Genomic DNA, 45,799 nt, shown 5'->3' with positions numbered 1-45,799 from the left:
AAGCCACCTAAAATAATTTGATGGCTTTTAAAACTATACTTTTTAAAATAACTTTCACGAAATATTTATTTAAAATTTAATAAAAATTCTTCGCTTGAATCTTTAAAAAAATTATATAGAGAACTAATTTTAGAATTATACCATAGTAATGCAAGCGTATCTAAAGTAGAAAAAGATGAATAACTTAATTGGATAACATATAATAAAAAGAGATAGTCAAATGCCGGGGATTTGAGTATTACTGCGAAAATTGATGCAGTTGATTATCAAAAAATAAAATCTGAATATAGGAAAATTAAAAATTTACTAAAGATAATACTCAAATATTTTTTAGATGATATGCAAAGTGCTGAAAAGATGATTTTCAATCACCCAAAAAACACATTTCCAACAAACCTTAACTGTGATGTATTTGGGACTGATTCGGCCGATCAGTTCTTAATTTCAGAAGTCTAAAGCTAATATTTTTTTTAAAAATGTATTTTAGATTATATATTTCAGTATGAAAAGAGTGGTAATTAATTTAATTTATAACCATATTTTTGCGTCATAAATATCATTTTAGAGATTAATTCAAGACTATTAGTCAAGGATAACATATTGAATTTAGATTAGATTTACCTTTTAGAAATATATTTCTTTACCGTCACAAGAGTAATAATAAATAAGCCCTTCAGAATTTCCGAAGGGCTTTACATTGAAATCTTATTTTTTTGATTCTTCAACAGAAACTTTTCTAAATTCTTTTAAAAGTTTTTCCAATTCCAAAGTCGATTTACGGGCTCTTGGTCCAGCTGCTTTGGTTCCTTTTTCAAGTAGTGATTCAGATTCGGTTTTGAATGTTTCGAATTCGGCGTTGATTTTTGCAACTAATTCTTTCATGATAGTACGGTTTAAATTAGGGTGCAAAAATAGAAGTTTACTGATGGGATTGGAATAAATTGCTGTTAAAATTGATATAAATGAACGAAGATTTTATTTTTTATTATGCTAAAACGAACTCATATAATTGTAAGTAGTTGGTGCATTTAGGCTTACTTATTTCTTAGTCCATAAAAAAACATGAAGTTGGTATAGCTATTATGTTAAAAAGCATTCGCAAACCGATGGGTATTGCTAAATACTGCTACTTCTGAAAGCGTTTTTATAATTTTATTTATATATGCAACACGTTGTATTTTAAGTGATTAATAACTTTAGGGATTAAAACCATAATTATAAAACGGGATTTTTTTCATTTTTAATATTTTTTTTAGTTCCTCTAATACCAATAATTCGTTAATGAAATATTTACTTAAAATAGCACTTTTTTAGGATTTCAGTATGTTTGTAATTATTGAGGAAGCCATTTTATCAACCTCAATAATATATACCTTACTATTATTCATGTCTAATTGTTTCCTTCTTTCCAATAAGGATTGACAATTTTCTTTTTACTTAATTGTATTAAAATGAACGCTGCCAGTAAGCAAAAAACAATTGCTTGTACTGTTCCTTCTGGACCAAATTCTCCACCAGTAATTAAATCACTTCCTGAGATTTTAGTAGTTAATAGGCTAGATGTTTTTTCATTACCAGAGGTAATTGCCCCAAAAATTCCGGATTGCATAAAATTCCAAGAAAAATGTATAGCAATCGGGAACCATAGATTTCTTGCATAAATATAAGCAGCTCCCATTAAGAATCCAGCTTCGATACCCACACACAACCCGGATTGTAACGTACTATTTGGGTTTGCTAAATGCAATGCTCCAAAAATTATTGCTGTAATTAGCAAGGAGATGTAACTACCTAATTTTTCTTCCAGTATTCTAAAAATGATACCTCTGATTAAAATTTCTTCAAAAGTGGCAACTGAAAAAGCTACCGTGAACGGAATGATCATATTAGAAATAGGATTAATAGAAACTATTTCAAAACCACCACTAAGGGTAATAACCAATATTGTCAAGCATTGTAATACTATCCCTATTAGAGTTCCAATGATGATATATTTGGCTATTCCTTTTTTTGAAAATTCTGTTATTTCCCTTTTTTCATATTTTTTATAAAAATAACTGTAGGCTCCAATGACTGCTGCAGATGAGATTATACCTTTTATCAGATTTCTATAATTCTTATCTAAAGTGGTTAAATCAAGTAATTTTCCAGTCAATTGCTGTGCAAGAATAAAAGCTATAAAACATACTAAAAGTCCGAATAGGATTCTGGTTATTGGTGCATTTAAAATTCGTTGTTTGGTGGTAATTGCTTTCATAAGTTTATTTTTTTTAGTTAATGTTTGATTACAAATAAATGGTAAAAGTACTTTCAGAAGTAAAGTGACAGATAGGATAAAAATGAAATTGTATAGGACTTATGTGGAATTAAATATGAATTTTCACTACAAATTATTGAATAGTGTAATTCACCACATCGGCTTCGCTTAACCTGAAATAGCCCAGTGGATAGTTGTCAAAATTGGTTTCGTTTTTAATATTTCCTTTCACGGTTGCAGGTGTGGTCTGAAATGGTCCGCCTCCTGAACTTCCTGACACGCTCAATAGTATGGTCATGTAATTGAAATAGGCTTTTGAAATACCGTAGTGTGTAATTTCAACCTTTTCACCTGGTTTTGTATCTTCTTCAAGTACCAAACTATAAAATGTATTCCCCTGAAAAAAGAGATCATCATCTAACGAGTACTCCGGTTTTAGGTTTTTTGTAAATTTATATTTATAGAGATAATAATTATTGGCGTCTGCAGGATCATCAAAAAAAGTTTTGATTTTTAAGAAGTCTGTTCCTAATCCTGTTTGAATTTCTTGCGTTACCGACGTTATTGCCGCAACTGATTTTAAGGTTTCTGCGGCAGTATACTTCTGTCCGTTATGGATCACTGTCAAAGTGTAGGTTTGGTCAATAACTGGAACAAAATTGGAACAAACATACATTCCAGTATTGGGTGTTTCAATAAAATTAAAAATGATATTTGAACTGTTTGTTATAAAAACGGTTGCGCCTGAAACCACTGGTATCACGTTTGTATAAAAATCGGTTGTTGTAGACAGTTTTATGGTTTGGTTATTGCCGAGTGATCCTTTTATCCAATTAATGTTGGCATCAATTACTAATCTTGGTTTGTCCGTATTTAAAGGAATGTCGACCACATCCTGACAGCTGTTAAAAAAGAAGACTGTTAGTATTCCTATTATGAAATAAAATTTATTTTTCATTTTTGTTTATTTTTAAAATTTGAAGTTATAACTGACTGCTGGAACTATACCGAAAATGGAGGTTCTTAACGCTTCATTATTTCCAGTATCAGCATTTTGCTGAAAGCCAATCGAAGCGGCGTTTTTACGATTGTACACATTATAAATACTGAATACCCATTCTGAATTCCAGCTTCGGTTGTCGTTTTTATGAGGTGTTAGAGTTGCCGAAAGGTCCAAATGGTTATAAATTGGCAATCTATTTTCGTTTCTTAAGCCATAGCTGGGTACTAAAATGTCTTGATAGGTGTATTGGCCGTTTGGATAGGTTACGGGTTGTCCCGATTGAAGAATAAAATTGGCTCCAAAACTCCATTTTTTGTTTAAATTATAACTGCTTGTAACGGCGAGGTTGTGTAATTTATCGTAAGCAGAGCTGTACCATTTTCCATTATTGATTCCAATTTCTGAACTGTTTCGTCCTGGAGTTTGCTGCTCTGATTTTGATAAGGTATAGGAAATCCAACCGGTAAATTTCCCTTCGTTTTTGCGAAACATCAATTCTATACCATAAGAGCGCATTTGTCCATTGAGGACTACCTGTTCAATAGCTTCGTTTGCAATCAAATCGGCGCCGTCTATGTAATCCATTCTGTTTTGGATTTTTTTGTAAAAAGCTTCCGCCTCGAAGGAATACATTTCCTCGTTGAAATTCCTGAAATAACCCAAAGCTACTTGGTCTGCAATTTGTGGTTTGATTAAGTTGTCACTAGGCATCCAAATATCAAGTGGTGTCGGTGATGAAGTATTGGAAACCAATTGTAAATACTGAACCATTCTATTGTAACTTGCTTTTAGAGACTGATTTTTATCTATACCATAAGCGACAGAAAACCGAGGCTCTAAGTAATTATAGTGCTGAATTACTTTGTTTTTATCATAAAATTTAGAGCCAATAGGAGTTGCTTTTTCATAAATCTGTAGCTCTTGATTGAAAGTTACAGGTTCATTATTGGCATAAACATTTGTAGTTGATTGACCTAGCCTATAAAACAGGCTGTATCGTAAGCCATAATAAAGGGACACTTTTTTGGAAATTTCCTGTTCGGCTTCAATATATAGTGCAGGTTCAAAAGCATATTTTTTATCCAATTGACTAAAATTTATTCCTGAATTTGGATTTGTCGGATTTATTGTTCCAGGATTGAAATCATAATAAATACTATTTGCACCAAAATTTAATTTGAATTTATCCGAGATATAATTCTTGAAATCATATTTTATATTGTAATTTTTAATTCCGGAATCCCATTTGAAACCAGCTAAATCTAGATCTAAACCAAAATAATAATCGCTATAGATTACGGATAGATTTGAAAATAATTTGTCATTAAATAAGTGATTCCAACGCAAGTTTAAAGTTGAATTGCCATAAGTGTTTGTGAAACTTTTGTCTAAACTAAAGACATCCCGACCAAAATACCCCGATAGAAACAAATTATTGTTTGGGTTTAGCTTGTAAGATAATTTAGTATTCAAATCATAGAAATAGGCAGCATTATTCTTCTGTTCTTGTGATAGTTTTAAAAATAGATGTGCATAAGAGGTACGACCACCAATAAGAAAAGAACCTTTGTCTTTCACTATTGGCCCTTCAGCCAATAACCTACTGGAAATTAATCCAATTCCACCATTCATATGAAAACCGGTACTGCTTCCATCTTTCTGATAAATATCCAAAACTGAAGAAGCTCTTCCGCCATATCGTGCAGGAATTCCACCTTTGTAAAGTTTTAAATCCTTAATTGCATCAGGGTTAAAGACCGAAAAGAATCCAAAAACATGCGAAGAATTAAATATAGTGGCTTCATCCAATAGAATCAAATTTTGATCTGCACCACCGCCTCGAACATTAAAACCTGAAGCACCTTCGCCCGCATTGGTGACTCCCGGCAATAGTAAAATAGACTTCAGGACATCCACTTCACCCAATACTACAGGCATTTTTTTTATTGTAGCAATAGAAAGTTTATTGATACTCATTTCTGCTTTTCTAATATTGGTGGCTTTTTTATCCTTTGTTATGACTACTTCTTGCAATTGCTCTCCAATGCTAGAAAGTTTGAAATTATTTTTAGTATTTTTCTCCAAATTGATGTTTTCGGTTACCGTTTGAAAACTTATGTAACTTACTTGAACTTCATAATTGCCTTGAGGTATCGTGATCGAATAAAAGCCATATTCGTTCGTAGTTGTTCCTGTTTTTAATTCAGGAAAATACACGTTTACACCAATTATGGTTTCGTTGCTTTTGGCATCGGTGATTGTTCCACTTAAAGTGAATTTTTGCCTCGCCAGTTCTTTAGCACTCTTGTCTTGCGAAAACACATTGCTAAAAAAAAGTAGCAGTGTTGTAGTTAGGAAAAGAATTAATTTTGCATTCATTTTTTTATTTTTTAAAGGGTTTTTAAATTGACAAAAGCATTATAGATTTTTGCCTACTTTCTTGCTTATTGCTTTAGAAATGGCATTTTTATTAACTAGTACCGAAATTGTTTTTAAGAGCAAATAATCTTTAGACATATACAAATACCCGCCACAGTCATTATTGTCAGAGGAGTTTTTTAGAATATAATAAGGTTTCCCTTTTTCGTCTTCGGCTCTACCAATAATGTGCATATTATGAACATCTTCGGTGGTGCGATTGTCGAATGCTGCTTGTCGAATGCGTTGCGTAATGATTTTAGGATTGTCCAATACTGCGAAACCATTTTTAAATCCTTCATAAATATCACCATCCCAACAAACAGAATAATTGTGTAATAAAGCGTTGTCAATCACCGATGCGAAATCGTCTATTGGTAGATTCAAATACTGATTGTTGTTCCAGTTTGCTTCAATTTCTAAAGTAAACTTCGAATAAAAAGGATGATGGGTATAAGAAGTAATTTCTACATAATCATCGGGATTAATTCCAATCATTTCATTTGCGAATGACTTTGGAGTATATGTCTTTCCATCATAAATAAAAATATTTGGAACTTTGCCTAAAGTTTGGTTTAGGATTTCAGCAACTTGATTTCGGTAGATTTCAGGAGTTAAATCGCCATGAGAATTCACATAAAATTTCACCTTTTCTAATAAATCTTTATTCATTTCCGAATGATCGTGTCTGATATCAGAATCCAATTTTCCGGAATAAACACTTTCTGGAATGGCACCAAATTCTTTATAAGCTTTCAAAACACTAAAAGTCAAATCGCCTTCGGTAAAAGCACTGGCTCCATTTCGGCGGATATAATTTTCGGCTTTGTTGATGTAAGTTGGTCTGACGAAAAACATTGGCGAAAGCACCACTGGTTTTTTACCCAATCTCATCGCTTCAGTTTCAATGAAAGAAGTGGTAGCGAAACTCCAACAATCACCTGTGGCTTGCTGGTCTTTGATGGGTGTGCTTTCAATTAATTTTATGATTTTAAAGCCTGCAATTTTTGGATTTGAATTTGTTTTTAGTTCAAAAACATACTTGGTTCGGCTTAATTTTAAAGGGGTATTACCGCCCCACATTCCGTCAATGATAGAATCTCCGGGCATTATTTTTCCTTTAAAAATTAAAGGAGCAGATTCTGGCCAACCCAATGATTTTCTGGCATCGGCAAAAACGCTATCGTTGATTATCCATGCTTTATCAAGGGAAACATCTTTTACTCTTTTATCAGGAAAATCCATTTTTCCTTTGATAGAATTGTTTTTCCATTCCAATTTAAAAAGTACTAATTCTGTTGAGGATAAGTCTTTGGTAATGGTTCTCCCCATCCAAGAACCTACTAATGGGTTTTGGGTTTTAGGTTGCGCTTGCATTAAAAATCCAATAAATAATAGGATAATTTGAACTGTATTTTTTGTTTTCATAATTGTTCTTATGTATAATTTTATACAAAAGTCCAAGAATAAAGCAAGGGCTACAATTTTACTATGCGAAGTAGGGTAAGATGTCTGCAAACTAGCGTTTTAAACCTGCAAGCAGGTGCTGAAAAGTAAGCTGTAATTATAAATGAAACCACTTTAACTGATAAAAATCATCATGTAAAAATGGATTTAAAATATTATTTGCATATTATAAGTAAACTTACTATATTTGCACTTATAAATATATTTCATCATTTTAATCCAAAAAATATGTGGACAAAAAGTCATTCAATCTTAACAAATGAAGTTACAAAAGAGCAAATGTGGAAACTCTTTGCAGATGTAAACAATTGGCATACTTGGGACAACGGAGTTGAATTTGCAAAAATAGACGGCAAATTTGAAAAAGGAAACCATTTTATCTTTCAACCCAAAGGCGGTCCAAAACTTAAAATTGGAATTGTTGAAGCTACCGAAAATAAAAGTTTTACAGACTGTACAAATTTTCCATTGGCAAAAATGTATGGCGAACATACTTTTGAAGAAACAACAAACGGACTAAAACTTACTACTACAATGAAAGTTGAAGGTCTTTTGGGTTTTGTGTGGAGAAAAATTGTAGCTCAAAAAATTGTTGAGGCTTTGCCAGTAGATATGCAACAACAAATACAAACTGCTAAAAATTTATGAAATCCAGCGACAATACTTTTAGTGTAGAGAAAGCAGAAGACAGTTCTGGTTTTTTATTATGGCAGGTAACAAACCTTTGGCAAAGAGAAATTAAAAAAGCATTAGAATCTTATGATTTAACACATTCACAGTTTGTTCTAATGGCGAGTATTCATTGGTTGACATTGCATAAACAAGATGTTACACAAATTTTATTGTCATCACACACAAAAATTGACCCCATGACAACTTCTACCGTTTTAAGAACTTTGCAATCGAAAGGTCTCTTACTACGGCAAGAACATTTAACTGATACAAGAGCTAAAACAGTTGCACTAACTAACAATGGGAAGAAAATTGTCAAGCAAGCTATAATAACAGTTGAAACGTTTGACAAGACTTTCTTTGCTGTACTTGGAAATACAACTCAAAAATTTAATGACCAATTAGTAACACTATTAGAACAGAAAAAATAATAACCATCATTTAAATTATATGAAAAAGTACATTATATCAAGCATTATTATTTTTTTAACATCAATTTCTTTTGGGCAATCTAAAGAGAAATCTGAAATTTTTATTGACAGCGTAGCGAACCAACTTATAAAAAACACAGAAATTAAATCGTTATCTATCGGTATTGTAAAAAACAACAAAACCCAAATATATTATTATGGAGATACAGGTAATGGCAGTAAACCAAGTAATTCTAATTATTATGAAATAGCTTCATTAACAAAGACTTTTACAGGTCTACTTTTGGCTCAAGCGGTTAATGACAAAAAACTAACTATCGATGATGATGTAAGAAAATATTTGAAAGGAAACTACAAGAATCTTGAATACAATGGAAAACCAATTACATTCAGATCTATTTTAACCCATAAAAGTGGGTTGCCATATACCTTTCCAAACAAACCAGAAATTTTTATTAATCCCGACTATGACAAGTTACCATTTATAATTGATAGCCTAGAAAGAAATTTTACCAAGGATAAATTTTTTCAGGAATTGGCAAAAGTAAAACTTGACACCTTACCAGGAACTTCGTTTAAATATTCAAACGTTGGAGCAAACCTTACAGCATATATTCTTGAAGATCTTTACAAAATGGATTATGAAAAACTATTAGAAAAATATATTTTCAAATCGGCAAAAATGAAATCAACGAAATTGACATTAGCAGAAAATGAAAATAAGGACTTGGTTCAAGGATACAGTACTAAAAGAATTAAAATGCCTTTTAATGGTCCTAGTATCAGAGCAGCAGGAGCTTTAAAATCAACTTTGCCTGATATGTTAAACTATATTATCTTTCAACTAAACGAAAAAAATGAAGCTGTTAAATTATCACATAGTCCAATTTGGAAAGAACAGAATGGAACTTATATGAAAGGCTATTTTTGGCAAATGGATAGTGAAAACGGTAATGACAAGATTTTCCAGAATGGAGGTTCTTTTGGAACTTCAAGTTGGCTTGAATTTTATCCAAAAGAAAAAATTGGTCTCATAATAATTACAAATGTGAGCGGGCAAGATGTTCACAATAAACTAAGTGCTATAACTACAAAGATTTACAATAAAATAAAAGATAATAATTAAGAGCCTTAAAACATCTAATATGCAAATGAATAACGAGATAATTTTGAGAGAATTTATGAAAAGTGTCTGGAACGAAAAAAACTTTGCTGATATCCAAAAATATTTGTGTCAGGAATATACTATACATTTAGATAATGCTGATCCTTGGGAAGGAAAGACAATAAATCACGCCGAATTTGAAACACGGTTAAATTATACATTTAATTCATTCCCCGACATACACTTTGACATTAAAACAGCTGTATCAGACGGAAATTTAGTAGCTATTACTTGGATTATGACAGGAACAAACACAGGAAATATAGGCGAAATTCCAGCTACAAATAAGACAATAGAAGTTAATGGAGCAACTATATATCACTTTCTAAACGAAAAAATATGTGGTCACACCCAAGTATTCGATAGAACTAAAATTATGATACAATTAGGATTTATTAAATAACTGTAACATTCTAAAAATTTAAAAAGACGAAAGACGTATAGCAATGGTTTACCAAACATTGTTCTTAAATAGGTAGTATTGGATTAAATAATGCAGCAATATAGTTTCTCAATTTTAGAGCATACTTGAACTTCATAACAATTTTGTTATCCGAATTACTACTATTGTATACCCCTGAAAGTTGTACACATAAAAAGCCTAAAAAAATTAAACATTGATAATCAATTTTAAATAATCTTAAAAAAAGACAATAATTAAGAAACAATAACACTAAAAATAGAAAGATGAAAAATATATCTAATAGACCATTGACGCCTATGCCTGAAAAACTTGTTATAGATTTTTTTGACAGAGTTTGGCATACCCCACACGAATTGGACGCAATTGATGAATTAATGACCACCGATTATTGTATTACAACAGCTGGAAAAGTAGTAAAAGGAAGAAACGAGTTTAAAAACTGGGTGGGCGAATTTCAAAAACAACTTCTTGATGCCAAAACCGAAAGTGTAGATATATTCTATAACGAAAAGGAAAATAAAGTAGTTTCGAGATGGGATTGCTCTGGTATGAATAATGGCCTTTTCGGACTTAAACCTGACAACCAGTTTATATCGTTTACTGGAATTGCTATCTGGGCTGTAAAAGACGGTAGACTCTCAGAATGTTGGGTCGAAAGAAGCGCATATGAATTGTATCAAAATTTAATTTCTGGCGAAAAAGAGACCGATTTCGTTTAAACAAAATGGTGTTAAAATCACTTGTAATAGCTATGATCATTAACAGGTTTTCGAATGAATTACTATTATGAGGCAATTAGGTTGTATTCGATAACTGGAATATTTTAATGTAAATCAACTGTAGAAAATTAGCAACGAACCACTAACGAACCTCTAATGTTGATTTTTATAATAGTGGTTTTTGTACTAAATTATACATTTTTACTTCAACTTATTTATACCATATCAAGATGTGAATCCTCATATTCTATTATTTATTATCTTAAAAAACAGCTCTTTATAGGTTTCTGAAATTGGGATTATCTGATTCGAAACTTTAATTCTCATCCGTTCAATAGAATCTATTTTGTTAATTCCAACCATATACGATTTATGGACTCTACAAACCAAATTCGAAGGGATAATTTGTTCCAATTCGCTAAAGTTTTGTAGCGTCATAATCCTTTTATTTGTGGTATGAATTCGTCTGTAATCCCGCATTCCTTCGATAAATAAAATATCGCTTACATTTATTTTCTCTAGCCGATTTTCGGTCTTTACAAAAATAAAATCTAATGGTGCATTCGGAGTATTTTGGTTGCTGCTTTCTTGTGCTTTGTTTACCGCTTTTAAGAATCTATCGAATGTAAAGGGTTTTAATAAATAGTCGGTGACATTGAGTTCGTATCCTTTTATAGCATATTCCTGATAGGCTGTGGTTATGATAACCTGACTTTCTATTTTGGAACTTTCCAGCAATTCAATTCCAGACAATTCATCCATATTGATGTCTAAAAAAAGCAAATCGACTTTATTCGCTTTTAAATAAGCCAACCCATCAAGCGCATTTTCGAACGTGCCACACAAATTCAAAAAAGGAATTTTACTAACAAAACTCTTGGTTCTCTCTAGTGCCAAGGGTTCGTCTTCGATTATAATACAAGAATATTTATCCATTTTTGATTGTTAATTTTACACTATAAAGGTTCGTTTGTTTGTCAATTTCTAATTGATGTTGCTCTGGATAAATCAAATGTAATCGTTTTTGAATAAGACCATTACCTAAACCATTGCTTTCTTGAATCACTTTTCGATTGGAATCGAACTTGTTTTCACATATAAATAGTATGTTATCTTGATTAATAATTAGCTGAACCTTAATCGCATTGTCAATTTTTTTGTTGGTGCTGTGTTTGAAAGCATTTTCAATAAAGGGAATAAAAACCATTGGAGCAATTGTTATGTTGGCTGGATTGCCTATTACTTCAAAGCTAACATAGTTTACATTTGCCGTTCTAATTTTTTGTAATTCGATGTATTTCTCTATGTATTCAATCTCTTTTTTAAGTAAAATTTCATCTGTTTTCGTTTCGTAAAGCATAAATCGCAAAATGTCAGAAAGCTTGTTTAAATAATTGGAAGCTTCGGTTGCGTCTTTTAAAATAAGCACATCAATATTGTTCAGTGTATTAAATAAAAAATGAGGATCCAACTGGGATTTTATCAATGCCATTTCGGTTTCGTGATTTTTTTGTTTCAACTCTTCTTTCAATTTTATTTCGTTAAACCAAATAATAAAACCTTTTATGATTAATGCTGCCAAACCAGCTATTGAAGCGATAAAACTCATAAATAATATTGTTCTAACAGCAGTAGATCTACCATTTGCGCCTCCTTTATCCATGTCCATAAGTTGTCCTGATTCTATTAAATAGCGCATCAGTATATAGGCTAATGTCGAAGCAGCAATTGAAATTAGAATGCCAAAAAATAAGGAGAGAAGAAACTTTTTTTGTTGCAAGTATTTTGTGAATAGTATTACATAACAACCATAAAATGTTAGAAAAGATGGGAGAAATGCAAATAGAAAAAGGGATTTGAATGCATTTAAAACTCGTGCTGTCTGATCTATTGCAGGATTACTGCTTCTGTAAAAGACGGCTAATAGGATTCCTATTAACAATAAATAGCAAAACCAAAAACCAATATGTAACAAAATAACGATTGATTTTTTCATAACTTCAAATTTAGGGATTTAGAAGAACAATATTCGATGATTTTAAAAGCATTAGAAAATATAGTATTCCAACTGGGGATATATGTCTGCAAGATGGAGAAAGGGTTATGCGGATGCTAAATGAAAAACACTCCCAATGGAAGTGCTTCTTTAATTTTAGTTGGTATAAAAGTAAAGTTCATTACTAAAATTTGAATGTTGATTTGAAAGACAAATACGTAACATCTTTACCCTTTCCTGTAGCTTTTGGATAACTTCCTGCGTCAAAATAAGAGGCGTCAAAAGCGAAGGATAGATTCTTTGTTTGTTGATAATTGGTTTCCAAAAGATAGAATTTACCCAGTGTTTTTTTGTCTGAAGCAAAAAGAGCAGTAGGTCTTGGTCTGTTTTCAATCATTCCAGGCGAATAGGTTCCGTCTTGATTGCTATTTCTAGACATAAAGAATACTTGTGCTAGAATGTTTAGTTTTTGGATAGGGTTTATTTTAATGTAAGGTGACAAACTAATGATATTGGTTGCACCAATAGGAATTGCTAGACCATAAGCAGGTTTTGCATATATTAAATTGTAGGTATTTAATTGGTTATCACCATTGTTTTTGTCCCCTGAAGCTACATTAGTTGCAAAACCAATTATTCCTTTTTTATTAGGCAATACATTCATATTTACATCAGCCAAAACACTATAGGCACTTATATTTAAATCATTAAACTTACCTGATTGATAACCGCCTTCGAATTCAAAATTGACTTTCTTATAGTTTGAAAATAGGCGTAAGCCGTAGGTTTGTCTGTTTTCAAATCCGCTTACATAATTATACTTTCTAGCTTTGGATTGAAAATCAACAACAAAATAATCCATTCCCATTTTGTGATTAGAAAAATACTGTGTTCCATAAATTCCATATAATCCGTCATGCATGCTTTCGTCATCAAAAACATATTGTTTGGAAACTACTTTAGAAACTGCAAATAAATCGATTGCACCATTTTTGAATTTATGTTTTACTACAAGTCCGTCAAAAGCCTGTCTTGTGTTTGGTCCTTCTCGAACAGTAATTAGTCGATGATTGCCATAGTACATCTCTTGATAGCCTAGTCTGAAATTCCAATTGGTCAATTTTAATTCTGCAAAAGCTTGATGAAGGCTTAATTGATTTTCGTCGATTTCGGGAACAATCGGGTTGTCATTCAAAAAGCGAAGCGTACTATTAAGTTGCACAAAAAAGCGAAAATGATTGCCTAATTCAATATTGGAATGCACCATTAATCGGTGCCAAAGTTGATTGGTTGAAATATCTTGAAAAGAGGGAGGGACATCTCCAAAGTTAATATTATTATAAACCTGAAATTGTTCGCGCAATTCACCTCCAAAAGAAATGAAATTGTTTTTTCCAATAGGAATATATTTTAGTTGATTGAACCCTTTTTTGACACTGTCTTTTTTTACCAGCGAAAAGTCATCTTCATAGCGCATTAGGCTGATTTTATTTTGAGCCTGTATTGATGAAACTGTCATTGAGACCAAAAAGGTTATTGTAAAAATTAAATTTTTCATGAGTATTGTAATACGTTGGTACTAGTACCAACAATTATTTGATTAAATTTTGATTGTATCTCCAGTTACTGAAGCTCGATTGAAACTCATCCATAAACCGAAGGCCATTACCATTGCAAAATAATGACCCACGGATGCTTTCGCTTTCGCGAATAATAAGATTACGGTTTAATGATATGCCCTGTACCAGCTCCGAAAACACTTTTGCGGAACATAAACTCCAGTTGTTTCATAGTAGTTGGAATTTCTCCTGGGAAATATGGAAAATAATGAGGAGAATTTTCAATCACTGTTGGACTAACCGCATTAATACGAATTCCATTTTCAAGTTCAATGGCTGCTCCACGAACAAATCCTTCCACTGCTCCGTTGGCAGCTGATGCATTGGCGAAGTTTATTTGCGGTTCCTCTGTCAAAGCACCGGTAATTAAAGTAAAAGACCCTTTAGGATTGATATAATGTTGTCCGATTAGTACCAAATTAATTTGTCCCATCATTTTTCCTTCAACCCCTTTTCGGAATGTCTCGTCATTTAATTTCTTCCATGGTCCAACAAAAGTGGGTCCAGCTGTCGAAATAAGAGCGTCAAATGGACCTACCGCTTGAAAGAATTTTTCAATTGCTTCAGGTGAAGTAATATCCACTTGAAAGTCTCCTCCTTCGGAAGCTGCTCTAATGATTTCATGTTCATTTTCAAATGCACTTGATAAGTACGTTCCCATGGTGCCTGTTGCACCTACGATGATAATTTTCATTTGTTTGAATTTTAATTGATTATTTATTCAGCAAAGATATTTCAAGGGCTAAGGCACATGATAGGACAAAAATGAAGTTGAATAGGACTTATTTTAAATAGTACTTGAACGCTTTTAAAGAACAGCATTGGATGTGAATATTTTTATAATAGTCTATCTCAATATTATTTTCTTAAGTGATTTGTAAAATTTTAGAGCGCACTTTTTTTTATTTCTTAACTAAAGTCAAGGGATGAGGAAAATGATCTATTTACATTTGTGCCGTTAAATAATTAATCCTAACATGAAAGCAATAGTCTACACACATTATGGTTCTCCAGAAGTTCTTGAATTGAAAGATGTCGAAAAACCAATTCCAAAGGACAATGAAATTCTGATACGAATTAGTGCAACAGCAGTCAATTCGGGTGACGTGAGACTGCGAAAAGCAGATCCTTTTGTCGTTCGATTATTTTTTGGACTTTTTAAACCAAAAACAAACGTACTTGGTGGCGTTTTTTCGGGTGAAATAGAAAGTATAGGTTCAAGTGTGCAACGTTTTAAAATTGGCGATCAAGTTTTTGGCCATACCGATATGAGTTTTGGCACATATGCCTCCTATAAAGGTTTTCCAGAAGATGGTTCTATAGCATTAAAACCTAATACTATTAAACATCAAGAAGCAGCGGTAATTCCATTTGGAGGAGTTACAGCATTGTATTTTCTAAAAAAAGCTTCCATTCAACCTGGACAAAAAGTGCTTATTTTTGGTGCTTCTGGAGCTGTTGGTTCAGCTGCAGTTCAATTGGCAAAATATTTTGGAGCAAATGTTACAGGAGTTTGCAGTACTGCCAATATTGATTTAGTGAAATCATTAGGAGCAGATAAAGTAATTGATTACACCAAAGAAGATTTTACTAAAAATGGCGAAACGTATGATGTAATTTATGATACGGTTAATAAGATGTCCATTTCAGAAAGTTTGCAATCCTTAAAAACTTATGGAACATTGATTTTAAGTGCCGCTGGATTTTCAGAAATGCTTCAAGGTACTTGGGCATCAAAAACCAGTAGAAAGAAAATAAAAGTACTAACTGGAATGATTAGCCACACAGCAGAGGATATCAATTTTCTTAAAACGCTTATTGAGGCTGGTCAATTAAAACCGGTTATTGACCGAACGTATTCATTAGAACAAATGGCAGAAGCACATACTTATGTTGAAAAAGGGCATAAAAAAGGGAATATAGCAATTGAGATTCATTAAATTGCCAAAAAAATTTGAAATGAATAAAACGGTAAATTCGATACAAATATTGCTAGGAATGCTATTAATGGTGACTGTTTTTCACTTTTTCATTATGCTAAAACTTATTCCTTATGACATTGCTTGGGGAGGTCGCCTTAAAAATGATGCTGAAATGTATCTATTCGAAGCAATTTCGATCTTGATCAATCTGTTTTTAATTTCCATTTTATCCATAAAAGGAAACTATTTAAAATTTCGGGTGAATGAAAAAGTAATAAACAGCATATTGTGGATTTTATTTATCCTTTTTCTTCTTAATACTCTTGGAAACCTATTAGCCAAGACAAACTTTGAAAAAATATTTTCTGTTTTGACGTTAATTTTAGCCTTATTGATTTGGAATATTCTGAAAAAAAATAAATAAGTACCATTGTTAAACGATACTTTATAAAAATATGGAATCATTATTCAATGAAACAATCAAAATTCAATTAGTAAGAACTTGAATTTTGATTGTTTTGAGCTATCCGCTTTCTTATTCTGCTCAATGATTCCGGTTTGACACCTATATAACTGGCAATTTGGTATTGCGGTATTATTTGAAATAATTCAGGTCTTGAATTTAAGAGTTTCACGTAACGTTGTTCAGGAGTATCAGTGGTATAAGATGACATTATTTCCTGTTGTTCTGTAAATACTTTTTCCATTACTTTTCTGGAAACGGTTTCTAGTTTTGGAAATCGACGGTATAAATCTTCTTCTTTTTCTCTATTACCAACCACAAGAATACAGTCTGTAGAACAAGCCATATAATGATTTGAAGGAAGGTTATTACTAAAACTGTTTAAAGAAATTACCCATTGTTCTTCGGTGAAAAAATTACCCGTTTTTTCTTCTGCATCAACAATAAAATACTGCCTCACACAGCCTTCTAAAACAAAATAAGCCTCTGTTGAAATCTGTCCCTCTTTAAGTAATACAGTACCTTTTTCATATTTTTTAATCACCATAGTGGCTGCAATAGCATCAGCTTCTTCCTTTGAAATAGACATTATTCTAGAAAAATAATTTAAGAGTTTGTCTTCCATCGTTTTGTTGTCATTAGATTTGTGGCAAAGTTGAGTCGCTTTTTTTAATTCCGATGGCTAATTTACAATAAAGATTTTATAGCCAAAGGGATGTTCAATTAAACACTAGTTGTCTTTTATTGTAAAACATAATTGATAGTACGACAAACTTTTAAATTATATAGGAATAAAAGGATTTATTCTATGATTAACAGCATTAAATTTTAACCATATAAGCCATATAAGATATTTTTTACTGTGCTTTAAACGAGCACCCTAAAGAGAATATAAGTTAAAACCCTTGATCCGACTACGAGCTTTGACTTAAATGAACTTAATTTTATGCGCTTTCTTAAAAAAGAAAACTGATATGACTTATATGGTCGAAAAATAGTAAACAAATGCTGTTGTTTATAGAATTAAGCGGAATAAAACTAAAATCTCTAAAATTCTATTAAAGAGAGCTATTTTTTCCTTCCAACAAACCGAATCACGGAACCTTTTCCGATATGATATTTGCCTTCTTCTAATGTGATTTCTTTTTCTTCTAATAGTAGGATCTCATAATTTTCGAAGTCGGCTGCTATTTCAGCAGTAGAAAATAGCATATTAAAATCTTTGGGGCCTCCCACTTTTGGATCACGTTCATTATAAACTAAGTGCAATTTACTAAAAGCCTCGAAAATAATAATACCTCCTGGTTTGACATACTCATTTAATTTTTTGTGCAAAAATGATTTCTTTTCTGCAACAAAGTGGGCATAGATTAGTCCAATAGCATCAAATGATGCTGCTTCAAAATGAAGTTGCTCGATATCACCAACTCTATATTCTAGTGAGACATTCTTTTCTTTGGCCAATGCAAATGCCTTTGATTTCCCCTCTTCACTTAGATCAGATGAAGTTACTTTCCATCCTAATTGTGCTGCAAAGACACCATTACGTCCCTCGCCATCAGCAGGCATTAATAGAGTACCAGGTTCAAATTTTTGAACCCATTCTTTAAAAAACAGATTGGGTTCTTTGCCGTACACAAATTCGTTTTCTTTGTATCGCTCGTCCCACATATTTTTATATTCATTATCCCAAGATGTATTCATAATTGTATTTTTAAAATTGTTCTAAAATCATTTTTTTACTAGCCATCATACCTGCAGCTGTTCCCATTGCTACAGAATTTGCGACTGAACGCATACGTGTTGTATTGTCACCGCAGGCAAAAACGCCATCGATAGTAGTTTCTTGAAAAGGATTTACTTTGATATAGCCTTCGTCATTTAATTCACAACCCAAAGATTCAGGAATAGTGCAATGTTGTTCAAATGAGTTGCGGGAATACATAGCCTTGACTTCTGCTTTTGTTCCGTCTTTGAAAATGATATTTTTAAGGTAACCATTATTGTGTTCCAATTTTTCAAATTCTTTATCAACTATTTTTATTTGACGTTTCTTCAGCTTTTCTGTTTGCTCCTCGGTCAAAGTTGATTTCCCATTGGTATACAACGTTAAATCATTTGTCCAATTAGAAATCAACTTGGCTAATTCATTGCCGTGTTCACCATTGCCTAGTATACCCGTTTTTTGATTTCGGACTTCGTATCCATGGCAATAGGGACAGTGCAACATTGATATTCCCCAACAATCTGAAAATCCTTCAATTTTTGGCATTTCATCTTTTATGCCTGTTGCAAAAATTAATTGATCTGCTTGGAATGTTTCGCCAGATGTTACTTGAATTTCAAATCCATTGTCCGTTTTGCTTCCATTTGTTGCCAAACCATCAAAAAACGAAACGGTATCATACATTTCGACTTGTTGTTTGGCAAGCCTTGCAATTTCTCCTGGAGTTTTTCCATCTTGGGTAAGGAAATTATGGGAATGGGGTGTTGGCGCATTACAAGGTTTACCACTATCAATAATTAAAACTTGTTTCAAAGCTCGGCCTAAAGCCATACCAGCAGCAAGGCCTGAATAACTGCCTCCAACTATAATTACATCGAATTTTGTAATATTTTTCATTTTAGTGTCGTTTGAAATTTTTGTTTTTGGGAATGGCAATGTAAGTGCTACAATTGCCAGCCCACTTTGTCTAATGAATTTTCGTCTAGAAGAAAAGTGTAAAGTTTTCTTGCTAACTTTCATGCTAAATTATTTTTTGTTGACCTCAGTTGAAAGTTGACGCAGAATAAAATCTACAAAAGGAACACCTACAAAAACGACCCAAGGCACGAGTATAAGAGTTAGAAAGAATGTCTTAAGAAACAAAGGTAATTCCAATGACGATTTACTCAATAAATAAAGAAATAATGTGATAGAGGGATATATTACAATCCAGATTTTTAAGGCCGCTGTTAATTTCATTTTTGTTTTCATACCGATTGTTTTTTTTGAATATGTATAGTATTTATTCAGCAAAGGTATAAGTAACAGTAAGCTGGTAGATAGGACAAAAATGAAGTTGGATAGGACTTATTTAAAGTTGTTTCGGAAAGCTTCCGGTGTATAATCAGTATGTTTTTTAAAAAAACGTATGAAATAGGAAATATCATCATATCCAAGCTGATCGGCTATTTGGTTTACTTGATTGGATGTTGCCAGAAGTTGTCTTTTTGATTCTAAAACAATGTGCTCATTAATAAGTTCAGAAGGTGTTTTATTTAGCGATGTCTTTGTAATAGCATTCAGTTGATAGGTTGAGATATTCAGCATATCGGCATATTGAGATACTTGTTTGTTTTTAGTAATGTTTGTTTCTAAAAGTTCTAGAAATTTCTCCAGTTGTTCCTGCAAATAGGGATTATTCTCTTTAGACGCCATTTTTTTGTTTTGACGATTTCTAACTAATTCGATAAAGAAAATACTCAAATTGGATTTAATAACCTCTTGATAGCCTTCTTGTTTTTCGCTGTATTCTTTTAATATATAAGACAAAATAGTCTCCAGCTTATTAAATCCATCACTATCAATGCTACAAAAGTTGATGTGACTAACCTTGCGTAAAAGCTCCTGTGCTAATTTGTTTTGAGAGTTAAAAAAATCTGTTTTAAATTGAAGCAAATACCCTGAACTGCCCGTTTTTAAAGTAAGTTGATGTACCTGTCCCGGGCGCATCAGGAATATAGTATGATTGCGAACTTCATATGGTTTAAAGTCTATCTCATGAGAGCCACTTCCTTTTTTTAAAACCAGTATATAGTAAAAATCATGCCTATGCAGCTCTTGAACCATATCTTTCTCCAATAGCAAATCTTGAATATCTCTTACGCTAAAACTTCCAGACAAGTTTGGTTCTTTTGGGCCTTCATGAATATGTCTTATTGGAATAGTTTCCATTTTTTTTAGGTCTCTACTTAATTAAGCGTTGGTAAAACTTAGTTGGAATATTACTTTTTGTTTTGAAATTAGATAAATTATTAAATATGAATCTATTTCGGTATAAATTACATTTTATTTATTTAACGCTGTAAGTATTTATTTAATGAAATATTATATTTGGTTGTCTAAATATTTGTGTAAAGTTAATAATAAAAACTTTGTGCATTTGCTATTTAGTTTCTGTTTAATTTTTGGTCTTTGTTCAAAACTTTTGCACCTGATCCGTTTTTTTTAAAATAGTCGATGTGTTAGTAGTAAAATAGATAATAAAAAAAAACGGGACAAAAGAAGATTTTCTTCTTTGTCCCGTAGAGTGACCTTGACTGGATTCAAACCAGTAACCTCTTGAGCCGTAATCAAGTGCGCTATTCAGTTGCGCCACAAGGCCATTTTGCTTACTTATTCATTGTTTTCAAAGTTGTACATTGAACGTGTTTGCGGGTGCAAATATAGGAATAAATATGTATCTTGCAAGCATGAAATTACATAAAAATTAAAAAAAATGAGTTTAAAAGATTATATACGTGATATTCAGGGATTTCCAAAAGAGGGAATTGTGTTTAAAGACATCACTCCGTTATTAATTGATCCAAATGCAAGAAAAGAATGCCTCGAAATCTTGGTTTCATCGGTAAAAGGTAAAAAAATTGATAAAGTAATTGGTGTAGAAAGCCGTGGTTTTTTTTTCGGGATGCTTTTAGCGCAGGAATTGAACGTAGGTTTTGTTCCGGTTCGTAAACCCAATAAATTGCCTTTTGATACGATTTCGGCTTCTTATGATTTAGAGTATGGTACCGATACACTCGAGATTCATACCGATGCGATTCAAAAAGGGGATAGAGTTTTGATTCATGATGATGTTTTGGCCACTGGCGGAACGGCAAAAGCAGTTTGCGAATTGGTAGAACGATTGGGAGGTGTAATTGTACAATGCAATTTTCTTATGGAAATCACTTTCTTGAACGGAAGAGAAAAGATTGCAGGTAATGAGATTTTTGCAGCAATAACATACTAAATGCTTTTGGTCTAATATTGTTTAAGCAGAAGTAGTCAAAACTACATTAAACTTTAAACCATCTAAACAATTTTAAACTATTCAGGAATTTTTATCCAAGCGCTCTGGTAGTTACATAATAACGATATCCAATTATTGCCATTTGCCATTTTTTAGCTTTGGAAACATCCAATCTTTGTTTGGTGAAGCTTGGAAAAATAAGTTTGTTGATTTGGGCAAGGATTTTATACATTGTTCTATTTTTTTTCAAAGATATAAAAAAAGACGGTTTTGATGAGAAACCGTCTTTTTTTTGAATTTTAATAGAATTAATTATTTTCTTGATCCATTTTTGACTGATATTCCTCCATTTGTTTTTCGTAAACTTTCATTTTCTCTTCAAAAATTTCCATTTGTTCGTTGAAAGGCTCCATTTGTTTATCAAATTCTGCCATTTGTTTGTCAAAAGCTTCCATTTGAGGCTCCAGTTTTTTCATTTTTGCATCATAGTCTTCCATTTTTTTATCGAACTCTTTCCATGCTTTTTTGTCTCCGTTTATAGGGTCTCCTTTTGGTGCTTTAGGTGCTTTTGGGAATGGAGGAGCAGCAGGAGTTTTAAATTTCATAACTGGGGGAGTGGGTGGTACTGGAGGAACAGGCATATTCTTGTCTTGATTATAGGTTCTGTTTTTTGTTATAATTCGGATTGTTTTCCCCTCCTTATTCACATCCATTCTTTCGATTGTACCTTGGTCTAAATTGTCTAATTCGTTTTGGTCTACTTTTTCATCATTGATATAAATAGCATTTTCGCTGCCTATTTTTGCGAATTTTTTTGTAATAATTCTGATTTCTTGTTTTTCATTATTTTTATTGACATTTACTGTAGCAATTTCGTTTGGATCTAATTTGTCCATTTCGACTTTGTCTGATTTTGATCCGTTGATATAAATTTGAGTATCATCTGAAATAGGTGTATCAGCCGAAACAATATTATTTACAACAACTAACTTGTCAACTGATTTATCCTCTTCGACAAAATCGATTCCCAGCATTCCTTTTGAATCTTTTGAAATAGCTATGCCAAATGGTTTTATTGCCTCCGAACTAGCAACATTTCTATTACTGGAAATCTCTTTTCCTTTTTTCAATTCAACAGTTATAGCCGTGAGTTCGTTATTGGAGTTTCTTTTTGTATTTGAAAAAAGAACGGTTATGCCATAACTTTTATTGATTGTTTCTGCTTTTTCTTTTAATTCTTCTTCGGTGGTGTTCTTGGTAATTTTATAAACATCTTCATCATTTGAAGTTGAAGTCAGTTTTTCTGCTTTTGGAATCTGATTTTTCTCTTTTGCAATTACTTCCATTTGGAATAAAAATACAAACGCGACTAGAGCCGGAACTACCAAAACATACTTCCAGGAATTCCATTTTTTTGATTGATTTTTGTTTAACATAACGATTCGTTTTTTGATTAATGATTGATAAAAATGATTGGTAAGCACAACACAATTTTCGTGCGCTGTTATTTTTAAAAGCGTGAGTTGATACGCTTTTTTATCGGATAAATTTTTGGTTGCTTCACTGTCTGCAATAAACTCCAAGTTTTGCAAAATGGCTTTTTTGTACAGCCAAACAAATGGATTGAACCAAAAAAGAATACAAAATAAACGCGTGATTAAAACGTCTATGGTGTGGTATTGTTCGCTGTGTACTTTTTCATGCTCCAGTATACTTTCCAGTTCGGACTGAGTGTATAAAGTGGAGTTGTAAACAATAGTATTGAAATAGGAAAATGGAGCTACATTTTCTTTTAAGTCTATAAATTTATGGTCGGCATGTTGTTGAATGGTTTTGCCTTTTAAAACGCGATTAAGGCTGTAAAAGTCAAAAGCAAATTGGATTAAAAACAACACTGTTCCAATACCATAAGCAGCAACCAAAACGAGTTGCCAATTGATTTCAAAACTTTCTTTTTGTACTGGAACACTATGAGGGATTTTGGACCAATCAAAATTGTTTGGTGTTGGTTCTACCCAAACAATAGTGGTAAAAATGATCCAAGGCAAAATTACAGAGGTGAACAATCCTGCCAAAAGATACCAACGATTTGCGGTAAAAAAAGTTTCTTTTCGCAATAAGAAATAATAGGCGATATAGAACATTGCTATCAGTCCGCTGGATTTTGCTATATTTAGGAATAGTGTTTCCATATTTGTTATTGTTTTTGCTCAATCATAGCTAGAATTTCTCTCAGTTCATCGGCGGTTATTTTTTCTTCTTTGGCAAAAAAGGAAACCATATTTTTATACGAACTGTTGAAATAATTATCAATGGCAGTATTCATAAAGCGTTTTCTGTAATCTTCTAATGTCACTATTGGGTAATATTGATGGGTATTTCCAAAGGCATTATACGAAACATATCCTTTTTCTTCAAGGTTACGTATAATTGTGGATAACGTATTGTAATGCGGTTGATCCTCTATGATTTCGGCCATTACTTCTTTTACAAATGCTTTTTTGAGCTTCCATAAAATGTGCATGATTTCTTCTTCTTTGTTTGTTAGTTTTTGCATGATGAATTAATTTGAAACAAACTTACAACTATAATTCTAGTTAGTAAACTATAAATATAGTTATTTAACTAAAATTTTAGTTTTATGTTGATTTTGTTGGGATTGGGATGTATAATTGTCCTAACAGGTTTCCAAAACCTGTTAGGTATTTTTATCAGATTATTTTAATATTTAAGCAATGTTTTTAAAATCTAAAAGCCCTGAAAAGTTATTGGAACTTATGAATGCTTATAAAATACAACAAGGAATACCTAACAGGTTCTGAAAACCTGTTAGGATACGTGTATAAAAGCGATATAATTATAAAATATCAAATAGAACACGACTTTTTTTTGCGTGAGGGGTAGGAGCAAGCTACCGAAGTAGCGCATTCTATGATAAAAAACAAATAATTTTAAAATATTAACAGGCAAATTTATATGTATTTATATATGGTGTTTGTCTGTTAATTACAGAGAAAACACGTCCTATTATTTTGCATTTTACATTGTTTAAGACTAACATAGCATTTTTGCCTTCTCCTTTTTTTCTTTCATAATATTCTTTGAGTTGCGGATCGTGTTTTACCGCTGTTAAAGCACACATTTGTAATATTGATTTCATTTTTTTATCTGCCATATGATTGACTTTGGTTCGTCCTTTTATACTCGAACCCGATGTATGTTCAAAAGGTGCGGTTCCAGCGTAACAAGCCAATTTTCTGGCATTATCAAATGCTGTAAAGCCTCTTGTAACAATTAGCATATAGATAGCCGTTTTATCTCCAATGCCAGGAACACTTTTAATCAACTCAAATTGTTTTTTCAATTCAAAATGATTACATATTATTGCTTTCATTTCCTTCTCAATAGATTTTAATGTTGCTTTTAAAAACTTCACTGTTTTATTATTTATTCCTTTAATTGATTGATAAACTTGTTTTGGTGTAAAATCAGCATTCTCTTTTGTCCCTTCAAAAATTTTAAATGATTTCATTACTTTTTCTCTTTCAGTGAAAAGCAATTTTAATTGTTGAATTACTGTTTCTGGTAAAGTAGACAGTTTTAGTTTGTCAATATTTCGAATACTGTACAAAGCAATGTCTTTGGCATCTGCTTTGTCATTTTTACCTCTCGAGATCCCTTTAGATCGTTTGATTTCAATGGCCGGCACAACCCAGAAATCAAGATTGTTTTCAGATAGACAGCTGCTTAAAGGGAAAGTATAAACCCCAGTGTTTTCACAGCAAAATAAAACAGCACTTAAATCTATCTTCTGTTTTATTAAGTTTTTAAAAATTTCCTTAACGCCTTTTAAATTGTTTTCGACAATGAAATGATTAGTTACATTAGGTTCTTCTTTTTTTAAAAGAACCACATCCAATTTTGATTTTGAAATGTCAACGCCTACATAAAATAAATAGTTTTTCATAACTTTGAATTTAGGATAAACAAAAATGTTGAACTTCTTTAGAGCCTTTATTAGACCTTGATGTCTATCATTCTATTTGAAGCAATTCAACGGGATTCAAGGAGAAGACAGAGGACTAATGCGCTACATAAGTCACAAGCTTGGCGGATAGCATAGTTCACCTCTGTTTTCCTTTGAATAAATTTAGTGTTATATTAAATACAAAGTAAAGGCGGATGACCCGACCGCATTAAGGAAAAGAGCCGAATAAGCGTTGCTGTAATTTGGCTCTTTTTCTTAATGGGGTCACGCCCAAATGAACCTTAAATAGTTACCGAAGTTGGTTATTATTTTTGCTCGTGCTGTATCATTTTGTTGAGCCAAATGCCGCAAAGTAATGCTAACATTCCAAGGCTTCCCATTATAAACCAATTCACGGTATAGCCAAAATGGCCAATGATTTCGAGACCAGTTTTAGAACTGGCAATGTGAGCCAAACTGAAACTCATAGTGTAAAGCCCCATATATTGGCCTTCTTGTCCTTTTGGCGCTCGATTGAGGGCTACGGCATTGGCAAATGGAAAGGAAAATATTTCGCCCAAAGTGAGCAACACTATGCTGATAACCAAGATACTTACCCAAGAATCGAACAGTAAAATGTAATATCCTGCCGCAATGCATAAGGAACCATAGCCTATGTTCTTGACTTTATTGGCTTTTTTGCGTTCCAATCTACTGACTATTGGCATTTCTAAAAGGAAAACCAATAGTCCGTTTACAGAAAGGAGCATACCTGTTTGGAATTCGCTTAGGCCAAATTTTTCATTGTGATATAAAGGAAGTGTCGTGAATATTTGGAAAAACACCATCGCCGTGATGAAACTGATGAACAACAGCAACCAAAAAGGTTTGTCCTTGTAGATGGATTTTGGAACGGTTTTGGTCACAACATCATCGGAGTTAATTGGGATTCTCTTTTTCTCTTTGATATAAAAAGCAAATATCAAAATTGCGATAATACAGGAACCTCCATCAACCCAAAAAAGGCCAGAGTACCCCATTCCTAAAATAATCAACCCGCCTAATGTGGGACCAGCCGTAAAACCCAAATTAACAGCCAATCGTACTAAAGACAAGGCTCGAACTCTGTTTTCGGGTTTTGCATACACGCTCAGGGAAACGAACATGGCGGGGCGAAACATATCAGAAATCGCCATGATGATAAACATACCAATACACAATCCCCAAAAAGTAGTGATGTATTGCAGGATAAAAAACAGTATTCCGCTGGTAAAAAGACTAAAAATCATGATTTTATAAAATCCAATTTTATCGGTCAATTTGCCTCCCATCCACGAACCCAACATAGATCCCAACCCAAAGGCGACCATAATCCATCCCACTTCGCCATAGGTAAAGTGTAAATTTTCTTTTAAATATTTGGATAAAAATGGTAGCACCATTGTACCCGCCCTATTCACAAAAGTGATTAAAGCCAGTATCCAGACTTCGCGTGTGAATCCTTTGAAATTGTTGATGTAGCGACCGAGTGCAGTTCTGAGCATTAGAAATTTTGAATTTTTTCAAAGGTAAAACTAAAATGTTTAACCGCAAAGAGTGCAATGGAAGCGCAATGTCCGCAAAGCTTAGCGTACTTAGCGTAATTCTTTGCGGGCATTGCTGTTATTGTATTAATGCCTTTCCATCTTTTTGATAGGTTATGGCTTTGTACCTTTCCAACTTTAAACTATTTTTGCTTAAAATTTAAAAAAATGAGAGTTATACTGACTTTGGTTCTATTGACATTATTTAATGTAGACTTTGCCCAAGAAAAATTTGATGTGGCGGTTGTCGAAAAATTTCAAAAAGACCTCAATTCCGAATATGCAGATGCCAAGACAAGTCCACTGTTAGCTGAAGATTTAGCACATTTCCAGGTGTTGGATTTTTATCCTATAGATGAAAAAGCTTTTGTGGTTGCACAATTCATCAGAACTGAGAACGAAAAACCGTTTGAAATGCCAACTTCAACAACCAGAAAGCCAATGTATGTGAAATATGGGGAAGCTCGTTTTCAGATGGAAGGAAAAGAGTTCAAACTAAATATTTATCGCAATATTGAACTCTCCAAAAAAGAGGAATACAAAGACTATTTGTTTTTACCCTTTTCGGATTTGACCTCCGGTAAAGAGAGTTACATAGGCGGAAAGTACATTGACTTGAAAATTCCATCTGGAAATACGATTGTTATCGATTTTAATTTATCGTACAATCCTTATTGTGCCTACAGTCCTAAATATTCTTGCCCAAAAGTTCCCTTGGAAAACGATTTAGGAATCGAAATCAAAGCGGGAGTAAAGAAATTTCATGACTAATGCAATATATTAATTTGCATACCCACAAATTTACGAATCAGGACACGGTTTTAGAACTCGTTAATCAATATCCGCATGAATTTGATGCAACTATTCCGTTTTATTCAATTGGGATACATCCTTGGTATATCGATGAACAAAGATTGGAGAGCGATTTGGAAATCATTGAAAGTAGATTGCAAGAGCCCAATTGTCTCGCTCTAGGCGAATGTGGATTGGACAAGCGCGTAGAGATTCCGCTTGAATTGCAACAAATAGTTTTTGAAAAACAATTGCTTTTAGCACAAAAACAGAATAAACCTGTTGTAATCCATTGTGTGGCGGCATTTCAAGAAGTAATTGCTTCCAAGAAACGTTTGAAAATTACAGTTCCGATGATTATTCATGGTTTTTCAAAAAACAAACAAGTGGCTAAGGAAATGATTGATAATGGATTTTATATTTCGTTTGGTAAATATTTAATGCGCAATCTAGAATTGAAAGAAGTTTTCGAAACTATACCCAATGATCGTTTTTTTTTGGAAACCGATACTTTGGAAGAAGGAATCGAAGAAGTGTATGCGTTGGCAGCCCGATATAAAAAATGGGACATAGATGAAATACAACAACAAATACAACGTAATTTTGCAGCAGTTTTTAAAAAGCAACTTTAAGAAATAAAATAAAAAGAATTAATATGGCAGAGTGGACAGAAAGAGCCGAACTATTATTTAAAAAAGAAGGATTACAAAATTTACAGAATGCCCACGTAATGGTCGTAGGGCTTGGCGGAGTGGGGTCTTTTGCAGCCGAATTTTTGGCAAGAGCAGGAGTGGGAACAATGACTATTGTAGACGGAGATGTGGTTGATATTACCAATATCAACAGACAATTACCCGCTTTGCATTCAACCGTGGGGCAGCCTAAAGTGGACGTTGTAGGAGATCGATTGATGGATATCAATCCCAAATTGAATTTGATACGAATAAAAGAGTTTCTTTCGCCAGAGCGCGCTTTTGAAATTGTTACGGATGAATATGATTATGTTTTAGATTGTATAGATAGCGTTACGCCAAAATTAAATTTAATTATTGCAGCCAAAAGAAAACGTGTAAGAATTTTAAGTAGTATGGGAGCGGGAGGAAAAATGGAAGCTTCTAAAGTAAAAGTTACTGATATTTCTAAAACAATCAATTGTTATTTTGCCAAAACCATCAGAAAGCGTTTGAAAAAAGAAAAAATTAATAAAGTGAAAGTGGTTTTTTCGTCTGAAATTCAAGATGAATCCAGTCTAAAAATGACTGATGGTTCCAATTTTAAAAAATCTTTCTACGGAACCAATAGCTATATGCCAGGTTTATTTGGTTTATATGCTGCAGAAACGGTAATTCGCTATTTGCTTAAGAAAGAATAAAAAGTTTACATTGTTTAAGAGTTTAAAAAGTTTAAGGTTGGGCTAAAACTAAATTTCAGAGAATGTTTTACCAATGTTAAACGACTTTTATTAAACAATTTGAAACAAAATAAAACTTTAAACAATTTAAACTAAAATTTTAATGATACAAACCGTAATTTTCGACATGGATGGTGTAATTGTTGATACAGAACTCGTACATCGTTATGCGTATTACCAACAATTTGGCGAACTCAATATTGAAGTTCCAGAAGAAATGTACACATCTTTTACAGGATTGTCCACTCGCAATACTTTTCAGAAATTGAAAGAGCATTTTCAGCTAGAACAAGATGTAGAAGATTTGATTTTGAGAAAAAGATCCATTTTTAATGATGCTTTCGATAGCAAAGAAGACTTGACTTTATTAGAAGGAGTGGAGCATTTAATTAAAGATTTTCATCAAAACGGAATGCAGTTGATAGTGGCTTCTTCGGCTTCAAAAGTGACGATTGATCGGGTTTTTCGTCGATTTGATTTACACCAATATTTTACGCATATCGTAAGTGGTGAAGATTTTCCAAAATCAAAACCACATCCTGCTATTTTTGAGCATGCGGCTTCATTATCTATTGCACCAAAAGAAAATTGTATCGTAATTGAGGATAGTACCAATGGTGTAAAAGCAGCTAAAGCTGCTGGTATATTCTGCGTTGGATACAATAGTTTTCATTCAAAAGATCAAGATTTAGTATTGGCTGATGTGGTAGTAAATCATTTTAATGAATTGAATTTTGAAATTGTTTCGAAATACTAAATCTGAATTAAGATATAATTAACATTTGGCACTTTCTGAATTTGTAAATTTGAGCAATTACTTAAACCAATAACATGAAAAAAATATGTATTGCTATAGCTTTTATTATAGCTCCTTTTATTTCTGAGGCTCAATTGAAAACACCTCAAGCAAGTCCAAAAGCCACTGTTTTCCAAACTGTAGGATTAACAGATGTTGAAATTGTTTATTGTAGACCGGCCGCAAGAGGTAGAGCCGTTTTTGGAAACTTAGTCCCATTTGGGAAAATTTGGAGAACTGGAGCCAATGAAAATACAACGATTTCATTTAGTGAAGATGTTGTCATCGATGGTAAAACCTTGCCAAAAGGGAAGTATGCTTTGTACACGATTCCCAAAATTGAAAGTTGGGAAGTAATTTTTTATTCCACTACAAACAATTGGGGAAATCCAGAAGTTTGGAATGAAGCAAATGTTGTACTTAGAACTACTGTGAAAGAAGAATCTTTGCCAAAAGCGGTAGAAAGTTTTACTATTGGTATAAATAGTCTGGATGCTAATTTCGCTTATTTGGATATGGCATGGGAGAATTCTTCAGTTTCTATGAAATTTGAAGTTCCAACTCAAAAAGTAACTCTTGCTAATATCGAAAAAGCTCTAGCAGGGCCTACATCTGGAGATTTCTTTTCGGCAGCACAATATATTTTTCAATCGAATGGAGATAATACAAAAGCTTTATCTTATGTGAATAAAGCATTAGATATGAGCTCTGATAAACCATTTTGGTATAACAGATTGAAATCATTGATTCAAGCCAAATTGGGAGACAAAAAAGGGGCTATTGAAACAGCTAATCTTTCTCTTGCAGCTGCTGAAGTGGCAAAAAATCAAGATTATGTAAAAATGAATAGAGAAAGTATCGCTGAATGGAGTAAAAAATAGTTATTTTTCTTAATATAGTGACGGTTAGTAAATTTGTTCGGAAACTTTACATTTGTTATTAAACTAAAATGCCCCCAAAAAGGAAGATACTTTTGGGGGCATTTTTATGAATAAAAATCAAGTATAAGGTATTAGAGCATGTATCGGGCAGCCAATCAGTATAATAGATTATTTCATTTATTTTTATGAAAGATTTTAATTATGCTTTTTAGAAAAGTATGAAATGATAAATTGTATTATTTGTATACACTATATTCTATTTTAATAAATTATAGCCTCTGTACTATAAATGATATTAAAGAATTTTATGTATTAAATAGGAATAGATGTTTTTAACTTTTTATTTAATTTATTATACCAAAAATGGGTTTGATTGCTCAAACCCATTTTTGGTATAAAATTATAATGATACTATTTCATAGTTCTCATATAGGCAACAACAGCCCAAATTTCTGAATCACTTAATTTTTCTTTAAATGAAGGCATTGGTTTTCTACCTATTTTTGTTTTGTAGAACAATTCTCCATCAGACAATGATTGAAATTCTTTTGAAGAAAAATTACCACAACTAATATCAATTTTGTCCGCTTTTGTTCCATCACCAAGTCCTTTAACACCATGGCAAGATTTGCAATCTTTTCCCCAAATGGCTTTTCCATCACTTATAGCTGTTGCATCTCCAGCTTTTACTGTACTTTTCTTGCTTGCATCAGCAGCAGGAACTTTCCATTCTTTACCTTTTGGTTTTGCTTGTGCATTAGTAGTTTGCGTAAACATTAAGACTGTTACTACTGCTATTCCTAAAAGGATTTGCTTCAAATTTTTCATAATTGTAAATTTAATAGTTGTTTTAATAATTAATTTTTATGCTCTGTACCTAATCTCTTTATTCTAAATACTTGTACTACGGAGTAAATTAAATAGCCCCATACTAAACCAATAGCTAATAAAGAGGAAACAATAAAATAAATTGGAGCTTCTTCTCTTCCGGCTGAGATTGATCGTTCTTGTACATTTGAGTTATCACTCACAACAATTTTACCCCAATTTACTTCAGCTCTTGCTTCAGTATTCATATAGTTTTCGTCGTCAGCTATTTTAGCAAATATAATCAATTTTCCGTTTCTAGATGGAATATCTTGAGGAATTTCAAAAGAAGCCACACCTGTAGAATCTGTGGCTACCTCTTCGCCTATGGGTAAATTACTGAACAAGCGCTTTACAGATAAATTTACAGGTACTTCAGAAACTGGCTGTCCTTCAGATGTTACTAAAGCTTTGCAAATGTAAAGAGAATCCGCTTTTTCAAAAGTTAAGGTGATTTTTGCTACTTTATCTTGTGCATTTGAAATTGTTATAGCAAACAAAATCAATAAGCAAGTTGTCATAAAATATCTATATTTTTCCATTTGGGAATTATTTATAATTAATGATTTCTTCTTTTCCTTCTAATTTTCCTTCCGCAACTTCCCATACAGATATGATTGGGAAAAATCTTGAGAACAAGGTTGTAATAAGCATGGTCCCGGCAATTGTTGCTGCTACTATAGTCATTTCAATCAAACTCGGTGTGTAATGTTTCCATGACGCTGGAACATCTTGTATAGGCAATAAAGGATGAGAGAGACCAGGTATTACAATCAAATAAAATTTAAACCAGCCTGCAATTAATACAGCGAGTGCTATAATTGTTAGCGGTAATGGTTTTCTCATTTTTTTGAACATCGGCAAAACACTTGGTACCAAAATTCCAAAAAACACAACTGACCAATAAAAAAAGGCATTATTACCAACAAATAAATCCAATAAGTGATTGGCATGCAAACCTGACATTTTATATGCAGGAACAAGATATTCATTGATGTTAAAGTAGGCATAAATTAATCCCATCAGTACCATTGCTTGACCTAATTTGTCAAAGTGCATTTCTGTTAAATATTTTTCTAAATGGTATAATTTTCTAAAGGAAGAAATAGCGATAATCATTACTGCAACTGTTAATAAAGCAGAACCTGAAACAAAGTAGGCACCAAAATTAGTACTATCCCATTCTGGTCTTAAGGTTGTTGAGAAAAGCCATGCGCTTACTGTTCTTAATGCAATTCCTAAAGGAATTAGTAAAACGGTCAAAATAAGAACTGTTTTTTTAAGTATTTTCCATTGTTCTGCCGTACCGTGCCAACCAAAAGAAAGAATGTCATACATTTTTAATTGCCATTTCGGAAGATTTTTCAAATGATTTTTGCAAGTAGATAGAGATGGTATTAATGCAATAAAAAGGACCAATACACAGGTTACAAAATAAGTCGCTACAACTATAATGTCCCAAACAATAGGAGATTGTATTCGTCCATATATAAATAAATGATGCAGTCTATCTGGACGTCCCATTGAAATCATTATGCAGATTCCAGCCATGGTTATACTAGATAATGAAATCACATCTGCAATTCTAGAAAGAGGTCTGTACCATTCAAAATTCGTCAATTTTAATATTGCAGACATAAATACAGATGATAAACTTAAGGCTACTAAAAACAAAAAGTTGGAGATATAGATCCCCCACATGGTATAATCTCTTAAGCCAGTAGTAATATATTTACCCCTTGATTCTTGTAAATAATAGGCAACAACTCCTGCCAAGAATACTGCTGTTAGAAATGCAATCCATATTTTACCTGCTTTTCCAATCTTTTCAATTGGTCTGAGCAAGTCGTCTTTCATAATCATATACTCTTCCTGGGTAAAGGTTTCGTATTTTGTTGATTCGGGTATATTTTTTTCTTCAGACATAATTTTCTTTTTAAAGATTATTCTTTTGTGTTATGTGCTTCGGTTGCATCTTCAAACGGGAAATTTCGAGCAACTGGAGGAAGGTAGTATACACGTGGTTTTGTACCTAATTCTTCAAATTCACGATAAGCTCCTCTATCTTGTAAAAGTTTTTTCAGTCTGAAGGTATCTTCACCATTGGTAACTACATCTTCTAATTCGTCACCATGAAGTATGGCACCATTTGGACATTCTACTACACAAGCAGGCAATAGCCCTTTAGAAGATCTGTCAGTACAGAAATCACATTTTGCAACAGTTCCTTCTTGTGCAAAAGGCGTAGTACAGTGGTTTGGATCCGAAGTGTCGTTTTTATGTTCTTCGGTAAATTTTAATTGTTCTGGTCTTCCAAAATTAAAAGTACGGGCAGAATATGGACAAGCAGCCATACAGAATTTACATCCTATGCAACGATCATAATCCATGGCAACTATTCCGTCTGAACGTTTATAGGTTGCATCTACTGGACATACTTTAGTACAAGGTGGATTGTCACAATGGTAACACATAGTAGGGAACCAATATGGAGATGTTAACTCTGAATCTTGCATCTTTTTTACCTTGATATACTCAATAGGCGCTAATATGTTATGCGCTTTTTGACAGCCTTCAATACATTTTCTTTCATTAGCACATTTTGCTAAATCAATAACACGTATGAATTTTTTACCTTCAACTCCTTGGCGAATTTCTTCTTTGGAAAAGTTATCATTTGAAGCATGATGATCAACATGTGAGCTATCAACCTCGATTAATTTTCCATCAGCTGTAAGTACTTTTACTTTTTTCCCGGTTTTTTCTTTATCATCACATGAAATAGTACTTACTACTGCTGTTCCTGCTAAAGCTACACTACCTAAAGCGCCAAGTTTTAGGAAATTCCTGCGGGACGATTTGTTGTCTTCTTTTTCCATCTTATTTCTATTTATATGTAAATAATTATTTCAAAACATTTGAAGATTTATGTTTTTGAAAAGGGATAATGATGCGGAGTTTTATAAATAAAAAAGAGGATTACATATCGGGATGATATAAACCCTCTTTTATTAATAGTATTTTTAAAAACTGCCTACCAAGATTTTGTAATATTAAATCCTATCATGAATTCTCCATCAAAGAAATCATTAGAATTATACATAATGTTTTGTTGGTTAACAATTCCTTTAGAATTGCTTATAAACAATTGGAATGCATGCTGAACAGCACTGTATTCCAACCCAATACCAAAACCTGGTTTTGGGGTACTTTGCTCATACTTCATCAAAGGAGTAGTAGCATCAACAATAAGTGATATGTCTGGGATAAACATATATCTACCACCTGCACTAAAGGCTGCCATATCGTTTTTTATTGCCTTATCTACTCGATTATAGTGAGAATAGCTTGGAGCAATTTGAAATGAAATTGTTTTGCTTACCTTTCTAGAAATTATTAATTGATTGTAAAAGGACCAACGATCTGAGGTGTGATAAAAACCCTCTTTCGGTGATGCATTAACAGTCCAGTTTCCATAATAAGTTAAATTAAAAGGCATTTTGTCATTTTTAGTTTGTTTAAAAATGGCTGTTTTTAAATTAAAATCTTGTAGTCTACTGTCTTTTGTAGAACCAAATCCAACGGTAATTCTATCTGTAACTGCATAACTTAAGGCTATGCGAATGTTGGTAGCTCCCCAAACTCCTATCATGTCATTTGTGCCAGTTACCAAACCAAAACGGTGATTCATAATAAATTCTATAGTACCTTTTGAAAAAACGCGATCAGTTTGGTTGTCTATCAAACCAGTACTTTCGAATGCTGGTTTTTCATATTCAATCTCTACGGGTGCAATAGTATCTGTTTCCTCTTGCGCCAATAGCGAAAGGGGGAAAACAAACAGCGCTATATATATTAATTTATATAATTTCATTTCTGTTCTTTTTAAATTAGTTATTAAGAGCGCCATCATTAATCCATTTTTTGACCAATTCAATTTTTGAATCACTTAATTTTCCTGCAGGAGGCATTAGTGGTGCTCCCACACCAATTAAACATTTATATAAAATGCTATTTGCTGCGTCTGCTGGAACTACATATTTGTTGTTTTTTGTTAAAGCAGAATAGGAATTTGCAGCCGTTAAATCCGGTGCCGTTGATCCAGTCGAATGGCAATTTACACAATTTTGATTCCACAATGGTTGAACATCTTTTGCATATGAAACAGTGTCTGGAAGAGGAGTAATTGCTTCTGGTGGCACTTCGTCATAGTAACAGGATGTGGCCATCAAACTCACTGTTAGCATCATTATATATTGAATTATTTTTTTCATCTTTTTATTTTTTAATTGAATAATTGTTTTATAAAGTTTTATTCAACAATTTTCATTGTCAAAAGATTTAAAATTTCGTAAACAATCGCTATGTAACTAAAGAAAGAGTGTTATGCCAAATTTTATTTCTTTTACAAATTTCAAATTTTGTTACTCATACAGTATAATTGTTTGCTAACTTCCAAGTAATATTTACATTCTCGATTTGTTCAATTTACTGTTTTGATTTTGATATTGTTTCTAGAATTATTTTCTACATAATAACTACTTTCATTAATAGTTTCAGTAGCAACTACCATTATAAAGAAGTGTTCAATAAAAAGAACTCTAGCAATCAATGGAATAACGCATCTTGCTGATTAAGATTCCTATATTCAATAGTTATATTAGAATGTAGTACTGTTTTATTAATACCTCCGGGTTTTTGCCCAGAGGTATTTTTATTATTATATTTTTTTATTTTAAAGCTTCAATAGAATTTTGAATTAAAGCCATTGAGTAAAGTGGATTGTGAACTCCTTTACCTTCATCTCCTGTTACTAGTTTGTAATTCCAATAAGCTTGTACATATTTTAAAGGAAAATCTGTTCTTGATTGATACCAAGTTGTTGCAGTTGTTGTTCCTGAAGCTGGTGTTGTTGGGAACGGAGTATTGCCATTAGCGCTATCATATGCTATTATACTTACACTAGAACCTGTAACTTTAAAATAAGTTGGTTTTGATGCGAATGCAGCTACTAATTTAGAAACTTCAGTATCAAATTTTGTATGGAAAGTTTCTAATGTGGCTTCTGGAGTAGGATGACATGATACGCAAACATTAAAAGCAAGTTTCATTGTGTGTGAACCCGTATTTGTAGTTCCAGTTTTTGGAGTATCCATGTGGCATTTTACACATGAAACAGATTTGAAGTGAGCAGCCGTTTTAGAAGCAGGTAAGTGTGTAGTTGTTCCTTCAATATCAATACCGTTGATTCCCATCCATAAATCTCCTTGTTCTGAAGCGTGTACTCCAGTACCAGTATTAGAGTAATTTTTGTAATAGGTAGTACCTGCTGGATAAGGAGCAATTGCATCTGCCAGTTTTCTTTGAGACCAAAATCTATATAAAGGACCTTTTACAGGATCATTAGTTATGACAACATTCCCAGAAGCATCTTTTTCTGCCATTTCAATAACGGGTCTTTTGTAATATCCATTAGAATCTGGTCTTGCTTGGTGACATCCAATACAAGTGTTTGCAGAACTAACACCATCAGTTGGAGATGCATTTAAAAAGAAACCTGGATTCGTTTTTTGAGGTACAGCATCTATATTTCTTAAACCATAATCATTTCCGTCGGTTGTAAAATTAAGGGATCTGTGGGTAGTTCCATGACAACCAGTACAAGATATAGAGGTATAATTGTCATATCCTCTAGGATTTGGTTTTCCATACATTTTTGTGTCTATATATCCTTCTTGTGAGTGACATTGAGAACAAAATGCTCGATTGCTATTTAAAGATCCATCAGCAAAAGTAGTATTTGTTCCATAAGTATGTTGAGAATATACACCAGTAGCTTCGTTTAAAACCCCTTTTGCGTGCACTGATTCTCCATAAGCAGCAATAATAGGTGCCTTGTGAGCTACAGAGTGACAAGATTCACAAGAGGCAGTTCCAGCAATTCCGTCTGTTCCGTTTGTTCCTGCAGGACCTGGAACCGGTACATAGTCATCATGGCTACAACCTTGCAACACAAAGATAACTGAAAAAAGTAGGAATATTCCTTTTTTTAATGTTTTCATAATAGTGGTGGTTTTAGTTTTTAAAAATTTTGATTTATTTTATTGTAAAAGTCTTAAATATCTTTTATTTAGAGTATGACATTTATCATATTCTTAATGTTATCATAATTTATGTTAAATTTAATAAAAATAAATGTATGAAAGAGGGAAAATTAAATATTTTTTTGTAAAAACTGTTTTAAATTATAAAAAGTTAGGTTAATTCTAAAAAAATATTTAAAAATTAGATTCAGCAGGGTTGTATCTCTTCACATTTTACTGCTTTAATTGTGATTTATTGATGTTAAGTAATTTAATATCAGAAGCTTTATGGTGTGTGATTTGTTTGTTTGTTTTGTGCTCTTAATTTAATATTTTTAATTAAAAAAGGTAAATTCCTTAAATATTTAGTCAAAATTCTATTAGTTGTGTAACTTTTATTTTGTCTTTTTAAGTGCTTTTTTAATAAAAACAGAATGTATTGAATAAACGGTACCTAAAAATTATACAAATACAAAAAGGATGAGCCCGAAACAATATCGAGCTCATTTTTGTTGCAATTACTTTAATATTTACTTGCTTTTTTGTTGACTTTTCAGAAATTGAAATTCTTTTCAGAATAAAAAATTAAAAATGATTTAATTTGCTCCAACACAAATTGTTTTTAGTACGATAGAATAATCAGGATTTAGAGGTTCATTGGTTTGTGCTAATCTTTGTGATCCTGTATTTGCAGGACATGCAATGTCATTTGTAGCATCATAGATAAGTGGTTTTCCATTTAAACCAACAATTAGTTCTTTGGGAACATATATTTGTACTTTTGTTACGGAATAACCAGAAGGGATATAACAAATAAAATATCCATCTGGGTGTAATGTCCATATTCCGCTAGGATAATCAGTTCTAGGCTGCGCAATACCAGCTATAATTGCATACTTTTCTATTTCTTGATAGGAATAACTTCCAGAAGTGATTAAACCACGAATATTGTTTTCGGCCTCAAAAATTGTTTGTATGCTTTCTGGAAGTTTTGATTTGGTTTCATTAATAATTTCATCTGGTAAAAAGCCTAATGCTCCATCTTCAAGTTGGGATAATTGTTTTTTGGTGAGTAACTTGACTGCTGTTAGTTTTATTTCAGTATTAAAATTAATAAATTTAGTTTTGGCGATAATAGCCCATAACAAAACTTGAATATCATGTTGATTTATTTCAGGGTGTTTTTCTGCACTTTTTAGGATAGCACTCACAATTTCTTTTTTAGAACCATTTGTTTGAGCGTACATATAACCATCTCCTGATGAAGGTGCAAATGTACCAGCGTGGAGACAGTAGCTTTTATTGGTCATTTCAAAATAACCTGCGCAAAGTATAAAACCTCCATCATGTGCTTTGGGTAATAAATATAAGGGTTGAACATCTCCCAACTTAAAGAAATTTGGCATTTTGGAATCTTCTTTTTTGACATCTTCAAATGAAGTTGTTATCGCTGCAGGTTTCTTAAATAATTTTTCAATTCCAAGTGTTGATGCACCTAGTTTTAAAAGGTCTGTAGAAATTCCAAATTGAGAATAGGTTACATTGCTGCAGGTTATTTGAAAAAAAAATATTAAACCAAAAAATTTGATTGTTTTCATCTATAAAAATAGGTTAGAGAATAGTTTCTTCAAATTTAGATTTTAAATTCAAATTTTAACGCTATTTTTATTATTTATCGAGGAGAATTCCTCTAAAATTTAAATTATAATTTGTTTTTTTTAGTTTGTTGGTTAAAATAGATGTACCTAAATTATTTTAATTTTGAATATTTTCTGTACTTGGAATTTCATCTTTATCATCAAAGATAGTCGTTTGTAAAATATACGATACTACTAAAGTAAGTAATGCCCCTATAAAATTTAGCCATAAATAGCCTAGTTTTTCTGCACCACTTGGATAAATAAAATTGGTAAAATAATATATAATTATGATAGTAATTTGACTGATTATTGCGGCATAATAAATTGATTTGCCATGTATTTTTTTGGTATAAAAGCCAACTAAGAAAATCCCTAAAACAGTACCATAAAATATGGAACCAATTATGTTTACTAGTTGGATTAAATTTTCAAAAAGTGTTGCAATACAAGCAAAAGCGATTGCTATAATTCCCCACATAAGGGTAAAAAGTTTTGTTGCATTTAGATAATGTTTTTCTGTTTTTTCCTTTTTTACATTACGTTTATAGATATCAATAGCAGTTGTCGAAGCCAATGCATTTAGTCCAGAAGCAGTGGAGGACATTGCTGCAGAAATGATTACGGCTAGCAATAAACCAATTAAGCCTTTGGGTAGGTAGTGTAATATAAAATAGAAAAAGACATAATCTTTGTCATTGGTTTCACTGTTTGAATCTGCTTTTGAAATAATTTCTCTCGCATGTGCTCTTAATTCTTTTTCTTTGAGAGCAAGATCAACTAACTCTTTTCGCAATGTTGGATTATCATAATCTTGATTGAGTTGGTCTATATAGAGTAAATTGATTACTTTTTCATCTTCGGAAAGTTTATTTAAATCTTTCTGTAAATTTTGATATTCCTGTTTGTATTTTGAGTTTTCAACTATTATTTTATTGTTTGGGTTAAAATTTAAGGGTGTTTCATTAAATTGAAAAAACACAAACACCATTACTCCAGTAAGTAAGATTAGGAATTGCATAGGAACTTTTAGTAGGCCATTCATAATCAAACCCATTTGGCTTTCACGAACTGATTTTCCAGACAAATAGCGCCCCACTTGTGATTGATCAGTACCAAAATAAGCAAGTGCTAGAAAAAAACCACCTGTTATCCCACTCCAAAAAGTATATTTTTCATCCAAGTCAAATGAAAAATTTACAATATTCATTTTTTGATTGGCACCTGCAATATGAAGCGCATTGTCAAACGTCATATCGTTTGGTAGGTATTCTAGAATAAGACAAAAAGTTATGACCATTCCGGAAAGTATCACAAACATTTGCTGTTTTTGAGTAACATTCACGGCTTTGGTGCCTCCAGAAAAGGTATAAATGATCACCAAAATTCCAATAATGATATTCATATAGGTAAGATTCCAACCTAACAAAGCCGATAATATTATTGAAGGGGCATAAATTGTTATTCCTGTTCCTAAGCCTCGTTGTACCAAAAAGAGGACAGCCGCTAGGGAGCGTGTTTTAAGGTCGAATCTTTTTTCTAAATATTCATATGCTGTAAAAACTTTATACTTGTGGTAAATAGGGATAAATGTGAGGCATATAATTACCATTGCAATAGGTAAACCAAAATAGAATTGTACAAATCCCATTCCATCATGATAGGCTTGTCCGGGAGTTGACAGAAAAGTAATGGCGCTTGCTTGGGTGGCCATAACGGAAAGACCCACAGTAAACCATGGGGTTTCATTGTTGCCTAAAATATATTCTTCAACGTTTTTACTTCCTTTTGTTTTCCAAGCACCGTAAATTACAATAAATAATAATGTTACTATTAAAACAATCCAGTCAAATAATTGCATAGGTTACGAGTATAATTTCATGATTAAATAAAAAATAATAATATATAAAGCATTGGCAACTAAAACCAATGAATAGCTTTTTGACCAAATTTTAGAATTTTTATATTTCATGTTTTTTACTTTTATTAATTTTTAACTTTTTGGTTTGGGACGCTAATAGTAGGTTTTATCGAAATCATATTCGATATTAATTTAAAAGCTCCAGGAACACCTTCCGGTAATTCTCGAAACAGACTTAATCCTGTATAAATGTAATTGCCTTTTCCATAGGGAGCGATTAATAACGCCCCTTCCTTGGCACTTTCGCCTTTGTCATTTGAAGATAGAATAGGAGTAAAGGCTTTGTCATACTCTTTTGGATAATATAATCCTTGTTCCTGTTTCCATCCCTTAAAATCATTTGGTGTAATTATATTTGGGTAATTCAAAACAGGATGATTAAGTGTAAGAAAACGAACCTCGGCATTTTCTTCGGTTACTCTGTCTTTTGAAATTTTTAATGGAAATGGTGCAATATTTGTGGTAACCAAATCATCGGTAGTGTTATATTGTACAATCATAGTTTTTCCTCCTTTTACAAAATCGAATAAAATTTCTTGTTTGTTTGCCAAAGCTTGAATAGTATTGTACGCACGTATACCCGTCATAACTACATCATACGACTCTAATTTTTCTGGAGTTATTTCTTCTGTTTTCAAAAGGGAAACTTTGTATCCCATTTGAGTCAAACTTTTGGGAACGTCATCTCCAGCTCCCATGATATATGCAATGCTTTCTACATTGGTTTTTAAATCCAATCGAATGCATTTTAATTCGGATGCTTTTAAAACCTGCTGTTTTGTAATATGATCGTAATTAATGTTGATTTGTTCTTTGTCATATTGTATCCCGTCAATGGTTGCTATGCTTTTTCCTGTAATTTCACTCATTTGGGCCGGTGGAGTAACTTCAAAATAAACGGTTTGTTCTGTCCCTTTTTTACTTATCTGAAAAGGAATGGATGGGGGAAAAACTTTCCAATCTTTGGGTAAATCCAATTTTAATTCCCCTTTTATATCATTTTTTCCTGCTTTTATACTTACACCAACATATTTGGGTTTGGTGTTTGGAAAAAGCAATACTTTATCTTGAATTGTTGTCGTTACTTCAGGTACAATGTCTAGGAAATTATACATTTCACCTTTTACATCATCATTGTATTTGTAAACAATCGTCCTTTCGAACGGTATTTCTACACCATTGATTTTTATATTAAAAAATATTTTTACTTCTCTTATAATATCAGGAATTCCAATGTTTTGTTGATCATTTACAGCATATAGTCCTTCAGTTCCTTTTTCATTTAACCAATAGGGTTGTGTATAATTTATAGATTTTGGTAATTGTAGGTCAAGGCTATTATTTTGCAAAATATTATATCTTAAATCAGTGTTCAATACTGTGGTTTTTTGTTCTGGTAAAGTAGTAACACTGATGAGTTGCATTACTACTGTACTTCGATTTATTGTTTCTAAATTAAGTTTAACAATACTCCCCGGAGTCGCTTCTTGAAAGTTTGAAACTGCTTCAAGATACAATCCAGAACAACCGGTAATTATTTTTTTTAATTCATCCGTTTTTATGATTTTCCAATGATTTTCCTCCAATGCTTGAATCATAGAATATGCTTTTACTAAATTTGGAATACTAGCAGATGGGTTTTTAAAATCGTACTGTTTCGTAATAAGACTTATCAATTCTCCAATTGGTTTGCCTCCTTTTATGCGATTCCAGCTTGTATCGATTCCATCAAAAAGAGAAGATTTATCTTTTAGGGGTTCCCCTTTTAAAAATTCTAAATATTCGGTGTCCTCTCCTCGAACCCCAGTACTACCAAAACCCTGTGATTTATGAGAGCTTCGACTTAATGCTGCTATTTCTTGATTGGATTTTCCGAGAGTTGGAAAAAACACACCTGTAGAAATACTAAATAAATTGGTTTTATCGGCTGCGTCAAATTTTTCTTTACTTCCATAAAACCACCAAGAAGTGTTGAAAAATAGACGTTTAGGCTGCCAAGTTTTTACGAGTTTCAATTGTTCTGGAAACGAAGTGGAATTATTGGCTAAGTCAAATCCTTCTACACTAAGCATTGCTGACGAAGTGTGATGACCATGAGTAGTTCCAGGTGAGCGATGGTCAAATCGATTAATGATCACATCGGGTTGAAATTTTCGGATTGTCCAAACAAGATCAGCAAGTACTTTTTCTTTGTCCCAAATTGCAAGTGTTTCATCAGGATTTTTGGAAAATCCAAAGTCATTGGCTCTGGAAAAAAATTGTTCTCCTCCATCTATTTTTCTTGCTTCAAGGAGTTCTTGAGTCCTAATAACCCCAAGTAATTCCCTTAATTGTGGACCAATTAAATTCTGACCGCCATCACCTCTCGTTAATGATAAATAACCCGTTCTAGCATGAACTTCATTTGCCATATAAGATATTAAACGAGTGTTTTCATCATCTGGATGTGCCGCTATATATAAAACGCTACCAAGAAAATTTAGTTTCTCAATTTGATTGTATATTTCAGCAGCATTTGGTTTTTGAGGTTTTTGAGCGTTTATTATTTGTATGGAGAGAAGAAAATAGAGAATTGATTTTATAAAAATCTTTTGCATAGAAAGAATATTTGTAGTTCTAAATTAATTTTTAGAATAAATTTAAATGGATTAGCTTCAAAAATACTAATTTAATTATGGGATTTTTTAACAACAAATACAAAAGTTATGTTAATGTTTTTTGTCCATTTTCAAGAGTATATTTTTAAATCATTGAAAAATCATTAAAAAAAATAAATTTTATAATTGATATTATTTAAAATTAGAATAGTAAATTTAGAGTATTGAAAACAGTATTTTAGCAGGTATAACAATAGAAGTATTTTGAAATAAAGTAACTTAACCTAATTACGATGCGTATGAAATACATCGAAGATATTTTAAAAAATGGTTTTGAACAAACTACCATTATTCATCCCGACGATTACGAAGGTGCTGTTGTCTCTACTTTAATTCGGAAAAAGAATCCAAATCAATCAAAAAAAGCTGTTTTATGTATTCATGGATTTAATGATTATTTTTTTCAAACAATTATTGCTGAAAAATTCTTGGAAAAAGATTATCATTTTTATGCTTTAGATTTAAGGAAATATGGCAGGTCTATTCTGCCCAATCACAAACCCAATAACGTCAGAAATTTATCAGAATATTATGAAGATTTGGATGCCGCTTTAGCAATCATCAAAAATGAAGGTAATACAGAAATTGCTCTTTATGGCCATTCAACTGGAGGACTTATCATATCATTGTATGCGGCGGATCGAAATAGAATTGAACTCTTTGATGTATTGATTTGTAATAGTCCTTTTTATGATTTTAACGTTCCTTGGATTCAAAAAAAGACTGTAATTCCGTTGCTTGCTTTTTTGGGTAGACTAAATCCAAATATTGCTCTGCCTATTGGTTTTTCTAAGTTTTATGGTAAAAGTTTGCATAAAAATTATTTTGGAGAATGGGATTATAATTTAAAATGGAAACCTCACGCAGCTCCTTCTATTAATGCGGGTTGGGTAAATGCTATACATCAGGGGCATTCTAGTATTGCAAAAGGAATTTCTATTTATAAATCAATTTTGATATTACACTCTTTAAAATCAGTTTATCCAAAAATATGGAGTGAAAAAATGTTTGAGGGAGATGCTATTTTGAATGTAAATGATATAGTAAAAAGAGCAAAATTAATTGAGTCACCTAATAAAGCTATTATTGAATTTGAGGGTGCTATACACGATTTAGTATTGTCGAGAAAACCTGTGCGAAATTTTGTGTTTGAAGCTATTTTTGAATGGTTAGAAACGTATTTATAAATTAATTTTATGGCATACAGATTGAAACAAAAAAGCTGCAACAGATGTAAATGTTGCAGCTTTTTTTTAATCCAGATTATACTTTAGTGACCTACTATGTCTGGTTTTGATTCTAAAAATAAATTCAAAACATTATAAATTGGTTCCGGTATATTTTCCAGTAATCGTAACGCCAGAATTTTTCGTCACTTTGCCATAAACTGTAATTGAAGAATCATTTCCTAAGAATGAAATTTTAGCACCGCTATTCATTACGAGGTCACCCCAAATAACAACAGAACCTTGAATTTGTAATTCACCATTAACAGTAAAACGAGTTGGATTTGCTTGTTGGTATTTACCTTGACTTAAGGTTCCGTACATTTTAAAAATTCCACCCGAATTGATATTTACGTCATTTTGGATAGAAATGGCACCACAATGTGTAAAACTTGCATTGATATTAGCTTTATTAATAGCAGTAGATC

Annotated in this window: 44 protein-coding genes and 1 tRNA gene (1 of these 45 only partly in view); 14 read left to right on the top strand and 31 right to left on the bottom strand. The window is 32.3% G+C overall.

Features of this window, described 5'->3' with window-relative positions; translation table 11 throughout:
* Window positions 1–705: 705 nt before the first annotated feature.
* The 5 genes from OZP06_RS17595 to OZP06_RS17575 all read right to left on the bottom strand — a co-directional run bounded on the left by OZP06_RS17595 (window position 706) and on the right by OZP06_RS17575 (window position 7,106).
* Window positions 706–882 (bottom strand): histone H1, encoded by a 177-nt coding sequence (locus OZP06_RS17595; RefSeq protein WP_269223017.1) that lies wholly within the window; start codon window positions 880–882, stop codon window positions 706–708.
* Window positions 883–1,390: 508 nt separating this feature from the next.
* Complete coding sequence (locus OZP06_RS17590) at window positions 1,391–2,257, bottom strand: type II CAAX endopeptidase family protein (RefSeq protein WP_269223016.1); 867 nt, start codon at window positions 2,255–2,257, stop codon at window positions 1,391–1,393.
* Between the two features lie 133 nt (window positions 2,258–2,390).
* Complete coding sequence (locus OZP06_RS17585; protein ID WP_269223015.1) at window positions 2,391–3,215, bottom strand: DUF4249 domain-containing protein; 825 nt, start codon at window positions 3,213–3,215, stop codon at window positions 2,391–2,393.
* Between the two features lie 12 nt (window positions 3,216–3,227).
* A complete protein-coding gene (locus OZP06_RS17580; RefSeq protein ID WP_281324042.1) occupies window positions 3,228–5,639 on the bottom strand; it encodes a TonB-dependent receptor in 2,412 nt (803 codons plus the stop codon).
* Between the two features lie 39 nt (window positions 5,640–5,678).
* Window positions 5,679–7,106, bottom strand: a complete 1,428-nt coding sequence (locus OZP06_RS17575) for a C1 family peptidase (RefSeq protein WP_281324041.1) — start codon at window positions 7,104–7,106, stop codon at window positions 5,679–5,681.
* Window positions 7,107–7,286: 180 nt separating this feature from the next.
* Between OZP06_RS17575 and OZP06_RS17570 the strand changes: the two genes are divergently transcribed.
* The 5 genes from OZP06_RS17570 (at window position 7,287) to OZP06_RS17550 (ending at window position 10,556) form a co-directional block, all read left to right on the top strand.
* On the top strand, window positions 7,287–7,793 hold the full coding sequence (locus OZP06_RS17570) for an SRPBCC family protein (RefSeq protein WP_269223013.1): 507 nt from the start codon (window positions 7,287–7,289) through the stop codon (window positions 7,791–7,793).
* Window positions 7,790–8,248: a MarR family transcriptional regulator gene (locus tag OZP06_RS17565; RefSeq protein WP_269223012.1), complete on the top strand. Its 459-nt coding sequence runs from the start codon at window positions 7,790–7,792 to the stop codon at window positions 8,246–8,248. Before OZP06_RS17570 ends, OZP06_RS17565 begins: the two co-directional genes overlap by 4 nt.
* A 19-nt stretch (window positions 8,249–8,267) precedes the next feature.
* Complete coding sequence (locus OZP06_RS17560) at window positions 8,268–9,374, top strand: serine hydrolase domain-containing protein (RefSeq protein WP_269223011.1); 1,107 nt, start codon at window positions 8,268–8,270, stop codon at window positions 9,372–9,374.
* A gap of 25 nt (window positions 9,375–9,399) precedes the next feature.
* On the top strand, window positions 9,400–9,816 hold the full coding sequence (locus OZP06_RS17555) for an ester cyclase (RefSeq protein WP_269223010.1): 417 nt from the start codon (window positions 9,400–9,402) through the stop codon (window positions 9,814–9,816).
* A 284-nt stretch (window positions 9,817–10,100) separates the two neighbouring features.
* On the top strand, window positions 10,101–10,556 hold the full coding sequence (locus OZP06_RS17550) for an ester cyclase (RefSeq protein ID WP_269223009.1): 456 nt from the start codon (window positions 10,101–10,103) through the stop codon (window positions 10,554–10,556).
* A gap of 240 nt (window positions 10,557–10,796) precedes the next feature.
* Here the strand turns inward: OZP06_RS17550 and OZP06_RS17545 are convergent, their stop codons facing one another.
* The 4 genes from OZP06_RS17545 to OZP06_RS17530 all read right to left on the bottom strand — a co-directional run bounded on the left by OZP06_RS17545 (window position 10,797) and on the right by OZP06_RS17530 (window position 14,865).
* Window positions 10,797–11,492 (bottom strand): LytTR family DNA-binding domain-containing protein, encoded by a 696-nt coding sequence (locus tag OZP06_RS17545; RefSeq protein WP_269223008.1) that lies wholly within the window; start codon window positions 11,490–11,492, stop codon window positions 10,797–10,799.
* Window positions 11,485–12,552, bottom strand: coding sequence for a sensor histidine kinase (locus OZP06_RS17540; protein ID WP_269223007.1), 1,068 nt, complete (start codon window positions 12,550–12,552; stop codon window positions 11,485–11,487). The genes OZP06_RS17545 and OZP06_RS17540 overlap by 8 nt, the downstream gene beginning before the upstream one ends.
* Before the next feature lie 184 nt (window positions 12,553–12,736).
* Window positions 12,737–14,110: an alginate export family protein gene (locus OZP06_RS17535; RefSeq protein WP_269223006.1), complete on the bottom strand. Its 1,374-nt coding sequence runs from the start codon at window positions 14,108–14,110 to the stop codon at window positions 12,737–12,739.
* 161 nt (window positions 14,111–14,271) lie between these two features.
* Window positions 14,272–14,865: a short chain dehydrogenase gene (locus OZP06_RS17530; RefSeq protein ID WP_269223005.1), complete on the bottom strand. Its 594-nt coding sequence runs from the start codon at window positions 14,863–14,865 to the stop codon at window positions 14,272–14,274.
* A 283-nt stretch (window positions 14,866–15,148) separates the two neighbouring features.
* Here OZP06_RS17530 and OZP06_RS17525 point away from each other — a divergent pair, with 283 nt between their 5' ends.
* Together OZP06_RS17525 and OZP06_RS17520 are read left to right on the top strand one after the other, a co-directional pair.
* Window positions 15,149–16,111: an NAD(P)-dependent alcohol dehydrogenase gene (locus tag OZP06_RS17525; RefSeq protein ID WP_269223004.1), complete on the top strand. Its 963-nt coding sequence runs from the start codon at window positions 15,149–15,151 to the stop codon at window positions 16,109–16,111.
* Window positions 16,112–16,130: 19 nt separating this feature from the next.
* Entirely contained in the window at window positions 16,131–16,517 is a 387-nt protein-coding gene (locus tag OZP06_RS17520; RefSeq protein ID WP_281324040.1) for a hypothetical protein, read from the top strand.
* A gap of 67 nt (window positions 16,518–16,584) precedes the next feature.
* Here OZP06_RS17520 and OZP06_RS17515 read toward each other — a convergent pair whose 3' ends face one another.
* The 6 genes from OZP06_RS17515 to OZP06_RS17490 all read right to left on the bottom strand — a co-directional run bounded on the left by OZP06_RS17515 (window position 16,585) and on the right by OZP06_RS17490 (window position 20,923).
* The gene (locus OZP06_RS17515; protein WP_269223002.1) at window positions 16,585–17,181 is read right to left on the bottom strand and encodes a Crp/Fnr family transcriptional regulator; all 597 of its coding nucleotides are present in this window, start codon (window positions 17,179–17,181) and stop codon (window positions 16,585–16,587) included.
* Between the two features lie 443 nt (window positions 17,182–17,624).
* Window positions 17,625–18,260: a class I SAM-dependent methyltransferase gene (locus tag OZP06_RS17510; protein ID WP_281324039.1), complete on the bottom strand. Its 636-nt coding sequence runs from the start codon at window positions 18,258–18,260 to the stop codon at window positions 17,625–17,627.
* A gap of 10 nt (window positions 18,261–18,270) precedes the next feature.
* Window positions 18,271–19,179: an NAD(P)/FAD-dependent oxidoreductase gene (locus OZP06_RS17505; protein ID WP_269223001.1), complete on the bottom strand. Its 909-nt coding sequence runs from the start codon at window positions 19,177–19,179 to the stop codon at window positions 18,271–18,273.
* A gap of 129 nt (window positions 19,180–19,308) precedes the next feature.
* Entirely contained in the window at window positions 19,309–19,533 is a 225-nt protein-coding gene (locus OZP06_RS17500; protein WP_269223000.1) for a hypothetical protein, read from the bottom strand.
* Between the two features lie 96 nt (window positions 19,534–19,629).
* Complete coding sequence (locus tag OZP06_RS17495) at window positions 19,630–20,493, bottom strand: helix-turn-helix domain-containing protein (protein ID WP_281324038.1); 864 nt, start codon at window positions 20,491–20,493, stop codon at window positions 19,630–19,632.
* Between the two features lie 356 nt (window positions 20,494–20,849).
* Window positions 20,850–20,923 (bottom strand) — tRNA-Arg (locus OZP06_RS17490).
* Window positions 20,924–21,037: 114 nt separating this feature from the next.
* Between OZP06_RS17490 and OZP06_RS17485 the strand changes: the two genes are divergently transcribed.
* Complete coding sequence (locus OZP06_RS17485) at window positions 21,038–21,550, top strand: adenine phosphoribosyltransferase (protein WP_281239543.1); 513 nt, start codon at window positions 21,038–21,040, stop codon at window positions 21,548–21,550.
* A 91-nt stretch (window positions 21,551–21,641) separates the two neighbouring features.
* Here the strand turns inward: OZP06_RS17485 and OZP06_RS17480 are convergent, their stop codons facing one another.
* The 5 genes from OZP06_RS17480 to OZP06_RS17460 all read right to left on the bottom strand — a co-directional run bounded on the left by OZP06_RS17480 (window position 21,642) and on the right by OZP06_RS17460 (window position 27,061).
* The gene (locus tag OZP06_RS17480; protein WP_269222997.1) at window positions 21,642–21,782 is read right to left on the bottom strand and encodes an SsrA-binding protein; all 141 of its coding nucleotides are present in this window, start codon (window positions 21,780–21,782) and stop codon (window positions 21,642–21,644) included.
* A gap of 76 nt (window positions 21,783–21,858) precedes the next feature.
* Window positions 21,859–23,742 carry a M56 family metallopeptidase gene (locus OZP06_RS17475; RefSeq protein WP_281324037.1) on the bottom strand — a complete coding sequence of 628 codons (1,884 nt, stop codon included), beginning with the start codon at window positions 23,740–23,742 and terminating at the stop codon, window positions 21,859–21,861.
* A gap of 5 nt (window positions 23,743–23,747) precedes the next feature.
* Complete coding sequence (locus OZP06_RS17470) at window positions 23,748–24,107, bottom strand: BlaI/MecI/CopY family transcriptional regulator (protein WP_269222995.1); 360 nt, start codon at window positions 24,105–24,107, stop codon at window positions 23,748–23,750.
* 402 nt (window positions 24,108–24,509) lie between these two features.
* Entirely contained in the window at window positions 24,510–25,517 is a 1,008-nt protein-coding gene (locus tag OZP06_RS17465) for an IS110 family transposase (RefSeq protein WP_269221582.1), read from the bottom strand.
* A 326-nt stretch (window positions 25,518–25,843) separates the two neighbouring features.
* Window positions 25,844–27,061, bottom strand: coding sequence for an MFS transporter (locus tag OZP06_RS17460; protein WP_269222994.1), 1,218 nt, complete (start codon window positions 27,059–27,061; stop codon window positions 25,844–25,846).
* Between the two features lie 207 nt (window positions 27,062–27,268).
* Between OZP06_RS17460 and OZP06_RS17455 the strand changes: the two genes are divergently transcribed.
* The 5 genes from OZP06_RS17455 to OZP06_RS17435 all read left to right on the top strand — a co-directional run bounded on the left by OZP06_RS17455 (window position 27,269) and on the right by OZP06_RS17435 (window position 30,980).
* Window positions 27,269–27,871 carry a DUF1684 domain-containing protein gene (locus OZP06_RS17455; RefSeq protein WP_269222993.1) on the top strand — a complete coding sequence of 201 codons (603 nt, stop codon included), beginning with the start codon at window positions 27,269–27,271 and terminating at the stop codon, window positions 27,869–27,871.
* Entirely contained in the window at window positions 27,871–28,524 is a 654-nt protein-coding gene (locus OZP06_RS17450; protein WP_281324036.1) for a TatD family hydrolase, read from the top strand. Before OZP06_RS17455 ends, OZP06_RS17450 begins: the two co-directional genes overlap by 1 nt.
* A gap of 23 nt (window positions 28,525–28,547) precedes the next feature.
* The gene (locus OZP06_RS17445) at window positions 28,548–29,264 is read left to right on the top strand and encodes a tRNA threonylcarbamoyladenosine dehydratase (protein ID WP_281239550.1); all 717 of its coding nucleotides are present in this window, start codon (window positions 28,548–28,550) and stop codon (window positions 29,262–29,264) included.
* A gap of 142 nt (window positions 29,265–29,406) precedes the next feature.
* A complete protein-coding gene (locus OZP06_RS17440) occupies window positions 29,407–30,060 on the top strand; it encodes an HAD family hydrolase (RefSeq protein WP_269222992.1) in 654 nt (217 codons plus the stop codon).
* Between the two features lie 74 nt (window positions 30,061–30,134).
* The gene (locus OZP06_RS17435; protein ID WP_269222991.1) at window positions 30,135–30,980 is read left to right on the top strand and encodes a DUF2911 domain-containing protein; all 846 of its coding nucleotides are present in this window, start codon (window positions 30,135–30,137) and stop codon (window positions 30,978–30,980) included.
* Between the two features lie 411 nt (window positions 30,981–31,391).
* Here the strand turns inward: OZP06_RS17435 and OZP06_RS17430 are convergent, their stop codons facing one another.
* The 10 genes from OZP06_RS17430 to OZP06_RS17385 form a co-directional block, all read right to left on the bottom strand.
* On the bottom strand, window positions 31,392–31,808 hold the full coding sequence (locus OZP06_RS17430; protein ID WP_269222990.1) for a cytochrome c: 417 nt from the start codon (window positions 31,806–31,808) through the stop codon (window positions 31,392–31,394).
* Between the two features lie 29 nt (window positions 31,809–31,837).
* Entirely contained in the window at window positions 31,838–32,389 is a 552-nt protein-coding gene (locus OZP06_RS17425) for a hypothetical protein (protein ID WP_269222989.1), read from the bottom strand.
* Window positions 32,390–32,396: 7 nt separating this feature from the next.
* Complete coding sequence (gene nrfD, locus OZP06_RS17420; protein ID WP_281324035.1) at window positions 32,397–33,773, bottom strand: NrfD/PsrC family molybdoenzyme membrane anchor subunit; 1,377 nt, start codon at window positions 33,771–33,773, stop codon at window positions 32,397–32,399.
* A gap of 17 nt (window positions 33,774–33,790) precedes the next feature.
* Window positions 33,791–34,726 (bottom strand): 4Fe-4S dicluster domain-containing protein, encoded by a 936-nt coding sequence (locus OZP06_RS17415; protein ID WP_281239555.1) that lies wholly within the window; start codon window positions 34,724–34,726, stop codon window positions 33,791–33,793.
* A 155-nt stretch (window positions 34,727–34,881) separates the two neighbouring features.
* Complete coding sequence (locus OZP06_RS17410; protein WP_281324034.1) at window positions 34,882–35,721, bottom strand: DUF5777 family beta-barrel protein; 840 nt, start codon at window positions 35,719–35,721, stop codon at window positions 34,882–34,884.
* 16 nt (window positions 35,722–35,737) lie between these two features.
* Entirely contained in the window at window positions 35,738–36,121 is a 384-nt protein-coding gene (locus tag OZP06_RS17405) for a cytochrome c (protein ID WP_269222983.1), read from the bottom strand.
* 456 nt (window positions 36,122–36,577) lie between these two features.
* Window positions 36,578–37,909 carry an ammonia-forming cytochrome c nitrite reductase subunit c552 gene (locus OZP06_RS17400; RefSeq protein ID WP_269222982.1) on the bottom strand — a complete coding sequence of 444 codons (1,332 nt, stop codon included), beginning with the start codon at window positions 37,907–37,909 and terminating at the stop codon, window positions 36,578–36,580.
* 617 nt (window positions 37,910–38,526) lie between these two features.
* On the bottom strand, window positions 38,527–39,528 hold the full coding sequence (locus tag OZP06_RS17395; RefSeq protein ID WP_281324033.1) for a hypothetical protein: 1,002 nt from the start codon (window positions 39,526–39,528) through the stop codon (window positions 38,527–38,529).
* A gap of 157 nt (window positions 39,529–39,685) precedes the next feature.
* Window positions 39,686–41,428, bottom strand: a complete 1,743-nt coding sequence (locus OZP06_RS17390; RefSeq protein ID WP_269222980.1) for a sodium:solute symporter — start codon at window positions 41,426–41,428, stop codon at window positions 39,686–39,688.
* A gap of 125 nt (window positions 41,429–41,553) precedes the next feature.
* Window positions 41,554–44,085 (bottom strand): PIG-L family deacetylase, encoded by a 2,532-nt coding sequence (locus OZP06_RS17385; RefSeq protein ID WP_281324032.1) that lies wholly within the window; start codon window positions 44,083–44,085, stop codon window positions 41,554–41,556.
* 299 nt (window positions 44,086–44,384) lie between these two features.
* Here OZP06_RS17385 and OZP06_RS17380 point away from each other — a divergent pair, with 299 nt between their 5' ends.
* Window positions 44,385–45,332 carry an alpha/beta hydrolase gene (locus tag OZP06_RS17380; RefSeq protein ID WP_269222979.1) on the top strand — a complete coding sequence of 316 codons (948 nt, stop codon included), beginning with the start codon at window positions 44,385–44,387 and terminating at the stop codon, window positions 45,330–45,332.
* Between the two features lie 132 nt (window positions 45,333–45,464).
* Here the strand turns inward: OZP06_RS17380 and OZP06_RS17375 are convergent, their stop codons facing one another.
* Window positions 45,465–45,799, bottom strand: partial view of a hypothetical protein gene (locus tag OZP06_RS17375; protein ID WP_269222978.1) — the final stretch only. 1,288 nt of this gene lie beyond the right edge of the window; the window shows 335 of its 1,623 coding nt (coding positions 1,289–1,623); its start codon lies off the right edge, out of view; its stop codon occupies window positions 45,465–45,467.

The organism is Flavobacterium sp. IMCC34518 (assembly GCF_027111095.2).
In the GTDB taxonomy this organism is placed as follows: Bacteria; Bacteroidota; Bacteroidia; order Flavobacteriales; family Flavobacteriaceae; genus Flavobacterium; species Flavobacterium praedii.
Note: the sequence above shows the minus strand (reverse complement) of the source record. Positions and strands in the feature narration are given on the sequence as shown.

What these genes read in the sequence shown, in the direction of transcription:
- OZP06_RS17595 (WP_269223017.1), bottom strand. Translation starts at nt 882, where the DNA reads ATGAAAGAATTAGTTGCAAAAATCAACGCCGAATTCGAAACATTCAAA.
- OZP06_RS17590 (WP_269223016.1), bottom strand. Translation starts at nt 2,257, where the DNA reads ATGAAAGCAATTACCACCAAACAACGAATTTTAAATGCACCAATAACC.
- OZP06_RS17585 (WP_269223015.1), bottom strand. Translation starts at nt 3,215, where the DNA reads ATGAAAAATAAATTTTATTTCATAATAGGAATACTAACAGTCTTCTTT.
- OZP06_RS17580 (WP_281324042.1), bottom strand. Translation starts at nt 5,639, where the DNA reads ATGAATGCAAAATTAATTCTTTTCCTAACTACAACACTGCTACTTTTT.
- OZP06_RS17575 (WP_281324041.1), bottom strand. Translation starts at nt 7,106, where the DNA reads ATGAAAACAAAAAATACAGTTCAAATTATCCTATTATTTATTGGATTT.
- OZP06_RS17570 (WP_269223013.1), top strand. Translation starts at nt 7,287, where the DNA reads ATGGATTTAAAATATTATTTGCATATTATAAGTAAACTTACTATATTT.
- OZP06_RS17565 (WP_269223012.1), top strand. Translation starts at nt 7,790, where the DNA reads ATGAAATCCAGCGACAATACTTTTAGTGTAGAGAAAGCAGAAGACAGT.
- OZP06_RS17560 (WP_269223011.1), top strand. Translation starts at nt 8,268, where the DNA reads ATGAAAAAGTACATTATATCAAGCATTATTATTTTTTTAACATCAATT.
- OZP06_RS17555 (WP_269223010.1), top strand. Translation starts at nt 9,400, where the DNA reads ATGAATAACGAGATAATTTTGAGAGAATTTATGAAAAGTGTCTGGAAC.
- OZP06_RS17550 (WP_269223009.1), top strand. Translation starts at nt 10,101, where the DNA reads ATGAAAAATATATCTAATAGACCATTGACGCCTATGCCTGAAAAACTT.
- OZP06_RS17545 (WP_269223008.1), bottom strand. Translation starts at nt 11,492, where the DNA reads ATGGATAAATATTCTTGTATTATAATCGAAGACGAACCCTTGGCACTA.
- OZP06_RS17540 (WP_269223007.1), bottom strand. Translation starts at nt 12,552, where the DNA reads ATGAAAAAATCAATCGTTATTTTGTTACATATTGGTTTTTGGTTTTGC.
- OZP06_RS17535 (WP_269223006.1), bottom strand. Translation starts at nt 14,110, where the DNA reads ATGAAAAATTTAATTTTTACAATAACCTTTTTGGTCTCAATGACAGTT.
- OZP06_RS17530 (WP_269223005.1), bottom strand. Translation starts at nt 14,865, where the DNA reads ATGAAAATTATCATCGTAGGTGCAACAGGCACCATGGGAACGTACTTA.
- OZP06_RS17525 (WP_269223004.1), top strand. Translation starts at nt 15,149, where the DNA reads ATGAAAGCAATAGTCTACACACATTATGGTTCTCCAGAAGTTCTTGAA.
- OZP06_RS17520 (WP_281324040.1), top strand. Translation starts at nt 16,131, where the DNA reads ATGAATAAAACGGTAAATTCGATACAAATATTGCTAGGAATGCTATTA.
- OZP06_RS17515 (WP_269223002.1), bottom strand. Translation starts at nt 17,181, where the DNA reads ATGGAAGACAAACTCTTAAATTATTTTTCTAGAATAATGTCTATTTCA.
- OZP06_RS17510 (WP_281324039.1), bottom strand. Translation starts at nt 18,260, where the DNA reads ATGAATACATCTTGGGATAATGAATATAAAAATATGTGGGACGAGCGA.
- OZP06_RS17505 (WP_269223001.1), bottom strand. Translation starts at nt 19,179, where the DNA reads ATGAAAAATATTACAAAATTCGATGTAATTATAGTTGGAGGCAGTTAT.
- OZP06_RS17500 (WP_269223000.1), bottom strand. Translation starts at nt 19,533, where the DNA reads ATGAAAACAAAAATGAAATTAACAGCGGCCTTAAAAATCTGGATTGTA.
- OZP06_RS17495 (WP_281324038.1), bottom strand. Translation starts at nt 20,493, where the DNA reads ATGGAAACTATTCCAATAAGACATATTCATGAAGGCCCAAAAGAACCA.
- OZP06_RS17485 (WP_281239543.1), top strand. Translation starts at nt 21,038, where the DNA reads ATGAGTTTAAAAGATTATATACGTGATATTCAGGGATTTCCAAAAGAG.
- OZP06_RS17480 (WP_269222997.1), bottom strand. Translation starts at nt 21,782, where the DNA reads ATGTATAAAATCCTTGCCCAAATCAACAAACTTATTTTTCCAAGCTTC.
- OZP06_RS17475 (WP_281324037.1), bottom strand. Translation starts at nt 23,742, where the DNA reads ATGGAAACACTATTCCTAAATATAGCAAAATCCAGCGGACTGATAGCA.
- OZP06_RS17470 (WP_269222995.1), bottom strand. Translation starts at nt 24,107, where the DNA reads ATGCAAAAACTAACAAACAAAGAAGAAGAAATCATGCACATTTTATGG.
- OZP06_RS17465 (WP_269221582.1), bottom strand. Translation starts at nt 25,517, where the DNA reads ATGAAAAACTATTTATTTTATGTAGGCGTTGACATTTCAAAATCAAAA.
- OZP06_RS17460 (WP_269222994.1), bottom strand. Translation starts at nt 27,061, where the DNA reads ATGCTCAGAACTGCACTCGGTCGCTACATCAACAATTTCAAAGGATTC.
- OZP06_RS17455 (WP_269222993.1), top strand. Translation starts at nt 27,269, where the DNA reads ATGAGAGTTATACTGACTTTGGTTCTATTGACATTATTTAATGTAGAC.
- OZP06_RS17450 (WP_281324036.1), top strand. Translation starts at nt 27,871, where the DNA reads ATGCAATATATTAATTTGCATACCCACAAATTTACGAATCAGGACACG.
- OZP06_RS17445 (WP_281239550.1), top strand. Translation starts at nt 28,548, where the DNA reads ATGGCAGAGTGGACAGAAAGAGCCGAACTATTATTTAAAAAAGAAGGA.
- OZP06_RS17440 (WP_269222992.1), top strand. Translation starts at nt 29,407, where the DNA reads ATGATACAAACCGTAATTTTCGACATGGATGGTGTAATTGTTGATACA.
- OZP06_RS17435 (WP_269222991.1), top strand. Translation starts at nt 30,135, where the DNA reads ATGAAAAAAATATGTATTGCTATAGCTTTTATTATAGCTCCTTTTATT.
- OZP06_RS17430 (WP_269222990.1), bottom strand. Translation starts at nt 31,808, where the DNA reads ATGAAAAATTTGAAGCAAATCCTTTTAGGAATAGCAGTAGTAACAGTC.
- OZP06_RS17425 (WP_269222989.1), bottom strand. Translation starts at nt 32,389, where the DNA reads ATGGAAAAATATAGATATTTTATGACAACTTGCTTATTGATTTTGTTT.
- nrfD (WP_281324035.1), bottom strand. Translation starts at nt 33,773, where the DNA reads ATGTCTGAAGAAAAAAATATACCCGAATCAACAAAATACGAAACCTTT.
- OZP06_RS17415 (WP_281239555.1), bottom strand. Translation starts at nt 34,726, where the DNA reads ATGGAAAAAGAAGACAACAAATCGTCCCGCAGGAATTTCCTAAAACTT.
- OZP06_RS17410 (WP_281324034.1), bottom strand. Translation starts at nt 35,721, where the DNA reads ATGAAATTATATAAATTAATATATATAGCGCTGTTTGTTTTCCCCCTT.
- OZP06_RS17405 (WP_269222983.1), bottom strand. Translation starts at nt 36,121, where the DNA reads ATGAAAAAAATAATTCAATATATAATGATGCTAACAGTGAGTTTGATG.
- OZP06_RS17400 (WP_269222982.1), bottom strand. Translation starts at nt 37,909, where the DNA reads ATGAAAACATTAAAAAAAGGAATATTCCTACTTTTTTCAGTTATCTTT.
- OZP06_RS17395 (WP_281324033.1), bottom strand. Translation starts at nt 39,528, where the DNA reads ATGAAAACAATCAAATTTTTTGGTTTAATATTTTTTTTTCAAATAACC.
- OZP06_RS17390 (WP_269222980.1), bottom strand. Translation starts at nt 41,428, where the DNA reads ATGCAATTATTTGACTGGATTGTTTTAATAGTAACATTATTATTTATT.
- OZP06_RS17385 (WP_281324032.1), bottom strand. Translation starts at nt 44,085, where the DNA reads ATGCAAAAGATTTTTATAAAATCAATTCTCTATTTTCTTCTCTCCATA.
- OZP06_RS17380 (WP_269222979.1), top strand. Translation starts at nt 44,385, where the DNA reads ATGAAATACATCGAAGATATTTTAAAAAATGGTTTTGAACAAACTACC.